47 protein-coding genes and 1 pseudogene (2 of these 48 cut by a window edge) are annotated in these 57,671 nt (G+C 63.7%); 14 read left to right on the plus strand and 34 right to left on the minus strand.

Annotated elements, in window-relative coordinates; translation table 11 throughout:
• The 10 genes from alc to QYH69_RS10625 form a co-directional block, all read right to left on the minus strand.
• A protein-coding gene (alc, locus tag QYH69_RS10580; RefSeq protein ID WP_308831806.1) for an allantoicase crosses the window boundary here: on the minus strand, window positions 1–26 show its beginning. 985 nt of this gene lie to the left of the window's left edge; the window shows 26 of its 1,011 coding nt (coding positions 1–26); the start codon lies at window positions 24–26; the stop codon falls past the left edge of the window.
• A gap of 101 nt (window positions 27–127) precedes the next feature.
• Window positions 128–649, minus strand: coding sequence for a 2-oxo-4-hydroxy-4-carboxy-5-ureidoimidazoline decarboxylase (gene uraD, locus QYH69_RS10585; RefSeq protein ID WP_308831807.1), 522 nt, complete (start codon window positions 647–649; stop codon window positions 128–130).
• Window positions 646–1,596: an allantoinase PuuE gene (puuE, locus tag QYH69_RS10590; RefSeq protein WP_308831808.1), complete on the minus strand. Its 951-nt coding sequence runs from the start codon at window positions 1,594–1,596 to the stop codon at window positions 646–648. Before puuE ends, uraD begins: the two co-directional genes overlap by 4 nt.
• A 182-nt stretch (window positions 1,597–1,778) precedes the next feature.
• Window positions 1,779–2,657 carry an aspartate/glutamate racemase family protein gene (locus QYH69_RS10595; protein ID WP_308831809.1) on the minus strand — a complete coding sequence of 293 codons (879 nt, stop codon included), beginning with the start codon at window positions 2,655–2,657 and terminating at the stop codon, window positions 1,779–1,781.
• 78 nt (window positions 2,658–2,735) lie between these two features.
• On the minus strand, window positions 2,736–4,232 hold the full coding sequence (locus QYH69_RS10600; protein WP_308831810.1) for an NCS1 family nucleobase:cation symporter-1: 1,497 nt from the start codon (window positions 4,230–4,232) through the stop codon (window positions 2,736–2,738).
• A 335-nt stretch (window positions 4,233–4,567) separates the two neighbouring features.
• Window positions 4,568–5,284: a GntR family transcriptional regulator gene (locus QYH69_RS10605; protein ID WP_308831811.1), complete on the minus strand. Its 717-nt coding sequence runs from the start codon at window positions 5,282–5,284 to the stop codon at window positions 4,568–4,570.
• Between the two features lie 374 nt (window positions 5,285–5,658).
• On the minus strand, window positions 5,659–6,585 hold the full coding sequence (gene ldcA / locus QYH69_RS10610) for a muramoyltetrapeptide carboxypeptidase (RefSeq protein WP_308831812.1): 927 nt from the start codon (window positions 6,583–6,585) through the stop codon (window positions 5,659–5,661).
• A gap of 92 nt (window positions 6,586–6,677) precedes the next feature.
• The gene (gene tadA, locus QYH69_RS10615) at window positions 6,678–7,199 is read right to left on the minus strand and encodes a tRNA adenosine(34) deaminase TadA (protein WP_308831813.1); all 522 of its coding nucleotides are present in this window, start codon (window positions 7,197–7,199) and stop codon (window positions 6,678–6,680) included.
• A gap of 199 nt (window positions 7,200–7,398) precedes the next feature.
• Window positions 7,399–7,794, minus strand: coding sequence for a DUF1992 domain-containing protein (locus QYH69_RS10620; RefSeq protein ID WP_308831814.1), 396 nt, complete (start codon window positions 7,792–7,794; stop codon window positions 7,399–7,401).
• Between the two features lie 381 nt (window positions 7,795–8,175).
• Entirely contained in the window at window positions 8,176–8,778 is a 603-nt protein-coding gene (locus QYH69_RS10625) for a 2'-5' RNA ligase family protein (RefSeq protein WP_308831815.1), read from the minus strand.
• A gap of 172 nt (window positions 8,779–8,950) precedes the next feature.
• Here QYH69_RS10625 and QYH69_RS10630 point away from each other — a divergent pair, with 172 nt between their 5' ends.
• From QYH69_RS10630 to QYH69_RS10640, 3 genes are all read left to right on the plus strand, one after another.
• Window positions 8,951–9,691 (plus strand): ATP-binding cassette domain-containing protein, encoded by a 741-nt coding sequence (locus QYH69_RS10630; protein WP_075156959.1) that lies wholly within the window; start codon window positions 8,951–8,953, stop codon window positions 9,689–9,691.
• A gap of 104 nt (window positions 9,692–9,795) precedes the next feature.
• Window positions 9,796–10,791, plus strand: coding sequence for an ABC transporter permease (locus QYH69_RS10635; RefSeq protein ID WP_308831816.1), 996 nt, complete (start codon window positions 9,796–9,798; stop codon window positions 10,789–10,791).
• Window positions 10,792–11,028: 237 nt separating this feature from the next.
• Window positions 11,029–12,021, plus strand: coding sequence for a sugar-binding protein (locus QYH69_RS10640; protein ID WP_308831817.1), 993 nt, complete (start codon window positions 11,029–11,031; stop codon window positions 12,019–12,021).
• A gap of 111 nt (window positions 12,022–12,132) precedes the next feature.
• Here QYH69_RS10640 and QYH69_RS10645 read toward each other — a convergent pair whose 3' ends face one another.
• The 10 genes from QYH69_RS10645 to QYH69_RS10690 form a co-directional block, all read right to left on the minus strand.
• Window positions 12,133–12,996 carry an SDR family oxidoreductase gene (locus tag QYH69_RS10645; protein WP_308831818.1) on the minus strand — a complete coding sequence of 288 codons (864 nt, stop codon included), beginning with the start codon at window positions 12,994–12,996 and terminating at the stop codon, window positions 12,133–12,135.
• Window positions 12,997–13,061: 65 nt separating this feature from the next.
• A complete protein-coding gene (locus QYH69_RS10650) occupies window positions 13,062–13,454 on the minus strand; it encodes a TetR family transcriptional regulator C-terminal domain-containing protein (protein WP_308831819.1) in 393 nt (130 codons plus the stop codon).
• 444 nt (window positions 13,455–13,898) lie between these two features.
• Entirely contained in the window at window positions 13,899–16,145 is a 2,247-nt protein-coding gene (locus QYH69_RS10655) for a xanthine dehydrogenase family protein molybdopterin-binding subunit (protein ID WP_308831820.1), read from the minus strand.
• Window positions 16,146–16,164: 19 nt separating this feature from the next.
• Window positions 16,165–17,169 (minus strand): xanthine dehydrogenase family protein subunit M, encoded by a 1,005-nt coding sequence (locus QYH69_RS10660; protein ID WP_308831821.1) that lies wholly within the window; start codon window positions 17,167–17,169, stop codon window positions 16,165–16,167.
• A 10-nt stretch (window positions 17,170–17,179) separates the two neighbouring features.
• Window positions 17,180–17,740 (minus strand): 2Fe-2S iron-sulfur cluster-binding protein, encoded by a 561-nt coding sequence (locus tag QYH69_RS10665; RefSeq protein WP_308831822.1) that lies wholly within the window; start codon window positions 17,738–17,740, stop codon window positions 17,180–17,182.
• Window positions 17,741–18,114: 374 nt separating this feature from the next.
• Window positions 18,115–19,179 carry a hypothetical protein gene (locus QYH69_RS10670; protein ID WP_308831823.1) on the minus strand — a complete coding sequence of 355 codons (1,065 nt, stop codon included), beginning with the start codon at window positions 19,177–19,179 and terminating at the stop codon, window positions 18,115–18,117.
• Window positions 19,180–19,344: 165 nt separating this feature from the next.
• Window positions 19,345–20,808: a TolC family protein gene (locus tag QYH69_RS10675; protein WP_308831824.1), complete on the minus strand. Its 1,464-nt coding sequence runs from the start codon at window positions 20,806–20,808 to the stop codon at window positions 19,345–19,347.
• Window positions 20,798–22,219 carry an HlyD family type I secretion periplasmic adaptor subunit gene (locus tag QYH69_RS10680; RefSeq protein ID WP_308831825.1) on the minus strand — a complete coding sequence of 474 codons (1,422 nt, stop codon included), beginning with the start codon at window positions 22,217–22,219 and terminating at the stop codon, window positions 20,798–20,800. Before QYH69_RS10680 ends, QYH69_RS10675 begins: the two co-directional genes overlap by 11 nt.
• A gap of 16 nt (window positions 22,220–22,235) precedes the next feature.
• Window positions 22,236–24,374 (minus strand): type I secretion system permease/ATPase, encoded by a 2,139-nt coding sequence (locus QYH69_RS10685; protein ID WP_308831826.1) that lies wholly within the window; start codon window positions 24,372–24,374, stop codon window positions 22,236–22,238.
• Window positions 24,375–24,615: 241 nt separating this feature from the next.
• Window positions 24,616–25,659, minus strand: a complete 1,044-nt coding sequence (locus QYH69_RS10690; protein ID WP_374992386.1) for an SDR family oxidoreductase — start codon at window positions 25,657–25,659, stop codon at window positions 24,616–24,618.
• 68 nt (window positions 25,660–25,727) lie between these two features.
• Between QYH69_RS10690 and QYH69_RS10695 the strand changes: the two genes are divergently transcribed.
• From QYH69_RS10695 to QYH69_RS10730, 8 genes are all read left to right on the plus strand, one after another.
• On the plus strand, window positions 25,728–26,756 hold the full coding sequence (locus tag QYH69_RS10695; protein ID WP_308831827.1) for an AraC family transcriptional regulator: 1,029 nt from the start codon (window positions 25,728–25,730) through the stop codon (window positions 26,754–26,756).
• A 186-nt stretch (window positions 26,757–26,942) separates the two neighbouring features.
• Window positions 26,943–27,863: a LysR family transcriptional regulator gene (locus QYH69_RS10700; RefSeq protein WP_308831828.1), complete on the plus strand. Its 921-nt coding sequence runs from the start codon at window positions 26,943–26,945 to the stop codon at window positions 27,861–27,863.
• Between the two features lie 150 nt (window positions 27,864–28,013).
• On the plus strand, window positions 28,014–29,144 hold the full coding sequence (locus tag QYH69_RS10705; protein WP_308831829.1) for a DSD1 family PLP-dependent enzyme: 1,131 nt from the start codon (window positions 28,014–28,016) through the stop codon (window positions 29,142–29,144).
• Between the two features lie 252 nt (window positions 29,145–29,396).
• Window positions 29,397–30,458, plus strand: a complete 1,062-nt coding sequence (locus QYH69_RS10710; protein WP_308831830.1) for an NAD(P)-dependent alcohol dehydrogenase — start codon at window positions 29,397–29,399, stop codon at window positions 30,456–30,458.
• Window positions 30,459–30,483: 25 nt separating this feature from the next.
• The gene (locus QYH69_RS10715; RefSeq protein WP_308831831.1) at window positions 30,484–31,386 is read left to right on the plus strand and encodes a GNAT family N-acetyltransferase; all 903 of its coding nucleotides are present in this window, start codon (window positions 30,484–30,486) and stop codon (window positions 31,384–31,386) included.
• Window positions 31,387–31,456: 70 nt separating this feature from the next.
• Window positions 31,457–32,782, plus strand: coding sequence for an FAD-binding oxidoreductase (locus QYH69_RS10720; RefSeq protein WP_308831865.1), 1,326 nt, complete (start codon window positions 31,457–31,459; stop codon window positions 32,780–32,782).
• Between the two features lie 75 nt (window positions 32,783–32,857).
• A complete protein-coding gene (locus QYH69_RS10725; RefSeq protein WP_308831832.1) occupies window positions 32,858–34,315 on the plus strand; it encodes an aldehyde dehydrogenase family protein in 1,458 nt (485 codons plus the stop codon).
• Between the two features lie 67 nt (window positions 34,316–34,382).
• A complete protein-coding gene (locus tag QYH69_RS10730) occupies window positions 34,383–35,591 on the plus strand; it encodes a M20 aminoacylase family protein (protein ID WP_308831866.1) in 1,209 nt (402 codons plus the stop codon).
• 114 nt (window positions 35,592–35,705) lie between these two features.
• Here QYH69_RS10730 and QYH69_RS10735 read toward each other — a convergent pair whose 3' ends face one another.
• The 14 genes from QYH69_RS10735 to QYH69_RS10800 all read right to left on the minus strand — a co-directional run bounded on the left by QYH69_RS10735 (window position 35,706) and on the right by QYH69_RS10800 (window position 54,768).
• Window positions 35,706–37,283 (minus strand): ABC transporter substrate-binding protein, encoded by a 1,578-nt coding sequence (locus QYH69_RS10735; protein WP_308831833.1) that lies wholly within the window; start codon window positions 37,281–37,283, stop codon window positions 35,706–35,708.
• 285 nt (window positions 37,284–37,568) lie between these two features.
• Complete coding sequence (locus tag QYH69_RS10740) at window positions 37,569–37,946, minus strand: AraC family transcriptional regulator (RefSeq protein WP_308831834.1); 378 nt, start codon at window positions 37,944–37,946, stop codon at window positions 37,569–37,571.
• Window positions 37,947–37,966: 20 nt separating this feature from the next.
• Entirely contained in the window at window positions 37,967–39,121 is a 1,155-nt protein-coding gene (locus tag QYH69_RS10745; RefSeq protein ID WP_308831835.1) for an FAD-dependent oxidoreductase, read from the minus strand.
• Complete coding sequence (locus QYH69_RS10750) at window positions 39,118–40,554, minus strand: FAD/NAD(P)-binding oxidoreductase (RefSeq protein ID WP_308831836.1); 1,437 nt, start codon at window positions 40,552–40,554, stop codon at window positions 39,118–39,120. Before QYH69_RS10750 ends, QYH69_RS10745 begins: the two co-directional genes overlap by 4 nt.
• Window positions 40,536–40,844 (minus strand): (2Fe-2S)-binding protein, encoded by a 309-nt coding sequence (locus QYH69_RS10755; protein WP_308831837.1) that lies wholly within the window; start codon window positions 40,842–40,844, stop codon window positions 40,536–40,538. The genes QYH69_RS10750 and QYH69_RS10755 overlap by 19 nt, the downstream gene beginning before the upstream one ends.
• A 70-nt stretch (window positions 40,845–40,914) precedes the next feature.
• Window positions 40,915–42,192, minus strand: a complete 1,278-nt coding sequence (locus QYH69_RS10760) for an FAD-binding oxidoreductase (RefSeq protein ID WP_075156936.1) — start codon at window positions 42,190–42,192, stop codon at window positions 40,915–40,917.
• A 62-nt stretch (window positions 42,193–42,254) separates the two neighbouring features.
• Window positions 42,255–42,923, minus strand: a complete 669-nt coding sequence (locus tag QYH69_RS10765; protein ID WP_308831839.1) for a haloacid dehalogenase type II — start codon at window positions 42,921–42,923, stop codon at window positions 42,255–42,257.
• A 383-nt stretch (window positions 42,924–43,306) separates the two neighbouring features.
• Window positions 43,307–44,788: an aldehyde dehydrogenase family protein gene (locus QYH69_RS10770; protein ID WP_308831840.1), complete on the minus strand. Its 1,482-nt coding sequence runs from the start codon at window positions 44,786–44,788 to the stop codon at window positions 43,307–43,309.
• 145 nt (window positions 44,789–44,933) lie between these two features.
• Window positions 44,934–46,940 carry a hydantoinase B/oxoprolinase family protein gene (locus tag QYH69_RS10775; protein ID WP_308831841.1) on the minus strand — a complete coding sequence of 669 codons (2,007 nt, stop codon included), beginning with the start codon at window positions 46,938–46,940 and terminating at the stop codon, window positions 44,934–44,936.
• Window positions 46,941–46,959: 19 nt separating this feature from the next.
• Entirely contained in the window at window positions 46,960–49,002 is a 2,043-nt protein-coding gene (locus tag QYH69_RS10780) for a hydantoinase/oxoprolinase family protein (protein ID WP_308831842.1), read from the minus strand.
• Window positions 49,003–49,186: 184 nt separating this feature from the next.
• Window positions 49,187–51,121: an ABC transporter ATP-binding protein gene (locus tag QYH69_RS10785; protein ID WP_308831843.1), complete on the minus strand. Its 1,935-nt coding sequence runs from the start codon at window positions 51,119–51,121 to the stop codon at window positions 49,187–49,189.
• On the minus strand, window positions 51,121–52,083 hold the full coding sequence (locus tag QYH69_RS10790; RefSeq protein ID WP_308831844.1) for an ABC transporter permease: 963 nt from the start codon (window positions 52,081–52,083) through the stop codon (window positions 51,121–51,123). Before QYH69_RS10790 ends, QYH69_RS10785 begins: the two co-directional genes overlap by 1 nt.
• Window positions 52,084–52,118: 35 nt before the next feature.
• The gene (locus tag QYH69_RS10795; protein WP_075156930.1) at window positions 52,119–53,072 is read right to left on the minus strand and encodes an ABC transporter permease; all 954 of its coding nucleotides are present in this window, start codon (window positions 53,070–53,072) and stop codon (window positions 52,119–52,121) included.
• 115 nt (window positions 53,073–53,187) lie between these two features.
• Window positions 53,188–54,768 carry an ABC transporter substrate-binding protein gene (locus tag QYH69_RS10800; RefSeq protein WP_308831845.1) on the minus strand — a complete coding sequence of 527 codons (1,581 nt, stop codon included), beginning with the start codon at window positions 54,766–54,768 and terminating at the stop codon, window positions 53,188–53,190.
• 426 nt (window positions 54,769–55,194) lie between these two features.
• On the opposite strand from QYH69_RS10800, the gene QYH69_RS10805 reads away from it, so the two are divergent.
• From QYH69_RS10805 to QYH69_RS10815, 3 genes and pseudogenes are all read left to right on the plus strand, one after another.
• Window positions 55,195–56,094 (plus strand): GNAT family N-acetyltransferase, encoded by a 900-nt coding sequence (locus QYH69_RS10805; protein WP_374992383.1) that lies wholly within the window; start codon window positions 55,195–55,197, stop codon window positions 56,092–56,094.
• A gap of 13 nt (window positions 56,095–56,107) precedes the next feature.
• Window positions 56,108–57,030 (plus strand): annotated as a pseudogene (locus QYH69_RS10810) (2-hydroxyacid dehydrogenase).
• A 257-nt stretch (window positions 57,031–57,287) separates the two neighbouring features.
• Window positions 57,288–57,671: the beginning of an aspartate aminotransferase family protein gene (locus QYH69_RS10815; RefSeq protein ID WP_308831847.1), read on the plus strand. 1,017 nt of this gene lie beyond the right edge of the window; 384 of the gene's 1,401 nt are visible here — the first part of the coding sequence; it begins with the start codon at window positions 57,288–57,290; the stop codon falls past the right edge of the window.

The raw sequence follows: 57,671 nt of genomic DNA on the forward strand, positions 1-57,671 counted from the left end.
TTGGGATCGAGAATCGGGAGTGCCATCGTCGTCTTCCTTTGATATCTGATGATGCGTACGGCCTGTACGCGTGCTTCGTGGGTGCGTGTTTGTGTGTGTGTTCGGGTGCGCGGACGGGTGTATGTCTTCAAACGCCGAGCAGATCGTCGAGTCTGAAACGCGCAATCCGATAGATCTGGTCGAGGCTCGCGCGCAGCTCATCCGCGCGACTGTTGTTCACGCGCGCTTCGAAGTTCGCGATGATGCCGTGCCGGTCGTAGCCGCGCACCGCGAGAATGAACGGGAATCCGAACTTTTCGCGGTACGCCGCGTTCAGCTGCAGCAAGTGGTCGAACTCTTCCTGCGTGCATTGGTCGAGACCTGCGCCGCTTTGCTCGCGCGTCGATTCGGCGGTCAGTTCGCCCCGCACCGCCGCCTTGCCCGCCAGTTCCGGGTGCGCATTGATCAGTGCGAGTTGCCGCGCCTCCCCGGCTGTTTCGACGATGCGCGACATCGCGCGATGCAGTTCGTCGATGCTCGCGAACGGGCGCATGCCGGCAGCGGCTTGCGCCACCCACGGCGAATGTTCGAAGATGCCCGACAGCGCGGCAACGAATGCATCGTCCGGAATGCGGTTCAGTTGATCGAACGTGTAATGCGTCGCTTTCATGCGGTCGCCCCGCGCGCCGGTTGCTGATACGGATGATGTTCGCGCCAGTGACGCGCGATGTCGATACGCCGCGTGACCCACACGCGATCGTGCTGTTCGATATGGTCGAGAAAGCGCTGCAGTGCGCGAAACCGGCCCGGTCGTCCGAGCAGCCGGCAATGCATGCCGATCGACATCATCTTCGGCGCTTCGTCGCCTTCTTCGTAAAGCACGTCGAAGGCGTCGCGCAGATACGTGAAGAAATGGTCGGCGGTGTTGTATCCCTGCGGCGTCGCAAACCGCATGTCGTTCGTGTCGAGCGTATAAGGGACGATCAGTTGCGGCACCGTGGCGCCGCCGGTTACGTCGACGTCCATCCAGAACGGCAGATCGTCGCCGTAGTAATCGGAGTCGTATAGAAAGCCGCCGTATTCGGCGACGAGCCGATGCGTGTTCGGACTGTCGCGGCCCGTGTACCAGCCGAGCGGCCGCTCGCCGGTCACGCGCTCGATCGCTGCCATGCCGAGACGCATATGTTCGGCTTCGCGCTCGGGCGGGAAGTCCTGATAGTGAATCCAGCGATACCCGTGGCAGGCGATTTCATGCCCAAGCTCGACGAATGCGCGCGCCGCTTCGGGGTTGCGCTCGATCGCCATGCCGACGCCGAATATGGTCAGCGGCAGGCCGCGCTTTTCGAACTCGCGCAGAATGCGCCACACGCCCGCGCGCGAACCGTATTCGTAGATCGACTCCATGCTCATATGGCGCGCCGGAAACGACGCGGCGCCGACGATTTCCGACAGGAACTGCTCCGATCCGGCGTCGCCGTGCAGGACGCAGTTCTCGCCGCCCTCTTCGTAATTGAGCACAAATTGCACGGCGACGCGGGCGCGCCCGGGCCAGTTTGCCTGCACCGGATGACGGCCGTAGCCGATCAGGTCGCGTGGATAGTTCGGATCGAGTGGCATGATTTGACGGAAAGCAGCAGTTGACGATGAGCACGCGGCGCGGCGCGATGCGGAGTCGATGTCACGGGTTCACATGCGCTCGGATACGCTGCATATGCTCGCACGCGGCGCGGCACGTCGAGCCAGTGTAGCGAAAACGCCGCGGTGCGCGCATACACGCGGACCCATAGTGCGGGTCAGACTCAGTGTATGTGCGGCGCGGCATCGTCGTGTGCGGGGATCGCTTTGTCGCCTGTCGTCGTGCCCGCCGTTGTGCTTGCAGACGCGCCCGACGCATGCGCCGAAAGCCCCGCGTTTACCCGCGTTCCGGCGGCGCGCAAATCGCCTTCAGTCGGGCTGAAGCGCGCGAACGCGCCGTCGTAGCGCTTCGCGAGCGGCCGCGCGTATTCGCCGCGCCTCGCCGTCGAAAGCCGCAGCGCAACCAGCGCTTCGACCCATTTGACGGCGGCGGTCACGCCCTCCACGACCGGCGCGCCAACCGCATCCTCGATCTGCGCGCACAAGTCGACCATGCCCGCGCAGCCGAGCACGATCGCGTCCGAGCCGTCTTCGTCGAGCGCGCGCCGGCATTCGTCGACGATGAGCCGGCACGCAGCCGAGCCCGGTTGATCGAGATCGAGCACGGCGACGTCGGTCGCGCGCACGTTGCGGCAAAAGCGCTTCATGCCATAGCGCTCGGCGAGATGCCACGCCATACCGCAGGTGCGCGACAGCGTCGTCACGACCGAAAAGCCCGGCGCGAGCACGCTTGCCGCATGCATCGCCGCCTCGGCAATGCCGATCACCGGGCCGCGCGCGACTTCGCGCGCCGCGTACAGCCCCGGATCACCAAAGCAGGCGATCACGTAGCCGTCGAAACCTTCGCGCTCGCCTGCCGCAACTTCGGCGAGCAGGCCCGGCGTCGCAAATGCCTCGTCGTAGTAGCCCTCGATCGAAGGCGGACCCATGGTCGGGCTGACCGCCACCACCTCGGTGCCCGGCGCGACGATGTTGCGTGCGCAACGACCCATTGCGTCGGTCATCCGCTGGGTCGTGTTCGGGTTGATCAGTCTGATACGCATGTCGACTCCTGTTGCTGCTCATGCAGGCGCTTTGCGTGGCAGCGTTTCCGGTTACCGCGCGCGGGTGGCCGCGCGCGCTCATTTGTGCGCAATCATGCGGTAGAACACCGCGCCCAGGGCTGCGCCGACGAACCATGAAAAATTCGCCAGTCCGCTCAACGCCGGCACCATCACGCAGAGCACCGCGATCAGCGCCGCCGGCAGCAACGCTGCAACCGCACGATAGTTGACGCCGTTGCGATACCAGTAGGCGCCCTGCTCCGACACCGTGTACAGATCGTCGAGCACGATCTTCTGACGCTTCACGAGGTAGTAGTCGACGATCAGCACGCCATACAGCGGTCCGATAAAGCTGCCGAGCACATCGAGCGTGTAGTGGATCACCGCGGGGTTGTTGAAGAGATTCCACGGCGTGATGAAAATCGATGCAACCGCTGCCAGCATGCCGCCCGCGCGCCAGCTGATCAGACGCGGCGCGACATTCGAAAAGTCGAATGCGGGCGACACGAAGTTCGCGACGATATTGATGCCGATCGTGGCAATCGTGAACGTCAGCGCACCGAGAATGACCGCGGTCGGATAGTCGATGCGGCCCACCGTTTCGACGGGATCGGTAATCAGTTCGCCGAACACCGGCAGCGTCGCGGCGGTCGTGATCACGGTCACGAGCGAGAACGCGAGGAAATTGACCGGCAAGCCCCAGAAATTGCCGCGCTTCACGCTGCGAAAGGTCTTGCCGTAGCGCGAGAAGTCGCCGAAGTTCAGCATGGGCCCCGAGAAATACGACACGACGAGCGAGATCGCCGTGATCATGACCGGCAGCACTTCCATGCCGTGATACTTCACGCCGCCGAGGTTGATACCGATGTTCTGCCAGCCCGCGCGCCACACCATATAACCGGCCAGGATAAACATCACGACATAGACGGCCGGGCCCGCGAAGTCGATGAACTTCTTGATCGTCTCCATGCCGTTCCAGAACACGAGCGCCTGCAGCACCCAAAGCAGCATGAAGCCGGCCCAACCGATCGCCGAGAGCCCCATAAAGCCGTGATGATGAACGTCCGCATACGGCGTCAGCTGCGGGAAGAACTTCAGCACGACGATCACGAGCGCACTCGACGCGAGAAACGTCTGAATGCCATACCACGCCACGGCGATCAAACCGCGAATCACAGCGGGCACATTCGCGCCGAGCACGCCGAACGTCGCGCGGCACGCGACCGGGTACGGCACGCCATTCTGCTGGCTCGGCTTCGCAATGAGGTTGCACAACACATTGACGAGCGTAATGCCGACGAGCAGCGCGATCAGCACCTGCCAGCTCGTCAAACCGAGCGCGAAGAGACTTCCCGCGAACACGTAACCGCCGACGCTATGCACGTCGGACATCCAGAACGCGAAGATGTTGTACGCACCCCAGGTTTGCTTGTGCAACGGCGCGAGATCTTCGTTGTACAGACGTTCGCTATAGCCGGCCGGCAGCATCGGATCGGCTTCCGGCGTGCCGGCGCTGCTGTTGTCTTCGTATGCGGGAATGCCCGGGTTGCCCGGGGATGCGCTGAACTGAGCCATGAACTCCTCCAAGGAATGGGGACCATCGGTCAAAAGCCTGGGTCAAAAGCCTGGGTCAAAAGCCCGGGTCAAAACCGATCAGCCTCTGCATCGTGCATGCCAGTCATGCGGCCGCCGGCGATTGCGTGGCGACCCATGTATTGCGCATGCGCTTTGCCGCGGTGTCTCCGTACTTGCGTACTTGTTTTACTGGCTTGGGCAGAATCCGCGGACTTCTGCCGCAAACCTTGCCGCGTGATGCATGCCGTCCTGCGCAGGCATGCACGTCGCGATCTTCGAGTTCGAATTCAGTGCAGCGCGCACCGCACATGAGCGCGCGTGCGCCGCTTGCGTCATCACGATGCGCGCGGGTTGGCGCGCGTGCCGAACACCTCGTGCAGATCGGCGGCACCGGTAGCCGGCCGGTCGAGCATCTTCAGTTCGACGCTCTGCAAATGGCTCGCCATCAATGCCGCGGCGCTTTTTGCATCGCCGGCGTCGATCGCGGCGAGTATCGCTTCATGGTCCTCGAACGAGCACGGGCTGCGTCCGAGCGATTCGTACAGTGCCGAAATCAAGGTTGAGCGCGCAACGAGTCCGCTCAGGCAGTCGCACAGCACCGTGTTGCCGGTGAGCGCGGCGAGTTCGGTATGAAACTCGCCCGAGAGTCTGATCCATGCGGGAAAGTCGCGCGTCTCGAATGCCTTGCGCTCGCGGCCGATCATCGAGCCGATCGACTTCAGACGCTTCATGCCATGCGCGCCCGCGCAGACCTTTTCGATGACCGCCATCTCGATGATGCGGCGCATCTCGAACACTTCATGCACCTCCTGCAGCGACGGGCTCGCGACGAATGCGCCGCGATTCGGCTCGAGGTCGACGAGCCGCTCGTTCGCCAGCAGCGCCAAAGCCTGCCGGATCGGTCCGCGTTTGACCTCGAACACATCGCATAGCTGTGCTTCCGTCAGCTTCGAGCCCGGTGCGAGGCGATGCTCGAGGATCGCCGAGCGAATGCGCTCGGCGATCGCTTCGGGCTTCAAACCATTCGACGGGATGGTGGACGTGTCGGACATGATCGGGCTGCGCTTATTGGGATGCATCTTAGGACGCCATTAAAAATTGTCAACGATTTTTACGGTCGATTTTTGACAATCTAAAGGACTCTACGTCAGCAATCGGCGCGACAGCCATACACGGATGGACCTGGCTGCGCAGGTGCGGTTAGGCGCAGGCTTACTTTAACGTGTGAGCGACGCGCCACATCGGCCGATTTTGTCAACAATATCGCGAGGCGAGTCCGCGGCAACCGGCTGAATAAGGTCAGGCGGGTATGCGGGACGAGAGAAGATGGCAAGGCGGCGCAAGCGGGTGCCCGGTGCGTGCAGCCCGCTACGCGTCAAAGCGACGACTTTGTGTTTTGGTACCGACTCCGCGCGGGTTCCGCGGCCTATTCGAGCGTCGGGTGTCCCGACACCGTGAGCCTGAAGCCATGGGCATCGGCTTGCAGGTGCGCCTCGGCGCCCACCGGCAACGTGACCATATCCGGAATATGGCCGAACGGGAGGCCCGTGATCACCGGGATCCCGACGACCGAGCGCACCTGCTCGATCATCGCGTACAGATCGTAGCCGTTGTCGTACTCGAACGGCTTGCCGCCCGAAAAGTCGCCGAGCACGAGCGCCTGCTGCCGCTCGAGTATGCCGGCCAGATGCAGTTGATAGATCGCCCGCTCGAGCCGGAACGGCTGCTCGTTGACGTCTTCGAGAAAAAGGATGCCGCCTTCGACCGGCGGCAGATAAGGTGTGCCGACGAGCGACGTGAGCACGGCGAGATTGCCGCCCCACAACGTGCCCGTGACGTCCGCCGACTGCGCCTGCGCAACGCTGCTCGCAATCGTGAAAGTCGGCGTGGAAAGCGCATGCCAGAAGTGCCGCATCGTGAACGAGCTGACCTCGGGCGCGCCGAAATCGACGACGAGCATCGGGCCGCCAAACGTCGTCAAGCCGCTTTGCGCAAGCAGCGCAAGCTGCACCGCAGTGAAGTCGCTATGGCCGACGAAGGCGATCGGCCGGTCCCGCAAACGGCGCTGCAAGCCGTCATAGTCGAGCCCGTGCAGCAAGCGGACCGCGCCATAACCGCCGCGCACGGCAAGCACGATGTCGGGCAGTTCGCGCGACGGGTCGGCGAGGCGATTGAGTTCGGCGGCCCGCTGCGCGTCGGTGCCGGCGAAGCGCTGGTAGCGCCGCTCGGTCGCGTGAATGTTTTCGACGTGATGGCCCTGCGCCCGTAACCGGTGCAGCGCGAGATGCAGCGCGGCGGGATCATGCGGGTAGCCCGAGGGGGCGACCAGTTCGATGGTGCGGTGCGCGTTCATGGCCGGCTTCGATTTGTTAGAGGATTGACGCGTTTGCGTTCGAGCGGAAAATCAACGTACGGCATTCGGTTGCGGAATTCAACGCGCGCGCTTCAAAGCGGCCAGCGCGTGCCGGGGTCCAGTTTCGCGCGTGCCTCGCGCGCGGCACGCCGCCGGTCCGCGAAAAACGACTTCAGCGCCGCCGCGCACTCTTCTTCGAGCACGCCGCCGACCACAACCGTGTGATGATTGAGCTGGCCATTCGCGAAGGCATCGACGACGCTGCCGCATGCGCCCGTTTTCGGATCGCGCGCGCCAAACACGACGCGTGCAATGCGCGCGTGCATGATCGCACCCGCACACATCAGACACGGCTCGAGCGTCACGAACAGTTCGCAGCCCGGCAGGCGGTAATTCTGCAGTCTGCCGGCGGCGGCCCGCAGCGCCGCCATCTCGGCATGCGCCGACGGATCGTGCGACCCGATCGGATGGTTGAAGCCCTTTGCGATCACCTCGTCGCCGCATACGAGCACCGCCCCGACCGGCACTTCGCCGGCCGCGCGCGCCTCTTCGGCTGCGGCTTGCGCGAGCCGCATGAAATAGCGGTCGCGCTCGGATGACGGTTCGGAGAACAAAGGTGTATCGAAGACCGATTCGAGAAATAAATTAAGGGGACGAATAGCGGGTTTCTGACTTTATCGCCAATTCGTCTTTCGATATAACAGATTTTTCGGCGGCGCCGAGCGTCGCAGCCGCGACTCGCCGGCGCGGCCGTGTGTTGCGCGAGGTCTGGTTGATTCGCATTCGCGGAAGGAATCCGCCGCGGCGGGGCTGTCAGGTCGCGTCGCCCATATCGACGCCGGCCGCGCGCTCAGACAGGCGCTCGGCGATCCGGCGGCAATATTCGCGCGGCACGAGCATCGGCCCGCCGCGCAGCGATTCGAGCGCCAGTTCGAGCGCGAGCATCTTTGCCTGCAGACCGCAGCGCGTCGCGCGGTCGCTGACCGCGGCGAGCTCGTCCTGCAAGCTATGCAGCGCCCGCAGTTGCTCCACGGCCGGCGGCACGAAACCGGCATTCTTCAGAATGCGGTTTGCGACTCGCACTTCCTCGGGGACCAACGGGTCGTCTTCGAAATTGAGCGGCGCGCCCGCGCCTGGCAATTCGTCGAATTCACCGCGCGCGGCTGCGGCGGCAATGCGTTGTTCGACTAGCGCATCAAGCAATTTCATGTGCAATCCACTACGTTGCGGCTCGGGCATTCTAACAGCACATCGCGCATATGTTTCGTCCGTAACATAGAGAAGACAGCTCAATTTAAGATTTTTCTAATTGGGTAGCGGTTCGGGCGTAGATATGGTTGAACATTTTCGGTAACCGAATATGCAGAGCCAAAACATATTGATGTGCGTCGGATTGCATATTTCCGTAATTTCTGCCGACCCGGCGCCCATTGCGAGGGGCCGTGCTTTGGCGTCGACACGCTCGCTATTGCGCGCTGCGCTCGGCGCCGTTGCGCTGTCGGTGGCGTTGTCCGGCTGCGGCACGTTCTGCGGATTCGCAGGCGGCAGCGGCAGCGGTTTCGGCGGCGGATGTTCGACCGGCGTGCGGTTCTAGCTCGTGGCCAGCGGCCAGCGCGCAAGCGCGACATGACGACCGCGGCCGAGCAGACTATGCACGAGCACGAAATCCCGCACTGTCCAGCCGATCATGTCTGGCAGCGGCTCGACGAAGCGGCGCCGCGCATCGGCCGGCGCGCGATAGCCAAGCGTGACATGCGGTGTGAACGGCACTCGTGTTCGCCCCGCAAATCCCGCGTGCTCGAGTGCTTTGCCCAAGGTCGAACGAAACTCCATCAGTGCGAGCGCGCCCTCGTGTGCGCGCAGCACGAGCGGCCTTCCACGAAAATCCTCGGCGCGATCGAATGCGACAGCGAACGCATTCGTTCTGACTGTCGATGCCGCACGAATTGCTCTTGCAACCATTGCTTGCGGCAAACCTCCGGCGTAGTTGCCAAGATGATGCAACGTCACGTGATAACGATCGGTTCCAGGCGGCGCCGGAATGCTCGGGCCGCGCTGCACGCCGCATACGTGATGCGCAATGCGTTCGATGCGTTGCGCGCTGCGCGTGTCGGGAAATAGCGCGAAAAACAGGCCGTCTGTCGGCAACGGTACGGCGTCGAATCCGGGCAATGAAAGTTGTACGTCAGCCATACTCGCGTGCTGTTCGGGTTGAGCGCGTTCACACGATACCGCGTCATGCTTCTGTCGGAAGCGGTTCGGGCAAACCCGCCGTTGTTTTATAAGGACTGGCTGACTAGCATGTCGTCTACCAGCCGCCTTGCTCAGAATGCGAGCGGCATCATCGGAGCGAGCGCGACGAGCCATGAGTCTTCTTGAACTCAGAGGCATTTCCAAGCACTTCGGGGCCATCCAGGCATTGACCGACGTCACGCTCGGTCTCGAGCCGGGCCAGGTCGTCGGCCTGATGGGCGACAACGGGGCCGGCAAATCCACCCTCGTCAAGGTTATCGCCGGCAACTTCCCACCCTCGCATGGCGAGATACGAATCGACGGCAAGCCTGTGCATTTCGGCAAGCCCGTCGATGCACGCGCGCAGGGAATCGAAGTCGTCTACCAGGATCTCGCGCTGTGCGACAACCTCACGGCGGCCGCCAATGTTTTTCTCGGCCGCGAGCCGCGCATCGGCTTCGGACCGATCCGTGTGCTCGATCACGCCGCCATGTACCGCCGCGCAGGAGAACTGTTCAAGGAGTTGAAGTCCGAGACGCGCCCGCGCGATCTCGTGCGGCAGATGTCGGGCGGGCAGCGGCAGGCCGTCGCGATCGCGCGCACGCGTCTGTCCGAAGCGCGGCTCGTCATCATGGACGAACCGACCGCGGCCATCAGCGTGCGCCAGGTGGCCGAAGTGCTCGAGCTGATCAAACGCCTTGCCGGGCACGGCATCGCCGTGATTCTGATCAGCCACCGGATGCCCGACGTGTTCTCGGTCGCCGACCGCGTCGTCGTGATGCGGCGCGGACGCAAGGTCGCGGACAAGCAGACCGCGGCGTCGTCGCCCGAGGAAGTGACGGGCCTGATCACGGGCGCCATCGCCGCCGCGTGAAGCATCGGAAGCACCCCGAACAACCCGTACCACCTGACTGAAGCACCCGAACCACCCGCACGGGAGACCCGAAATTGAACGATGCGCCGGAAAGGCCCAGTCCAATGCAGACCCTGCTTGACGATCCGCAATCGGCGAGAACGCATACGCGCTGGTCGGGACTGCTGGCAAGCCAGGTGTTCTGGGTCGTGCTCGCGACGATCGTCGCTTGCGTCGTGCTGTCGTTCGCCACGTCGAGCTTCGCGACGTCGCAAAATCTTTTCAACGTCACGCGCAACTTCGCATTCGTCGCGATCGTCGCGCTCGGCGCAATGGCCGTGATCGTCACGGGCGGCATCGATATTTCGGTGGGCTCGACGATCGGTCTGAGCGGCATCGTGCTGTCGGTCGTGATGAATGCGGGCTATCCGATCTGGGCCGGCATCGGCCTCGCGCTCCTGACGGCCGGCGCGGTCGGGCTCGTCAACGGCGTGCTGATCGCGTATCTGAACATGCAGCCGTTCGTCGTCACGCTTGGCATGCTAAGCGTGGGCCGCAGCCTCGCGCTCGTTATTTCGGGTAGCAGAACGATTTTCGATTTCGGACCGGACGGCAGCAAGCTCCTCAAACTCGGCGGCGGCTCGACCCTCGGCGTCGCCAATCCGGTGTGGTTTCTCGTCGTGCTCGCTGTGCTCTTCTGGTTCGCGTTTGCCTTCACGCGCTGGGGACGCTATGTATTCGCGGTCGGCGGCAACCGTCACGCGGCGAATCTGACCGGCGTGCCGGTGCGCCGCATTCTCTGCTCGGTTTACGTGCTCGGCGGTTTGATGGCGGGCGTCGCGGCCGTGCTCGAAGTCGGCTGGCTCGGCGCCGTCACGACGGGCCTCGGCACCGGCGACGAATTGCGTGTGATCGCCGCAACCGTGATCGGCGGCACCAACCTGATGGGCGGCATCGGCAGCGCGTTCGGCACGGTCGTCGGCGCGGCGCTTATCGAAGTGATCCGCAACAGCCTGATCCTGCTTGGCGTCGATTCGTTCTGGCAAGGGACGGTCGTCGGCTCTTTCATTATCGTCGCCGTGCTGTTCAACCGGCTCGGCGGCGAGCGGCAAAACGATTGACAAGTCTTCGCTGCGCGCCGTCCGCCTTCGCCGACGGCGCCACGCAAGGCGGAGCGACCGGTCGACGCGCGGAACTGCCGGGCGCAGGTGTGCAGGTTTTTCGAGCTGTTCGCCACACAAAACCGCAAGGTTCCGCAGACACGGCAGACCTCGCCACGGGCCTGCCTTGGGAAACGTTGTGAAAATTGTGCGAAGAGACACGGGCACCGCGACGCCGGCGCCGAACAGGAGGCAACAATGAAGAAAATGCTGATGTGTCTTGCTGCGATCACGGGCCTTGCCATGCTGGCCTCGCCGGTGTTCGCGGCCGACAAGACCCTGGCCCTCGTCGTGAAGGGTCTTGACAACCCCTACTTCGACCTCATGCATCAGGGATGCGAGCGCGCGAACAAGGAGCTCCACAAGCAAGGCTATAACTGCTACTACACCGGCCCCGCGACGGCGGCCGACGAAAGCGCGGAAGTGCAGATCATCGACGACCTGCTGACGAAGGGCGTCGCGGCGATTGCGATTTCGCCGTCGAACGCGCCGGCGATTGCCGAAGTGATCCGCCGCCGCAACACGAAAATTCCGATCATCACCGCCGATGCCGATCTGCTGCCGAAGGACGCGTCGTTGCGCAAGAGCTATGTCGGCACCGATAACTACGAGCTCGGTTTCAAGCTCGGCGAACAGTTGAAGCTGCTGTTGCCGAAGGGTGGAAATATCTGCCTCGTGATGGGCAACCCGGCCGCCGAAAACATCAACCAGCGTGCGCAAGGCACGCGCGACGCGCTGTCCGGCAAGAAGGGGATCGCCAAGCTGGCCGGCGAGAACAACTGGCGCGAGATCGGCGCGTGCCCGCTGTACGTGAACGACGACGCGGCCAAAGCGAACCAGATGATGCAGGACACGCTGACAGCCAACGCGACGGGCCTCGATGCCTTCGTGCTCGAGGGCGGCTGGCCGCTGTTTGCGCCGCAGGCGTATTCGCAGGTCGTGGCGCCGATTATGGATAAGATCGCAAGCGGCAAGTTCGCCATTGTGTCGGCCGACACGCTGGGACCGGAAATCCAGGCGTTAAAGGATCACAAGGTCAATGTGCTGGTCGGCCAGCGGCCCGAAGAGATGGGCTATCAGGCCGCGATGGTGATGCGCGATCTCGCTGAAGGGAAGTCGGTCAAGCCGGTGATTCATACGGGGCTCGATACCTGCACATGGAAGAACGCGGATACGTGTCTCAAGCATTGAGGGCGAAGTGCGTCCGATCGCCATGACGCCTGTGCAAGCCGGGGCCGCGGCGCCCCGGCTGCCGCGCTGGCGCGCATATGCGCGCCAGCGCGATGCAATTGCATGGCTTCGCTAGGCGAAATTTTTCGCAAGCGTCGATAGATAGTCTTCGATCGGCATCGATGCGCGCATCTCCATCAGATCCTTGCCGGTCTTGCCGACGAGCGTGCGGAACCGGCGGCTCCTGCCCGTCGCAAGCGCTTCGATCTCGTCGACGATCAGTTGCGGATCGTCGCGCAAGCTTTCGTCGCTCGACATCATCATTGCATTCACCTTGTCGATCAGTGGATCGTAGTCCCTGATCTCGCGGTGCGTACTGAACACTACTTTTTCGACGAAGCGGTTGCCTTTGAAACCGCCGGGCTCGACGAGATGAAGGTCGATATTGAACGGCTTGAGCTCGTAGTAGAGCCCTTCGATCAAACCTTCGAGCGCGAACTTCGACATGTTGTACAGCGAGCCGGTCGGCACCGCGGTCGTCACGCCCATAAACGAACTGAAGTTGATGAACCGGCCGCCTTTGCGCTCGCGAAAGTGCGGCAAAAACGCGCGGATGACGTTGATCGGTCCTCGCACGTTCACGGCAAACTGCCAGTCGATCGTGTGCTCTTCGGCAAATTCGAGCGGACCATACGAGCCCGCGCCCGCATTGTTGACGACGACATCGATCTGGCCGAACGCGTCGATTGCGGCTTCGGTCGCGGCGCGCGCCTGCGCCGGGTCGGTCACGTCGAGCTTGAAGAGGCGGATACGCTCGTGCTTTTGCAGTTCGGTCTCCTGCCCGGGGTCGCGCAGCGTCGCAGCGACGTTCCAGCCATGCCGCGCAAAATGGACCGCGGTGTGGCGACCGAGGCCACTGCTGGTGCCGGTGATGAATATCGATCTTGTCGTGAGCGCTCCTGTTTTCGCGTTCCGCTCGCACGCGATTGCGACCAAAAATAATTGACAGATTGATCTAAAATAGACAGCAAAAAAAGCGCGCACCGCTCGATGCGCGCCTATCACCCGAGACTGCGCAATGCCATCTGCGCGATATCGCGCAATACGTCTTTCGTTGCTCCGCCGCGAGCGGCCAGCTTGATGCCCGACAGCGTTGCACCCAAAAAATGCGCGGCGGCCCGCTCATCGACGTCGGCTGCGATTTCGCCGTCCGCTTTCGCCTTCGCGATGCAGCGCTCGAGCGCCGTGCGCAACGTATGGGCGGCGGTATCCGTCAGTGCGGTAATCTCGGGATCGGTGCGGCCGAACTCGCACACCGCATGCGTGCCGAGGCATGCACGCAACGGCCTGTCGACGAAATCGGCCAGCAGCTGTTCGATACCTTTGCGCGCGGACGCCGAGCGGTTCAGTATCCGCAGATGTTCCGACACGCTCTGCGCGATGTAGGTGCGCAACGCCTCGAGATACAAATTGCGCTTGTCGCCGAATGCGTTCTACAAACTCTGCCGGCTCAGATCCATCGCCGTCAGCAGGTCGTCCGTCGAGGTACCGGAATAGCCGTGCTCGGAGAAGGCGTCGATAGCCCGCTCCAATGCCTCGTCACGATCGAACAGTCTAGGTCTGGCCATGGGATTGAACGATTACAGATATAGATCGATCTGTCAATAACGAATCGCTTCGAACGCTCGCAACAGCGCGACTCGACAAGCGCGACTCGACACACGCGCCTCGACAAGCGTTCAGGATTCGGCGATCAGGAAAGGATGAATGACATGGGCTTCGCCGTGTGCCGGGCGGCGAAGCCCCTACTATTGCATCGATTCTTCAGGCACGGTCCAACCAGGCGCGTTCAATCGAGCGCATACGGTATTTGACCAGGGCATCCAATCCGCGCGCAGTTATCGCGAATCGGATGGCGCGGCGCCTAGCAGGTCTTCGATCATCACCGGCAGCTTGCGCACGCGCACGCCGGTTGCGTGATGAACCGCGTCGGTGATCGCGGCGGCAATGCCTGCGAGGCCGATCTCCGCGATGCCTCGCGCGCCGAGCTCGTTGAACACGGTGTCGGGGTAATCGAGGAAGGTCACATCGAGCTTCGGACTATCCGCGTGCGACGCGATGATGTAATCGGCGAGACTGCTGTTGATCGGCGCCCCACTCCTTTCGTCATACATCGTATGCTCGAACAGCGCCATGCCGACGCCCATCACGACCGCGCCTTCTATCTGGTTGCGCCCCGCTTGCGGATTGAGGATGCGTCCCGCGTCGATCACCGTGACCACGCGGCTTACGCGCAGTCGCGCAATCTCCGGCTGCCACGTCACTTCCGCGAAGTGCGCGCCGTATGAGTAGATCGAATATTTCTTTTTCAGCGGATCGTCGAAGCCGCCCTGCGCGTTGCCGGTGCCCGACGCCGCATACATTTTCGCCGCCTGCAGTATCGCGCCGTACGGCACGCCCGTTTCGGGCGCCGCGCCCTTGCGATGCACGCGGCCCGCGGTCAACGCCAGTTCTTCCGGCTTTGCCCCCTTGAATGGCGACTCCGCGCTGGCGCCTGCGCGTGCCAGCACGATGTCGACGGCCGCGCGCACCGCTTGCAGCACCGCGGGAATCACCGATGCCGTCGCAGCCGAACCGCCCGAGAGCGGTCCCAACGGCAGCATCGTGTCGCCGAGCTCGACGTCGATGCGATCGAGCGGCAAACCCGTCTGTGACGCAACCAGTTGCGCGAGGATCGTGTAAGTGCCCGTACCGATATCCTGCGTGCCGCACACGACGCGCGCCGTGCCGTCGGCCCGCAGATCCACCGACGCCTGCGCCGAGAAGCGGATGCCAGGCCACCCGCACGCGCCGACGCCCCAACCGAGCGTCAGCCCGTCGCGTTTCATCGACCCCACCGCGGCGGTGCGCTGCGCCCAGCCGAATCTATCGGCACCGGTGCGCAGGCACTCGGTCAGATGGCGTGACGAAAACGGCAGACCGGTGCTTTCGTCGACCTGAGGTTCGTTCTTCAGCCGCAACTCGACGGGATCGATGTTCAGTTCACGCGCGAGTTCGTTCATTGCCGATTCGAGCGCGTACAGGCCGGGAACTGCGCCGGGCCCGCGCATCGAAGTCGGCGATCCGACATGGCGTTTCACGAGGCCTGAAGCGACGCGCAGATTCGGCACGCTGTACAGGAACGGTGTGATCTCGCCGCAGGTTTCCTGGTAGTCGTCGGCGATCGCGGTATGGTTCAGATACTCGTGACGGATCGAAGTCAGCTTGCCGTCGCGGTCCGCCGACAGCCGCATGCGCTGCTGCGTCACGGGTCGATGGCCCACGTTCTGGAACATCATCTTGCGGCTCACGACGAGCTTGACCGGTCGCCCCGTATGCCGCGTCGCCGCGGCGGCAAGCAGCGAGTGCGGCCACATCCAGAGCTTTCCGCCGAAGCCCGAGCCGAGAAAGCGCGAGATCACGCGCACTTTCTCTTTGGGCAAACCGAGCATCTGCATCAGCGCGCCCTGATGGTTCGAGACCGCCTGACTCGTTTCATAGAACGTATAGCCTTCGCCGTCCCACTGCGCGACCGTCGCGTGCAGTTCGATCGGATTGTGCGTTTCGACCGGCGTTACGTACGTGGCGTCCAGTTTGACGGGGGCGCTGTCATAGGCCCGCGCCGCGTCGCCGCGTTCGCTTTCCACATGCGGATCGCCAAGGCTGCCGAGCTCGTCGCTCACGTCGTGTGCGGCGACCTCGTAGCCGACCTTCACGGCGACCGCGGCGGCGCTCGCGGCTTCGAACGTATCGGCGATCACCACCGCGACGTACTGGCCGTAGTAGCGGATCACATCGTCTTCGAAGGGCGGGCGCTGCTCGTCGACGTAGCCCGTATCGAGCGAATTGCCCGAAATCCGGTAGAAGCGGCCGATATTGCCGCGATGGAGCACGGCATGGACGCCCGGCATGTTCTGCGCGCTCGCGAATTCGAGCGACGTGATGCGTCCGCTCGCGATCGTGCTGCAAACCGGCACCGCGTATAGCAGTCCTGGCAGATCGACGTCCGATGTATACGTCGCCGCGCCGCTGACTTTCAGCCGTCCGTCGACGCGCGCCTGCGGCTGCCCGATCACGGACAGCGGGGTGTCACTCACGGTGGACATAATGAAGTCCTATCGAAAATCAATCGTTGCGAGTCGCCTGCGCGAGCGCGTGCACGATGCACCTGCGCGCAAGCTCGACCTTGAATCCGTTCTGGCTTTGCGGCCGCGCGCCGGCGAGTGCTGCATCCGCGGCCCGCTCGAACGTCGCGGCATCGGGCGTCGCGCCGGCGAGCACAGCCTCGGCTTCGGTCGCATGCCATGGTTTCGTCCCGACTCCGCCCAACGCGAGGCGCGCATGCTCGATACGGCCATCGCTCACCTTCAGCACGACAGCGGCGGACACGAGCGCGAACTCGTAAGATGCGCGATCGCGCAGCTTCAGATAGAGCGAACGGCTTGCGTCGGGCGGCGGTGGCAAGGTGACGTGCGTGATCAGATCCCCAGCCTCGAGCACGGTCTCGCGTTGCGGCGTCGTGCCGGGCAACACGAAGAACGAGTCGATCGCGATTCGGCGCGAGCCTTTCGTGCCTTCGACGTGGATCGTTGCATCGAGTGCGGTCAGCGCGACGTTCATGTCGGAGGGATTGCTTGCGATGCATGCGTCGCTGACGCCAAGAATCGCCATCGTGCGGTTGAAGCCGCCGATCGCGGCGCAGCCCGAACCGGGCGTGCGCTTGTTGCACGGCATCGTGGTATCGCGAAAGTAGACGCAACGCGTGCGCTGCAGCAGGTTGCCGCCCGTCGTCGCCATATTGCGCAACTGCGCCGATGCCCCGGCCAGCAAGGCCTGCGACAGCACCGCATAGCGCTCGCGGATCAGCGCATGCGTGGCGAGATCCGCATTGCGCACCATGGCGCCGATCTTGACGCCGCCGTCGGGCGTGGCCTCGATCTGATCGAACGGCAGGCGGCTGATGTCGATCACGCGGCCCGGACACTCCACATTCAGTTTCATCAGATCAAGCAGTGTCGTGCCGCCCGCGAGGAAGCGCACCTGCGCACCGTGCTCCGTGTCCGACGAGGTTGCCGCCGCAGCGATGGCCTCGTGCACATTGCTCGCGCGCGAGAGCTGGAAGAGTTCCATGGCGGTCTCCTCAGGATTTCTCGCGCACGCGCTGGATCGCCGTGACGATGTTCTGATAGGCGCCGCAGCGGCACAGGTTGCCGCTCATCGCTTCGCGCACGTCGGCGTCGGCGGGCCCGATCGGTTCGTCGAGCAATGCCACGGCCGACATGATTTGCCCCGACGTGCAGTAGCCGCACTGGTAACTGTCGCATTCGACAAACGCCTGCTGCATCGGATGCAGCGCGTCGGGACTGCCGAGTCCTTCGATCGTCGCGATCTCGTCGCCTGCGTGCGTGCCCGCCAGCGACAGGCACGCATTGACGCGCCGCCCGTTCACATGGACGGTGCAGGCGCCGCATTGACCGTGATCGCAACCTTTCTTCGTACCGGTCAGATGCAGGTGTTCGCGCAACGCGTCCAGCAAGGTGGTACGGGGGTCGAGCGCTAACGACCAGGTTTCGCCGTTCACCTTCAGTTCGACGGCAATGGTGGGGGACGATGGAGTGGTGACGCCGGGGGATTTGCTGTCGCGGCGCTCATCGACGGTTTGATTCGCCGAGGCGGACTGACGAGGCGCAGTATGGTGCATCGAGCTGACTCCTTTGAGAGGGCAGACGCAGGAACGACCGGGTGCCGGGTAGCGCCGCACCGTTATGGACAGCGCGAACGATCGCCATTGAGGATCATGCGGCAACGATCATGCGGCGGCGGTTCGCGCGCATCCGGCTTGGATCGGCTGAGCGCGAGTTGCACCGGTCGATGCAAGCGAAAAGTATAGGTCGCGGTTTGCAGTTGTGCCGGTTGTTTGTCGACGGCCTGCATGCACGGTGGCTAACGCGATCGCTTCGTCAAGGAGAGCAAACGGAATGCCTGACTCGATGAAAAACATGGGGCGGTCTTGCGCGTTGACGCAAGACCGCCCCATTGCGGTGGGAAGCGTTCAGACTTCCACGAACCTGACGCTTAACGCGTGCCGGCGGCCAGCGTCATTTTGTGCGGCGGGATGCTCGCCGCGGCGACAGCGGAGCCGGGCACCGGCGGATTGAGCGACGACAGCGCCGCGATGATCGACTGGATCGCCGCCTGCCCCCCAATCTGAGGAGGGGTGGGACCGCTCGGCGCCGAAGTCGAGGACGACACGACCTGGTTTTGTGCGTTGAACGTCTCCACCGTCTGCGAGACCTCCTTTCCGCTCGCGTCGTAGTTGAGCGCCTCGACGACTACCTCGCCGTTCGACAACTGGGTTCGCACCGTCGCGAGATTGCCCTGTGCATTGAAATTTTCCTGCATCGCCTTGACGCCGCTCGGAAGGCCGCTGCCGCCGAGCATATTGAACTGGACGCGGCCGTCGTTGAACACGTTGATCGTCTCCTCGATCTGGCCTGACAGGCCCGGCCCGGAAAATTCCCGCACCGATACCAGTTCGCCCGGCGGCAGGCCGGCCAGTTCAAACTGGTAAGTATCGCCGGTCTTCGTCACGGCCGTGCCCGACGTCGCGCTACCGGTGCCGTTCGCACCCGTAAACTTGATATCGAGCGACGCCAGTTGGTCGCCCACATTTCCCGCGCCGAACACGGTGCCGATCTGGCCGATCTCCGCGAGGATCTGCGGGTCGGCGATGAACACATCGGAACCCCCTGCACGGAAGTCGACGACCTGCTCGAGCAACGTCCCCTGACCGTCCGGTTTCGAGAATTCACGAATGACCGGATCCGATTCGGCTGCCGTGCCCTGCGGAAGCAACACGACAGAGGTGCCGTCGGACTGGTTGATTATCTGCTCGGGCTTTGACGATGCTTGGGCCGTGCTTTGCAGTACGCTTTGCGTTTCGTTCATCTTGCGCTCCAGAATAAAAGGAAAGACAAATCCAGGATATTTGAAAGTGCATTTGTTAATTGACACAGGAAATATCCGGAAAATGATCACGCAATCAGGTCGTTTCTTCCTGCGCGAAAGGCCGCCGCCGATCGGGCGCGATCTATATTCAAACACCCGTACCGAGGCTGATATTCCTGCGCATCCGTTCAAATTAATTCCGGGTCAAGATGTTTTAATCCGGATCAATTCATTAGCGTTTATTCCGGGTCGGCATTTAATTCGACATGCAATTATTATTCGACATGCGCGAATTGATTTCGTATTCCGGGTATGGCGAAATGCACCGCGAAGCAATGCGCATTCGCGTGCTGCGGCTCACTCGCCTGGCAGACTCCACATGCCGATTTCGCCGAGCTTGGCGGCCAGTTGCAGCCGCGCGGAACGCCAGTCGGTCAGCGCCTCGATGCGCTGCCGTTTCGCGCCAGCGAGCGCGGTCTGCGCGTTGAGCAGTTCGAGGATGCTGCCGACGCCCACCGTATAACGATGCTCGGCCGCCGCGTACGAGCGGTTCGAGATATCGAGCAGCATCGCGCTGTTATCGAGGTTGTGCGTCGCCGTCTGCAACGCCTGGTAACTGGTCCAGACGTCGAGACCGACCTGCTGCCGCGTTGCGTCGAGCATATCGTTCTCGAGTTCGGCTTTTGCCTCTTCTTCGCGCACCTGATACGTCTTCATGAAGCCCGAAAAGATCGGGATCGTGACCTGAAAACCCACGTACCATTCGCTTCCCGTCGTCGGCAGTTGCGGCTGCCCGACTTCGAAGCTGGTCGGCTCGTTGTTCCGGCTGTACCGCGCGACCAGACTCACGCTCGGCAGCCCTTCAGCGCGCGTCTGTCTGATCTTTGCACGTTCGGCTTCGACGCGTGCCTCGGCTGCCCGGATGCTCGGATGCGTGCGCTTCGCCTCGTCGATCAGGTCGGCGATCGATCCGTTGAACGCCTGATCGGGCAGCACGCCCTCCCCGACGTCGGGCAAGCTGATCGGCGCATCGGGATCGAGGTTCATATCGCTCGCCAGCACACCGAGCGCGTCCTGCCGGTCGCGTTGCGCTTTTGCGAGATTCACGACCGCCTGCGCATGGTCGGTCTGAGCCTGCAGCTGATCCGTGATCGGCGCGATGCCCTTGTCCGCACGCGCGGTCGCGGCCTGTACGCTGTCGTTCGCGGTCTGTTCGATCTGCTGCGCGGCGACAAACGCGCCCTGCGCGGCCTGCGCCGCGTAGTAGTCTTTCGCGACTTTCGCAAAGGTCGCTTCGAGCACCGCCTGCTGGTTCGCCTGCGCGGCCTCGAGCAACTCGGTCGCGCTCTTCAGCGCCGCCTCGCGCCCGCCGAAGTCGTAGAGCACCCAGCTCAGCGACACGCTTTCGGTCCGCAGGAAGTTGTGAAAGTTCGAATTGAATTGCGGCAGGTTGTCGATGTCGGTCTTCTGATCGTCGCGCACGCCCTGCCAGCTCCCGCTGATGTTCGGCAAGTACGCGGCACGTCCCTGCCCCACGCGCGCGGCCTCGAGCTTGACCTGGCCCCAGGCCTCGCGCGTCCTCGGGTCGTTGCACAGCGCCCGTTCGACGGCATCCTGCAAAGGCAGCGGGCTCGGCAGTGCGCCGAATACGCAGATTCCCGAGGACCCGTCGCCGAGCATCTGCGCCGCGGCCGTCGGCGGCACGGCCGTACCGGTGCGCAACGGATCGAAAGCCCAGGCGGCATGCGATCCGCACGACATCCATAGCGCGAGCGCGCCCCATCGCCGTATCGATATGCGCAACTTCGACCTACCGTTCACGCAAGCTCTCCTCGCCCGTCTCGATGACGGGATCGAGAAAGTACTGCGCGACACTGCGCTTGCCCGTATGAATCTCGGCCGTCACTTCCATGCCGGGCGTCAAACGAACCCAGGCGCCGTTGGTGCGAATCCGGTTCGTCGGCACGCGTACGTGCGTCACGAACATCAGGCCGTGCCGCCGGTCCTGAACCGCATCGTTCGACACCGACACGACGGTCCCCTTCAGATAGCCGAAGCGCGTATATGGAAACGCCTTGACCTTCACGAGCGCGGTTTGTCCGGGGCGAACGAAGCCGATATCCTTGTTCTCGATGTTGGCCTCGACTTCGAGCGTATCGTCCGGCACGATTTCCATGACCGGCTGCGCGGCGGTCGCGACACCGCCGAGCGTGTGCACCGAAAGCTGCTGCACCGTGCCGGCAACGGGCGCCGTCAGGCTCAGCAGCTTCTGGCGCGTATCGGCCTTGGTCTCGTCATTGCGGCTCTGGTTGTATTGCTGCATCGCCTTGTCGAGTTCGTCGAGCTGTTTGCTGCGAAACGCAGACGTAATCGATGCGATATCGGCGCGCTGCTCTTCGACCGCGGCCATCAACTCCTGCGAGCCGCTCTCGCGCGCCGCAAGATCGTGCTCCGCGTCGAGCGCGGCTTGCTCTTTGGTCAGATAGTCGGTTTGCGCGACGTATTTATCGGCTGCGAGCGCGCGATATTCGTTCGCCTGCTGGCGTGCGAGCGGCGCCGTCGCCGAAAGTTTGCCGATTTCGACGCGGATCGTCGCGAGTTCCGCCTCGCGCTTGCGAAGCTCGGCCTGCGATGCGACGAGCTTGTCCTGATACTCGCGATACAGGCCGTCCGCGAAATGCTGCGCCTGCGCCTGCTGCGCCGCCGACGCGCCGTCGACGCGCGGCACGAGCGGCGCATGCGCGCCGAGTTGGGCGCCGAGCAAGGCGCGCGAGCGCGCGGCCGCGAGCGCCGCGTCGATGCGCGAGGCCCGCGCATTGTCGGAATCGGCCGCGGCCTGGGTCGCGTCGAGTTGCATGAGCAACTGGCCGGCCGCGACGCGCTGGCCGTCTTCGACGAGAATGCGGCGCACGACGCCCGTGATCGCGGGCTGGATGATCTTGACGCGCTCGCCCGGAATCAGCTTGCCTTGCGCAACGGCGACGATATCGAGCCTGCCGAAAAAGGCGAGCAGAAGCGCCAGTGCGGCGAGCACGACTAGTATGCGCATCGCCCAGCGCGGCGCCGGGTGCACCGGCGTTTCGACAAGCTCGAGGTTGGCGGGCAGGAACGCACGCTCATAAGGAAGGCTTGCTTCACCGTCGAACTGTGCGCGCATCGACCACGCGGCACGAAACACGGCGCCATAGCTGCGCAGCAAATCGCCGAACGCCTGCAAGCGGATAAAGTTCATGATCGGACGCGCCGCATCAGCTGTTTTGGAGCGAGACCAGATGGGCGTAGTAGCCGCCCTGCGCAAGCAACGCCTCATGCGCGCCGCGCTCGACGATGCGGCCATGGTCCATCGCGACGATATGGTTCGCATGCCTGACCGAAGACAGACGGTGCGCGATGATGATCACGGTGCGGCCCTCGCAGATCGCGCGCATGTTCTGCTGGATGATGCGTTCGGTCTCGAAGTCGAGTGCGCTCGTCGCTTCGTCGAAGATCAGGATGCGCGGATCGGTCAACAGCGCGCGCGCGATCGCGATGCGCTGGCGTTGACCGCCCGACAGGTTTGCACCGTGCTCGCCGACCACCGTGTCGTAGCCCTCGGGCAGCTCGGAGATAAAGCCATGCGCGCCGGCGAGCCGTGCCGCGTAGACGACGCGATCGAGCGACGTGCCCGGATCGGTCACGGCGATGTTCTCGCGGACCGAGCGGTTGAAGAGCAGGTTTTCCTGGAGCACGACGCCGATCTGGCGGCGCAGCCAGGCGGGATCGACGAGCGCGAGATCGATACCGTCGATACGCACCTGGCCCGCCTCGGGCATATACAACCGCTGCAGCAGTTTGGTCAGCGTGCTCTTGCCCGAGCCCGAACGGCCCACGATGCCGACCACTTCGCCCGCGCGAATCTCGAGCGAGATATCGTGGAGCACCGGCGCGCCGTCGGGGCGGTAGCGAAATCGAACGCCCTGGAAGCTGATATGGCCTTTGATCGCCGGCAAAGCCTGGCGGCTCGGCGGCAGTTCAGTGCGCGTATTGAGCACGTCGCCGAGGCGCGCCATCGAGATGCCGATCTGCTGAAAGTCCTGCCAGAGCTGAGCAAGCCGCAGCACGGGCGCAACGACGCGCTCGGACATCATATTGAACGCAACGAGTTCGCCGACCGACAATTTGCCTTCTATCACTAGCCGCGCGCCGAAAAACAGCGACAGCAGATTCACGAGCTTGCCGATCAGCTGGATCAGTTGCTGCCCGATATTGCCGAGCGTGCTGACGCGAAATCCGGCCGCCACATACGCGGCGAGCTGAGTATCCCAGCGCCGCGTGAATTGCGGCTCCACCGCCATCGCCTTGACGGTTTCGGCACCCGACACGGTCTCCACGAGGAACGCCTGGCTATCCGCGCCGCGCGCGAATTTCTCGTCCAGACGTGCGCGCAGCAGCGGATTGAACGTCAACGAGACGCACGCGTAGACCGGCAGCGACACGACGACGATCAACGTGAGCGGCACGCTATAGACAAACATGACGCACAGAAAAACGATCGAGAAAAACAGGTCGATCACAGCCGTCAGCGCCTGTCCCGTCAGAAAGTTGCGGATGTTTTCGAGTTCGCGCACCCGCGCGACGGTGTCGCCGACGCGCCGCACCGCGAAATATGCAAGCGGCAACGCAAGCAGATGCCGGAACAGCCGCGCGCCGAGTTCGACGTCGATGCGATTGGCCGTATGAGAGAACACATAGTTGCGCAGCCCGGTCAGCAGCACCTCGACAACCGAACTCACAAGCAAGGCGATGCACACCACGTTCAAGGTGTTGAATGCGCGGTTCACGAGCACCTTGTCCATCACCACCTGGAACATCAGCGGCCAGACGAGCCCGAACAGCTGCAGCACCGCGGAAACCAGCAGCACTTCGAGCAGCAGACGCCGGTACTTGACGACCGCGGGAATGAACCACGAAAAGTCGAAGCGCGCCATGTCGCCGGCGAGCGACGCGCGCGAGGCGAAGACAAGCATCTCGCCGCCGCAGCGCGCGAAGACGGTTTTGCGCACGATCATGGTCGGGGCGCTCGCGCCCGCTTCCAGTATCAATGCCTTTTCGCCATCGCAACCCGCGACGATGAAATGCTCGCCGTCCTTGTCGAGCGCGAGCGCGGGAAGGGGCGTCTTCGCAAGACGCTCCTCCGCTACGCGAACCTTGCGCGTCTTCAGTCCTAGCGAGCGTGCCGACAGCACGAGGTCGCGGTCGTCAAAGCGCGTGGACTTGCCGCCCGCCGCGTGCCGAAGCTGCTCCGCTTCCGCCGGCAGCCCATGAAAGCCCGCAATCACGACTAACGCCGCGAGCCCAGGGTCGATCCTGGAGTTCGGAGAAACGTGCAGCTGCTCGGCTTGATCCATAGGCTTGGAACTCCGCGGGCGCGCAGTCAATGGAGCCGCCCCGGGAGAGAGACGACGTCCGCATCCGCGCTATATCGGCACTGGCTATCAGCGACAAAACACCTGTCACGGCGCCGCTATTCCGCAGACGGATAGTTGCGATATGTCATCGGCACGCCACGGATCGATGAACGAATTCGAATGGAGCCGATCGGCAACAGCAAGGAAACGCCGACGATGGCGCAGCCGATGATGACTGCCGCTACTGCGAACCACGCAGCAGCCCGAGCCTCACGAGACTTTCGGCAGTGGCAACGATAGCGTCCTCGCGCGAGCGCGGCGACCAGCCGAGCAGGCGCATGGCCTTTTCACTGGTAGCGTTCAGGACCAGGCCCAGCAATGGCACGGCCCCTCTCAACGCCGGATCTTTGAGCGCGCCCAGACGCACGACCGCGTTCGGCAGCACCCGCGTCGATACGTTGTCGGCCGCCGGTCCCATGCGTTGTTTCAACACCTTGGCGAGGTCGGCCAGCCACATACTCTCGCCGGCAATCGCGAGAAAACGTTCGCCGCGGGCAGCTTCGTGTGTCATCGCACGCAGATGCAGGTCGGCCACATCGCGCACATCGACAAAGCCCGAATTGAGTTTGGGGTTGCCCGGTTGGCCGTCGAGCATGTTCTTGACGAGGCGGATCGAATGCGAATAGTCAGCGCCAAGCACCGGCCCGAGCACGGTGACTGGATTGATGGCCGACAGTTCGAGGCCCTGCCCTTCGCGTGCGACGAAGTCCCACGCCGCGCGCTCCGACAATGTCTTGGATTTCTGATAAGGCCAGACATGCTTGCTGGTCAGGTCGCTCCAGTCGGTCTCGTTGAAAGGCCGCGTCATTGGCCCGTGGCCCGCGCAAATCGCGCCAAAGGCGGAGGTCAACACGACGCGCCTGATCCCGGCATCGCGCGCGGCGCGCAGCACCCGCAAGTTGCCGTCGACCGCGGGCCTCGTCCATTCTTCATCGCTCGTTTGATTGCCTGTCGGTGTCGGTGAGGCTCCGTGCATCACGTATGTGCAACCGGCGGCAGCCTCGGCCCACCCTTCGTCCCTTCCCAGATCGGCCGCGACGAATGACAGGCGTTCGCCCGCTTCGACGCCGCCTGTCCTGAGGTTTGCGCGTACCTCGGCTTCGCGCGCGAGCGAACGCACTGTGGTTCGCACGCGGTAGCCATCGTTCAGCAGCGCCAGCATGCAGTGCTGCGCAATAAACCCGGTTCCGCCAGTGACAAGAACCTGTACGTCTTTGTTGCTCATATTGATTTCCCGAATGACCGTTATGAATTCGTCATCACGGAGGTTAAGCGCCGGCACCCGGATTGTTAATGCTTGCCAGTGCGATTTGCTTGCGCGATAGTACGAACATGAATGCCGATCCGTTTTCCGACATCCTCAAGTTCACCCATGCCGAATCGCTGGTGACCGGCGGTTTTACTGCCGGCGGCGCGTGGGCCATCCGTTTTCCGGCGCCGGACAAGATCAAGTTCTTTGCGGTGGTGAAAGGCACCTGCTGGGTTCGCATCGAGGGAGAAGCAGAGCCGATCCATTTCGGCACCGGAGACGTCGGACTGCTGTCGGCGAAGCGTGCTTTTGTTCTGGCCAGCGCTCCCGATGTCGCGCCCGTCGAGGCGATGAGCGTGTTTTCCGGCGCCGGCAGATCGACGGCCGTCCTCGGCGACGGCAACGACTTCGCCCACATCGGTGGCCATGTCCTGCTCGATCCGACGAGCGGCCGGTTACTGGCCGACGTGCTGCCGCCGTGGATCCATGTGTCCGCTGCGTCGCCGCAGGCGATCACCTTCCGGTGGCTGCTCGATCATCTCGTCGAGGAGCGCGGGTCCGATCTGCCCGGAGCACAACTCGTCTCGGCTCAGCTCTCGCAACTGCTGTTCATCCAGATTCTGCGAGCGCACCTGAAAACGTCCGACCCGATGTCGGCCGGGTGGCTGCGGGCGTTGCGGGATCCGCGCATCGCTCCGGCGCTGCGGCTCATGCACGGCGATCCCGCGCGGTCCTGGCATCTCGATGAGCTCGCCAAGGCATGCGCCATGTCGAGGACGACATTCGCTTTTCACTTCAGGAAGACTGCAGGCATCGCGCCGCTGACCTATCTGACCGAATGGCGCATGCGGCTTGCCGAGCGCGCATTGCGGGAAGGCGACGCGCCGGTGGCAGTGATTGCCCAATCGCTCGGCTATACGTCCGAGAGCGCGTTTAGTCACGCCTTCAAACGGATCACCGGCAGTTCGCCGAAGACATTTCGGCATGCCGAACGAATGTCGGGAACGCGTGTCGCCGAGGACGGGATCAGGGGAGCAGCGCCCGACGAAGTGCCGTCCGTCGAGGTTGTCTAGTCGGGGGCGTTGGGGCGATGCCGCGATGGGTGTCGGGCAGGCGAGCTCGATCGGGATCGATGTTAGCCGTCAGGATGCGTGCCTTGGCATCGGTTGGGGTGGGATCGAGATCATAGGCCGCACCGGTGGAAAAATGTATCGTTCCGAGGTTTAATACTCCAACCCCTCTTCGTTAACGGCTGCTTAATGATCGAACTGGATGACATGCGACTGTTTCGCGCCTTGGGCGCGTCACAATCCCTCGCCGCGGCGGCCCGAATATTGAATCTCACCCCGCCCGCCGTCACAGTGCGTTTGCAGCGTATCGAAGAACGCATGGGCGTTCGATTGGTCACGCGCGAGGCAAGGGGCATCTCGCTCACCCAGGAGGGCCAGCAACTGGTTCAGGAAGCGATCGAAATCCTCGAGCGAATCGAGTCGATTCCGTCACGCGTCTCCGGCGAGACGGCCGGCGTCGGCGGTCATTTGCGCGTGGTCGCTCCATTTGGCTTTGGGCGCGCACATGTCGCGCCGCTGATTCGCGATCTGCATCGCTCGCATCCGAATCTCGCGATTTCGCTGATCCTCTCCGACAGTCCGCTCACGGCGGCGGCGGGTGCCGATGTGGTCGTGTCCATCGGCAACCTCAAAGGGTCGTCGTGGGTCGGACACTACCTCGCTCCGAACGAGCGTTTTCTGTGCGCAAGTCCGTCCCTCGCGCGCCGCCTGTCGAAGCTCGAACATCCATCGGAACTCACGCAGTACGAATGGCTAACGTTGCGCGAGAACGACGAAGACGTGACCCGCCTGCGCTTCATGCAACCCGACGCCGACGGCAAACGCGGCGGCAAATCGGTCACGATCCGGCTGGACGGCGCCTTGTCGTCGAACGACGGTACAGTCGTCAGCGACTGGGCGATCGACGGCCTCGGCGTTGTCGAGCGATCCGAATGGGATGCGGCACGGCTGATCGCGGCCGGAAAACTGAAGCGCGTATTGCCGGCATGGCGGCTCGAATCGGCGCCTGTCATGGTCCTGACGCCCACGCGTCACGGCCTGACAATCCGCCAGTCCGTCTTTCTCGAAGCCGCCAAACGAGCCTTCGACCCCGTCCCCTGGCGCAAATGACGTAGTGACCGGTCATTTAATCGGGCTTAACGATCGCTTTATCCTTCGTTAATCACAAGCTCGCCCTGCCCTCCTATAGTGGCCTGCATCCGCACGGCGCCACGCCGATGCCTGAGCACCACTAAAGCAAAGAATCGCAGGGAGCCGCAGATGGAATTACCGTCGTTGAACACGCCCGCAGCACTGATCGATGTCGAGCGCATGAATAGCAATATCGACCGGATGCAACGGCGTATGAACGCCCTGGGCGTGAGCTTTCGCCCGCACGTGAAGACCACCAAATGTGCGCAGATTGTCAGGGCGCAGATCGACGCCGGTGCGCGCGGCATCACCGTATCCACGCTGAAGGAAGCCGAACAGTTCTTCGCCAGCGGCATTCGTGACATCGTCTATGCAGTGGGGATGGCGCCGGCCAGGCTGCCGCAGGCACTGGCGCTGAGACAGCAAGGCTGCGCACTGAAGATCGTCGCCGACAGCATCGCGTGCGCGCAGGCCATCGTTTCCTTCGGGCGGGAGCATCACGCAACATTCGAAGTCTGGATCGAAATCGACGTGGACGGTCATCGGTCGGGTATCGCGCCCGACGACGCCCTGCTTCTCGAGGTCGGGCGGACACTGTCGGACGGCGGCATGGTCGTTGGCGGCGTGATCGCCCATGCGGGCTCCAGCTACGACTACGACACGCACGACGCGCTGGTCCGCATTGCCGAACAGGAGCGTTCGGGCTGCGTGCGCGCGGCACAACGTCTTCGTGCGGCGGGCCTGCCATGCGAGGTCGTCAGCATCGGCTCGACGCCGACCGCGCTAGCGGCCGAGCATCTCGAAGGCGTGACCGAAGTTCGCGCCGGAGTCTATGTGATGTTCGATCTCGTCATGCATGGCGTAGGCGTCAATCAGATGCCCGAAATCGCTCTGAGCGTCCTGACCACCGTGATCGGCCACCAGCGCGAAAAAGGCTGGACTATCGTCGACGCGGGATGGATGGCCATGAGCCGCGATCGCGGTACGCAGCGCCAGAAGCACGACTTCGGTTATGGGGCCGTGTGTCGGGAAAACGGCGAAGTGCTGGACGGTTATCTCATGAGCGGCGCGAACCAGGAGCACGGCATCATTTCCCGATCCGGTTCGCCGGACCATGAGATCGAGACGCGCTTTCCGCTTGGTACGCGGCTGCGCATTCTTCCCAATCATGCATGTGCCACGGGCGCGCAACATCCGGCCTATCAGGCCATCATGCCGGACGGCACGATTGAAACCTGGCCGCGTTTCTACGGCTGGTGATTCGCCGCTCCAGCGAATCATGCCAATCAGCACGCCACATAAAATGCTGCGCGAGCCACGTCAAACGCGGTTTTCATGTTCTTTTGAGATTTTTTTCGAGCGTTGTTGCGCGATGGTCAACGCGTAACATGAAGACGCTTTCGACCCACATCGCGCCCGTCGAAATCTTCCCGACTCGCGCGCTCAGCGGACTCGACGGCATGCCTCTTTCAACGCAAGCAATCTCACCACGGATTAATCGAGGACATATAGATGGGACGTGCTGCACGAGGATACGCTGCCACTTCATCGACGACGCCATTGAGCCTGTTCGACTTCGAACGCCGCACTCCGCGCAACAATGATGTCGTAATCGAAGTGTTGTACTGCGGTGTTTGTCATTCGGACCTGCATAGCACGCGCAACAATTGGGGCAACGCCAGATACCCGATGGTGCCGGGCCATGAGATCGTCGGACGGATCAAGGAAGTCGGCTCCGACGTGACGCGTTTCAAGGTGGGAGACCCTGTGGGAGTAGGTTGCATGGTCGATTCATGCCAGCACTGCAAGACATGCCTTAATGGGCTCGAACAGTATTGCGAGAACGGTGCGACTTCGACGTACAACAATACCGACCGGCATGATCAATCCCGTACTCAAGGCGGGTATGCCGACGAGATTATCGTGTCGGAGAAGTTCGTCCTCAGGATGCCGGATAACCTCGATCTCAAGGGCGCGGCACCGCTATTGTGTGCCGGTATCACATCGTATTCGCCGTTGCGGCACTGGAACGTCGGCGTCGGTTCGCGGGTTGCCGTCATCGGATTGGGTGGCCTCGGTCATATGGCCATCAAGCTGGCCAGCGCGATGGGCGCCGAAGTGACGCTGATCACACGATCGCCTGGCAAAGACGCGGATGCCCGTGCGCTGGGCGCCCGCGATGTCGTGCTGTCGAGCAATGCCGAGCAGATGAACGCGGCAAAAAGCCGCTTTGATCTGATTATCGACACCATTCCATACCAGCACGACCTCAATCCTTATGTTGCCACGCTTGATTCAGGCGGCACGCTGGTGCTCGTGGGCTATTTCGGTCCGCTCGAACCGGCGCTGAACTCGTCGCCGATGCTGTCCAAGCGGAAATCGGTGGCGGGCTCGTTCATCGGCGGCATCGCGCAAACGCAGGAAATGCTCGATTTTTGCGGCAAGCATGGCATCACTTGCGAAATAGAAATGATCGATATTGAACAGGTCAACGAAGCCTTCGACCGGATGCTCAGAAGCGACGTTAAATATCGGTTTGTGATTGATCTGGGCTCGCTGAAGTCCGGGATCTGAAGTTCAGGATCGGGAAAAAAATCAAATGAACCAGGATTGTGCCGTCAGCGCTACGCGTTCAACGCCAGCGCTCCACTATCGAAGCTTCACGCCAGCCGACTGTGCGGCGGCTTGTGGTTTGTCGACCGCTTTCAGTTGGCCGCATCGTGCGGAAGACTGGCAATTCGCCGCCGAACAGGGCACGGGATTCGTCGCCGAAGAAAACGGCGTGCTGATCGGCACGGCGTTGTGCTGGAAGTTCGGCACGGACCGTGCGTCGCTTGGTCTCGTGATCGTGTCGCAGGAGCATCAGGGACGCGGCATCGGCCGCAAGCTGATGGAGTTGGTACTGGAAGAACTGGGGCCGCGCATCACGTTTTTGCACGCGACACCGGCAGGCCGTCCGCTCTATGAAAAGCTCGGTTTCCACGTATGCGATTCGCTGGACCAGCATCAGGGGACCGTCGGCAAAACCTTGCCGGTCGCATTGCCCGACGGTGAACGACTGCGAAGCGCGACGGCCGCCGATTTCCCGGCACTCATCGAACTCGCGACGCGCGCTTCAGGCCTCGAACGGAACGCGATGATGTCAGCGTTGCTGAAAATGGGCGACAGCGTGGTGCTGGAGCGCGACAGCGAGATCATTGGATTTTCGATCCTGCGCCGCTTCGGCAGAGGCCTCGTCATCGGCCCGATGGCCGCGATGCGCTCGCCCGACGATCTTCGTGCGAAAGCCTTGATTGGCTATTGGCTGAACAACCGCGAAGGTGAATTCATTCGAATCGACGTGCCGGCCGGCGCGAGTCTGGCCGACTGGCTGGCCGCGCAAGGACTGAAGCGCGTCGATACCACGATCAGGATGGTCCGCAACGCACCCGCCGTCGCGCATCAAGGCGCCCCCGACCCTGTCTACCGGCTATATGGGATCGTTAGCCAGGCGATGTTCTAGACGTTCCGGCAAGCCCGTTTGCCAGCAGACGATCGACCCCGACACGCGACCCACGAAGGAACTCTCACAGATGCGCGTACCGTTGACCCGCATTGACACCACCCCCGGGCTCCCCGATAGCGCCGACGTCGTCGTGATAGGCGCGGGCATCGTCGGCGTATTCACCGCATGGTTTCTCGCGAGGCGTGGCGTAAAAGTCGCGCTGATCGAAAAAGGGTTGGTCGGCGGCGAGCAATCCAGCCGGAACTGGGGTTGGTGCCGGCAACAGAACCGCGACGCGCGCGAATTGCCGATTGCGACCGAAAGCCTGCGACTCTGGCAACAGTTCGAAGACGAATCCGGCGAATCCGCTGGTTTTCGCCGCAGCGGTCTGCTGTACCTGAGCAATGACGACGACGAACTCGGAAAATGGACGCGCTGGTGCGAATTCGCACGAACGGCCGGCGTCAAGACCGAGGTGCTCGGCAGCAAGCAGGCCAACGAGCAGGCTACCGCTACCGGGCGCAACTGGAAGGGCGGCGTGTTTGCACCGACCGACGGCACGGCCGACCCGGCCAACGCTGCACCGGCTGTCGCGCGCAGCATCATCAAGCTCGGTGGCACGGTTCACCAGAACTGCGCGGCACGCGGCATCGAAACCGAGGGCGGCAGGGTCAGCGGCGTGGTGACCGAGCACGGCGTGATCCGCACGAAGATCGCGGTCCTGTCGGGCGGTGCATGGGCCTCGACGTTTTGCCGGCAACTCGGCATCCGCTTGCCGCAGGCCACCATCCGCTCGTCGGTCATGTCGATCTCGCTGGCACGCGGTACGCTACCGGATGCGCTGCACACGAAGAGCATCACCATCACGCGACGCCGCGACGAAGCCTATTCGCTCGCCATCAGCGGCCTGGCAAAGTTCGACCCGACGCTGCAAAAAGCCCGCTATGCGAAGGACTTTCTGCCGATGTTCGCGGATCGCTGGCGCAGTCTCAGCCCTGGCAATCTCGAAGGCGTGCGTTCCGGCCATGAAGGCATGAGCCGCTGGCGGCTCGATCGGCCGACGCCAATGGAAAAGATGCGCGTGCTGGACCCGTGCGTCAATCAGGCGACCCTCAAGGAGATTCGCAGGCGCGCGATCGATCTGTGCCCGGTGATCGGCGAAGCACGCGTGGCCGCGTCCTGGGCCGGCTATATCGACATGACGCCGGACGGCATCCCCGCGATCGGCGAAGTGCAGTCGCTGCCCGGCTTCGTGGTGGCCGCGGGTCTGAGCGGTCACGGCTTCGGCATCGGGCCGGGATGCGGTCATCTCGTGGCGGATATGGTCACCGGCGCGACGCCGCTCGTCGATCCGGCGCCTTACCGTCCGGAGCGGTTCGAAAAACCGGTGTGGGGCAAGGTCGCCGACTTCTGACAGCCGCTTCGACATTCGCCCGCACGCTTTCCGCCTGTGGCGGCCGTAGGGTATCGACTCAAAGGACATCGAGCAATGCAATCACCGGTTCATCATCTGATTCAGACCGACCATCTCGACCGGTTCTTCATCGACGGCGAATGGGTGGCGCCATCGGGCAAGACGCACGCCGCCGTGGTTTGCCCGTCCACCGAAGCGACGCTTTGCGAGATCCCGCTTGGAGACGTACACGACGTCGACCGCGCCGTCCAGGCCGCGCGCCAGGCATTCGCGAGCTGGTCGATGACTTCGCCGCAAGAGCGCGCCGCCCTGCTCGACCGCGTTCATGCGCTGATCCTGGAACGGGCCGAACTGTTCGCGACTGCCCTGGCGACGGAGATGGGCGCGCCGATCAGCTACGCGCGCAGTGCCCATGTACCGCTCGCGGCCGAACATATCCGCGTCGCACGCGACAACCTCGCCACTTACCCGTTCGTCGTCCAGCGTGGCACCACCGCCGTCGCCCGCGAGCCGATCGGCGTGTGCGCGCTCATCACGCCATGGAACTGGCCGATCTATCAGATCACCGCGAAGGTCGGGCCGGCGCTGGCTGCCGGCTGCACCGTCGTGCTCAAACCCAGCGAGTGGTCGCCGTTGAGCGCGCTGCTGTTTGCGGAAGTCATCGCCGATGCGGGCGTTCCCGCGGGCGTATTCAACCTCGTGAGCGGCACAGGCCCGGAAGTGGGTACGGCGCTCGCGTCCCATCCGCAGGTCGACATGGTGTCGATCACCGGTTCGACACGAGCGGGCGTGCTGGTCGCCCAGGCCGCTGCGCCGACACTGAAGCGCGTCGCGCAGGAACTCGGCGGCAAGTCCCCCAACGTCGTCCTGCCTGATGCCGATCTGCCTCGCGCCGTAGCACTGGGCGTAGCGGCTGCGTTTCGCAACATGGGGCAGTCGTGCAGCGCGCCGACCCGTCTGATCGTGCCGCGCGGCGCAATGGCTCAGGTCGATGAACTCGCGATAGCGGCGACCCGGCAGATGGTCGTCGGCGATCCCTTCGCCGAGGCGACGACCCACGGTCCGCTTGCGAATCGCGCACAGTTCGGCAGGGTGCAGCAGATGATCGAAGCGGGTATCGACGATCATACGAAGCTGATCGTTGGCGGCCCCGGCCGACCAGCCGGCTTGAGCGAGGGCTTCTATGTTCGCCCGACGATATTCTCGGATGTGCGCACCGACATGCCGATTGCCCAGCAGGAGATCTTCGGGCCCGTGCTCGCGATCCTCGCCTACGACACGGTCGAAGAAGCGATCTCCATCGCAAACGACACCGTGTACGGACTCGGTGCGCATGTTCAGGGCACGGACAAGGCGCTGATGCGCGCAGTCGCCGCGCGCATCCAGTCGGGTCAGGTGCATCTGAACTATCCGGCGTGGGATCCGCAAGCGCCGTTTGGTGGTTACAAGCAATCCGGGAACGGACGCGAGTACGGCATCGAAGGAATGGAAGAGTACATGGAGGTGAAGTCGATCCTCGGGTACTACGATTGAACGATCGCGAGGCGTCACGCAATGATGTCGACAATCTGAACCTGCACGGCTTCGAAAGGGCTTGAAATTGGCAACCGCGGATCTTCCCAATACCTCGTTGAGCGCGCACCAGCCGTATTGGGCGAAGTTGCGACGCGACCTCCACGCGCATCCCGAGTTGCGCTTCGAAGAACACAGGACGGCAGCGGTCGTCGCGCGTGAGCTCGAGGAGCTCGGTTATGCGGTGTCGCGCGGGCTGGGCGGAACGGGCGTCGTCGCGACCCTGCCCGGCGCGAATCCCGACTGGGGGATCGTGCTAAGAGCGGATATGGATGCATTGCCCATCCACGAGGCCAACGATTTCACGCATGCGTCCGGCACGCAAGGAGTCATGCATGCGTGCGGACACGACGGCCACACGGTCATGTTGCTCGGTGCCGCACGCATCCTGAAAGGCATGCCGCAGTTGCCTGGCAGCATCCATTTCGTGTTTCAGCCTGGAGAAGAAGGCGGTGCGGGCGCACGAAAGATGATCGACGAAGGTCTGTTCGAGCAGTATCCGACCGAGGCGGTGTTCGGCATGCACAACTGGCCGGCATTGCCAGCCGGGCATTTCGGCTTGCGAGCCGGCCCGATCATGGCGGCCGGCTCGCGTTTGCGGATCACCGTGCGCGGCAAGGGCGGTCACGCGGCGCAGCCGCATCTGGGCCTCGATCCGATTCCGCTGGCCTGTTCGATGGTGCTGCATTGTCAGACGATCGCGGCACGCCACAAGGATCCTGTCGATCCCGCCGTGATCTCCGTCTGCATGATTCACGCGGGCGACACCGACAACGTCATCCCGGACAGCGCCGAGTTGCGCGGAACGATCCGCACGCTGTCGTCTGAGTTGCAGCAAAAACTGCAGCGCGACATCGAGTCGATGTGCGAAGGGCTCGCTGCCGCTCATGGTGCACAGGTCGAGGTCGCGTTCTTCCAGTACTATCCCGCGACCATCAACACGCGCGCCGAGACTGCGCTATGCGAAGCGGTCATTCGCGAGACTTTCGGCGATGCAGGTACGCACGCCGACGTGCCGGCCAACATGACATCGGAAGACTTCGGATTCATGCTGGAAGAGCGGCCCGGTACCTATGTGCTGATCGGCAACGCCAACGCCGGCACGAGCGCGACGGGTCTGCATAATCCGAAGTACGACTTCAACGACGACATCATTCCGGCCGGCGTCCGCTACTGGATCGCACTGGCGCATCGGTACTTCCAGACTCGCGAGCCCAGGCATCCGGGCGGCCGTTGAACCGCCTTCGCTGGCGCTGCATTGCAGGACGCACGGCTATACCTCGAGAACGCCGGGAATCGCAGCCATCCGCAGCAGACCGTCGACAACGGTCTGCTGCGGTACGCCACAACGTCAGCCCTGCCACCAGACGTACTCGCCAAAGCAGAATCCCATCAGGCCGCCGGTCGGGATCGACCCCAGGCCCCGCAGGCGCTTGTCGTAGCCGTCGAGCAGACTGATGAAAGACGGGATGCCGATGCCGCCTTCGTTGCTGACGATCACCTGCATCTCGCCGTACATCTGCTTGCGTTTCGCGTCGTCGATTTCGGCACGCGCGGCGATCAGCAGTTGATCGAATTTCGGATTGCTCCAGCCCGATTCGTTCCACGGCGCGTCGCTTTTGAAGAATTGCGTGAACAGCACGTCGGCGCTCGGACGCGGATTGATGCTGCCGAATCCCAACGGATGCTTCATCCAGTGATTCGACCAGTAGCCATCGGGCGGCACGCGGTTCACGGTGAGATTCACGCCGATCTTCTGCGCCGACTGCTGCATGAGCACCGCCATCTCGATCGAACCATTGGCATCCGAGGTTGCATAGATCGGCGGGATCGGCGTCCCGATTGCACCGGCCTTTTGCAGATGGAACTTTGCCTTATCGAGATCATAGGGACGCTGCGGGAGCGATGCATTGAAGTAGCGATGGCCCGGCGGAATCGGCTGATCGTTGCCGATCACCGCGTAGCCGCGAAAGATCGCCGTGCGGATCTGTTCGCGATCGAACAGATACTTCATGCCGAGCACGAAATCCGGATTGCCGGTCAGCGGGTGATCGCGCCGCATGATGAGGTCGGTGTACAACCCGGACTTCGTTTCCTTGACCGCATAGCCGGCCGTCGATGCCACCCGTTGCGTCGCGCGCGGGTCGACGGCACTGATCAGATGCACGTCGCCCGACAGCAGCGCATTGACGCGCGCGGCGTCGTCGCTGATCCCGATCAGTTCCACCTGATCGAGATACGGTTTTCCCGGCTTCCAGAAGCCGTCGTTGCGCACGCCGATCGTCGACACCCCGGGCTTGAACGATTTCAGCCTGTACGGGCCGGTGCCGACCGCACTCGTGAAATCGGTCGTGCCGTCCTTGATGATCACGAGCTGCGGCGTCGCGAGAATGACCGGCAGGTCGGCATTCGGCACGGTCAGCGTGATCGTCACTTCGTCGGGACCGGTCGCCTTGACGTCGGCGAACTGGTCAGCCAGTGTCTTGACCTTCGATCCCGTCGCCGGGTTCTTGTGACGCAGCAGCGAATACACGACGTCAGCCGGCCCGAGCGCCTTGCCGTCCGTAAACGTCACGCCTTTGCGCAGCTTGAGGACCCACGTCTTCGCATCGCTGGTATCGAGCGATTGAGCGAGGTTCATCTGCGGCGTGAGGCTTTCGTCCATCTGCGTGAGGCCGCTGTAAAACAGAAAGAAGCGGATGTAGTCCGGGCCTGCCGAACCCTTCGCGGGATCGAGTGTGTCGGCCGTCGAACTCGATTCGTAAGCGACCCTGATCTTGCCGCCCCGCTTCGGCGCATCGGCCGCGAATGCGCTGGTCGCGCCAGCCAGCAGCCCACCCGCGCCGCTTGCCAGCATGCCGCCGGCGGCCAGCATGCGCATCATGTCGCGGCGAGTGACGCCACCCTGTTTGATATCGTCGTCGTTCATACGAGTGCTCCTCAATACGTTCGGGATGGAATGTGCGTCGGTAGTGCTGCAGCTTGTCGTGCACGCCTGCCAGCGGCGTTAGAACCCGAGCCGATCTGCCTGTCGCCGCGTCCCGGTCAACCCGGTCAGCCCGGTCGAGAAGCGCTCGTCCTGATCGAATTTCAACATTCCAGAATATCGAAGGTGTTCCGTTCGATGCCATCGCGCCAGCACAAGCGATCGTTTTAACGACGCTTTTCAGCACGAATTGCTGCGCCGACGACGGCGAAACCCGCCGCGGCACACTCAGCAAGAACCCGGAGAGGGCCGCGCCACATAATTTCCCGGCGTCACACCGACGGCGCGCCGGAAATGACGACCAAGATGGCTCTGGTCGAAGAACCCAACCTCGGTCGCCACCACCGATGGCGGCACACCGTTGCGCAGCAGCGTCTGCGCGTGCCGCACGCGCACGAGACAAACATAACGATGCGGCGAGATGCCGACTTCCTGACGAAACAGCGTTGCGAACCGGGACACGCTCAAGCCCGCCGTCGCGGCAAGCATCGCCAGACTGACCGGCTGCGCAAACGATGCTTCGATGAACGCGACCGCTCGCGCCACCGCGCGCGACGGAGCCCCCGGTTCAGCAATCGGACGTTCGCCTGCGGCATACGTGAGCATTTTCGCCACAACTGTCTGCCCTACGCGACGATCGGCGCTGCGTCTGCCTCTACGGCGAAGCGCTCGATCGCGAAAGGCTCGATGGGGGTTTGCGTCGCGCCGGTGTCGATCAGTTCGGCCATCACGTCGCCGACGCCCGGCCCGAGCTGGAAACCGTGCCCGCAAAAACCGAATGCATAGTACAGACCGTCCACCTTGCCGCTGCGTCCCATGATCGGCCGGTCATCCGGCATGTAGCCCTCGACGCCGCTCCACACGCGAATGATGTTCAGCCGCGAGAGCGCCGGCGCAACCCGCGCCGCCTGGCGGAATTGCCGCAGCGTGCTCTCCGGCAACACCTTCGCGCGACGTTCGTCGAGAAATGCGGGACCGCGTGCGCAACCGCCGATCACGATGTTGCCGCGCTTCACCTGACGGAAGTACACGACCTCTTCTATATGCGGCGACGACACCCCGACAACCGGCGTGAGGGCGTACGGCACCGGTTCGGTGACTGCCATCTGCGGGCCATGAATCGCAATCGGCACGGCTTCGCCGAACTGCGCGCTGAGCCGGCTGCCCCACGCGCCGGCGGTGATCAGCAGGTTCGGCGCACAGAACACGCGGCCGTCGGTGCTGGTCGCGCGGAACGTATCGCCGTCTTTCTCGACCGTCGCGATCTCGGTGTTTTCTTCGATCTGCGCACCGGCTCTCACCGCCGCGCGCCCGAACGCCGGTGCCGCAAGACGAGGATTCGCGTGCCCGTCGATCGGGGCATGCGACGCGGCCCGCACCTCGGGACCCAGAAACGGAAACCTCGCGCGCATCGCGGCGCCACGGTACAGATCGAGCTTGAGCCCGTACTGTGCTGCTTCGCGTGCGTAGACGTCGAATGCCTCGTCCTGTTCCTGCCGATAGCACACGCGAATATGACCGGTCGGCAGAAACTCGGCATCGTGACCGATCAACGCCGGCAGCTTCCCCCAGATTTCGCGCGAGCGGTTCGCGAGCGGCAACTGCGGCAGATAGCGGCCCTGCCGGCGGACGTTGCCGAAGTTGACGCCGCTCGCCTGCTGACCGACGAGGCCGCGTTCCAGCAGGACCACCGAGCGGCCGCGCCGGCGCAGGAAGAACGCCGCCGCGACACCCATGAACCCGCCGCCGACGATCACGACATCCGCATCGGTCCGTTTCATTCTTCCTCCACCCTGCTGGCTGCATTCGACGGTATCGCGGCCGGAACCTCGGCCGAGGGTTGCCAACCGGCAACCGTCGACATCGCGAACGGCTTGACCGGCGCCTGTCCGCGCAACCGGCCGACCTGTTCGAGCGGCACGCCCGCTGCATCGGCAATGACTTCAGCGGCCGCGTGGCCGCAGTAGCGACCCTGGCAGCGTCCCATGCCGACCCGGCTGAACGCCTTCGCGCGATTCGCCTCGCGAGCGCCCTCGTCGCGGATCACGCGGCGCAACTCGCCCGCACTGATCCCTTCGCAACGGCACACGATGGTGTCGTCGGACAAGCGCGCAGCCTGTTGCGCCGGCCACGGAAATGCGAGGGCAAGCCCCGCGCGAAACCGGTCCATCTTCGAGCGCTCACGGGCGAGCGCGGCGATCTGCGAGGCATCGACGGAATATCCGAGGTCCTGCAATACGGCAAGCGCAGCGAGCTTGCCTGCTATCTCCGCGCCATCGGCGCCGAGCACGCGTACGCCGTCCCCAGCCAGATAGACACGCCCGACCGAACTGCGGCCCATCGGGTCGAGTTGCGGCAACCACTGACGCGTCGACGCATCGAACTCGAACGCGCAGCCGGCGAGATCGGCAAGCTGCGTTTCAGGGCGCAGGTGATAACCGATCGCGACGGCATCGCAGGCGATACGCCCGTACGCGCCACGCTTATCGCGATAGCCGACAGATTCGACGCCGCGCGCGGCGTCCCCATGAATCTCTACCGGCTCGACACCGTGCTCGATCTTCACACCGCTCTTTTTCAGCGACGAAACGAGCGCTGCCCCCTTGCGCAGTACGCCGGGCCGCGCGAGCAGCTTCGGCAGCGCGCGCAGACGCTTGCCCGACGGCGACGTGTCGAGCACTGCGGCCACCTTCGCGCCTGCCTGCACGTACTGGTTCGCGACCAGATACAGGAGCGGCCCGGAGCCCATGAACACCACGTTGCTGCCGATCGAGCAGGCCTGCGCCTTCAGCGCGATCTGCGAGGCGCCGAGGCTGTAGGTACCGGCAAACTGCCAACCCTTGACCGGCATCAGCCGGTCAGTTGCACCGGGGCACAGGATCAGCGCATCGAACGGATGATGGTTGGCGACGCCATCGCGTGCCGTGTAGAGCCTGCCGCCAGATACATTCCACGCGAGCGACTCCGGCGAGTAGTCGATCTGCGCGCGCAACCGCTCGAAGCTGTCGTGCAGATTCTGCGCATGCGCGGCTTCGGTGCCATAGAGCTTCGTATAGGGCCGCGAAAACTGTTCAGGCTGGCGGCGATAGATCTGGCCGCCGTCACGCCGGCTTTCGTCGATCACGAGCGGACGCAGACCCGCCGCGACCAGCACTTGCGCACAGCGAATCCCGGCCGGCCCGGCACCAACGACGATTACACGAGGCTCGGCCATTGCAGCTCCGGTTGTCGGGTGACGATATCGAGTTCCTCGCTGACCACCGTCGTGCAGGCGCGGATCCGTCGGCCATCGGCGGTCCAGACCCAGCAGTCCTGGCACGCGCCCATCATGCAAAAGCCCGCGCGCACTTCCGGACCGAACTCGGACTGCCGCACGTGATCGGTGTTGCACAGCATCGCCACGAGCAGCGTGTCGCCTTCGAGACCGTCGACCGCTTCGCCGTCGATCCGAAACGAAACGGTGGCGCGCGTGGTTTCAGCGAGTCGGACGAATCTGGACTTCATGCGCGTGACTCCCAGTGCGCGCCGGCGCCGCGACGCAGATCGTGAATGTCGTCGAATGTCGGCACGGACATCAATGCAGGATGTCCTGCAGACGGTAATACGCGCCGACCAGCGGCAGAAACCACGCGTGACCGAAGTGACCGGGAATAGCCGGCCATTCGAGATCGCGCCACGGATTACGGGCCGCCATACCGTACAGCACATCGGCCATCACCCGGCCCATGTGCACCGACATCTGCACGCCATGGCCGCTGTAACCCATCGAATAAAAGAGGCCTTCATGCTGGCCCGCACGCGGCAGACGGTCAGCCGTCATGTCGACGAGACCGCCCCAGCAGTAGTCGAGCCGCACCTTCGCCAGTTCAGGAAAATAGGCCGCCAGTCCGGCCCGTAGAATCCGCCCGCTTTTTTCGTCGGAACTGGGGCTGGACAGCGCGAACCGGGCACGGCCGCCGAATAGCAGCCGGTTATCGGGCGTCACGCGAAAGTAGTTGCCGATCTGGCGCGACGTCACATACGCGCGGCGCGTGGGGAACAGCCGGTTCAGTTGCCCGGGCGGCAACGGTTCGGTCACGACGATGAAGCTGCCCACCGGCGCGATGCGTCTGCGGAACCACTGGAACGGCCCGAGTTGCGATGCCCCCGTTGCGACCAGCACGCGATCCGCACGGATCGTGCCGCGGGCACAGGTAATTTCATAGCGCTCGCCATCGAGCCGCTTCATCCGTGTAACGGGCGCCTGTTCGAAGATTCGCGCGCCATGCCGAACCGCAACCCGCGCGAGGCCGACGCCGAACTTGCCCATATGCATCTGCCCACCGTTACGCTGCAGCAGGCCGCCATAAAAACCATCGGAGCCGACTTCGTCGCAGAGACGTTCACGCGGAATCAGTTCGATATTCTGGTCGACTTCGCGCAGCAGGAGCTCGCAGGTTCTTTCCAGCTTCGCGAAATGCTCGGGCTTCGCGGCCAGCTTGAGCTTGCCCGTACGGACAAAATCGCAATCGATCTGATGCGTGGTGACGATCGAATCGACCGTCGCCACAGCACGCTCATACGCGCGATAGAACGCCTTCGCCTGCGTTGCACCGATTTTCGCCGCGAGCGACGCATAGTCGTGCGCCACCCCGGTATTGCACTGGCCGCCGTTGCGTCCCGACGCTTCGCTGGCGATCTGCCCGGCTTCGAGCACGGTCACCTGAACGCCGCGCGACGCGAGTTCGAGCGCCGCCGACAAGCCGGTGAAGCCGCCGCCGACCACGACCACGTCGGCATGGCCCTCCACCGGGCCTTCGCGACCGTCGCGGAAGGCCGGACGCGTGTCCAGCCAGTACGATTCGAGTTTCATCCAATTCCCTCAGCGAAGTTCAGGTCAAACCGCCGGTGTTCAGGGCATGACGGCGCACGGCCTTACAGACCGACCACGCCCGGAAGACCGCCGATGTCCTTGATTTCCGTATAGCCGTAGAACGGCGTCGACGGTTCATGACCGCGCGACACGAACACCTTGTTCCTGATACCCATGTCATGGGCCGTCATCAGGTCGTAGCGCAGGCTCGACGACACATGCAGGATGTCCTCGGGACCGCAGCCGAGGTTGTCGAGCAGATATTCGAATGCCTGCATGCGCGGCTTGTACGCCTGCGCCATCTGCGCCGTGAAAACTTTGTGGAACGGCGCGCCGAGCTTGTCGACGTTGCTCTGGATCTGATCGTTCATTGCGTTCGACAGAATGACGAGCGGAATTTCCTTCGCCACTTTCGCAAGACCTGCCGGTACGTCCGCGTGCGGGCCCCAGGTCGGGACGGCATCGTAGAACTTCTGCGCCTCGGCATCGATGTACTCGATGTTCCAGCGCTTGAGCGTACGGCGCACGGCGTTCTTCACGACGTCCTGATACGGTTTCCATGCGCCGAGCACTTCGTCGAGACGGTACGCCGAGAAGTCTTTGACGAACTGGTCCATCTGTTCCGCCGGAACGCGGTCGGCGAAAATCTCGCGCGCGAGGTCGCCCATGCGAAAGCGAGTGAGCGTGCCGTAGCAGTCGAACGTGATGTACTTGGGTTTGAAACGCGTCATGTCTAGTCCCTGTAGTCGGTCAAGATCAAGCCAGAGCCGGAAACGGGCGCGATCCCGAACCGCGCCGGCGAAACGAAAATCGGCGACGCGCCGCCGTTGAGCAACAGCGCACCCACCGTGCGGCGAAGGGAGAAAACGGTTCGCGGCGTCTCTTGCTGAGAAACATTAAATCACCTCATAAAAGCCGAGTTGCCGTGTATTGGGGGTCCGGTGGCACAGAATCCACCGTTTTTCGAGCCCTGTTCAGCACACTATGCGGCAGGCCTCAATGCGCGTTTGGTCCAGTCCCGGCCGGCGTTTCAGGCCGTTCCGCGCACCCGTATCGCTCGCGCAAATGCAAGACTTCAGCATGCGCGGCCAGAAGGGATCGCGCACGACCGATATCACGCGCCGTCCGCGAGGTCGATCAGCACGCTCTTGAAGCGTAGATTCGCCTCGAATGCCTGGCGGCCCAGATCCTTGCCGATGCCCGACTGCTTGTAGCCGCCGGTCGGAATCACGAAATCGGCCGTGCGCCCATAGCGGTTGATCCACACCGTACCGGCCTCGATGCCGCGCATCATGCGCAGCGCGCGGCTTAGACTGGCCGTGTGCACACCCGCTGCCAGACCGTACTTTTCATGCGCGGCGAGCGCGAGCGCTTCGTCGTCGTCATCGAAGGTCTGAACGGTCAGCACCGGCCCGAAAATCTCCTCGCGCACCGCTTCGGATGCGGGGGTCACGCCGGTCAGGACGGTCGGCGCGTAGAACGCGCCGTCGCCGTCCAGTTCGATTCGCGCGCCGCCTGCGACCGCCTGCGCACCGCTATCGAGCGTGCGGCGCACGATGCCGTCGATGCGTTGCAGTTGCGGCGCCGAGATGATCGGCGGCAAGGTGGTGCCCGGCGACCAGGTCTTGCCCGGCTTTAGCGCGGCGAACGCACGCGCGATACCGTCGATCAATGGCGGCGCAGCGCTGCGCTCGACAATCAGTCGCGAACCCGCCACGCACACCTGCCCTGCATTGCCGGCAATCGCGGCCGCGACGCGGCGCGCCACCCGATCGAGATCCGGCGCGTCGGCAAACACGAGTTGCGGGCTCTTGCCGCCCAGTTCCAGCGTCACGGGTCTGGTGCCGCTCTGCGCGCAAGCCGCCATGATCGCCGCGCCGGTCTGCGACGACCCGGTGAACGTGACTTTCGAAATCCTGGGATGACGGCATAGTGCGTCGCCCGTAGTACGCCCATCGCCCTGCACGACATTGAAGATGCCCGGCGGAATGCCGGCTTCGATCGCGAGTTCAGCCAGACGCAGCACCGAAAACGGCGTCAGCTCCGAAGGCTTGAGCACGACCGCATTGCCCGCCGCGAGCGCGGGTGCGATCTTCCACGACGCCATGACGAGCGGAAAATTCCAAGGCGCAATCGCGGCGATCACGCCATAAGGTTCGGCAATCGTCATGCCGAGGTGATCGGGCCGGGTCGCGGCGACCTCGCCGCCGATCCGGTCGGCCAATTCGCTGTAGAAGCGGATGCCTTCGGCGGTGAAGGGAATGTCCCAGCGCGCCGCATCGGCGATCGGGCGCGTCGAGCCGAGCGCTTCGAGCGGCGCAAGGCTCGCCACGTCGGCTTCGATCAGGTCGGCCCAGCGTCGCATGGTGCGCGCCCGCTCGCGTGGCGCACGGCGCGTCCAGTCGCTGGTCTTGAACGCGCGCCATGCGTCTTCCACCGCGCGATCGACGAGCGCTGCGTCAGCGAGCGGCAAGGCCGCGTAGCGCACGCCGTCCGAAGGCCGTGTGACATCGAGTGCGCCGTCGCCGTCGACATACTGTCCGCCGATGAAATGCGCGCTGCGCACGCTGACTCGAGTGGGGTCGAAGCTATCCATCTGGTACGTTCCGGTCAGGAAAAAGGGATGTCACGGCGTAGGCGCATGCTCACGGTGCAGGAGGCCACGCTGCGAGTCGCCCGTGTGCCGTTCGCCGCGCCGCGCCACGTCGTGTCATGTCGTGACATGTCGTGTCATAGCGCCTTCACATCGCGTTCAACTGCGGATACTCGCGACGCAGATCCGCGAACATCGCGCGCACGATCTCGCCGCCGCCCTCTTCCATGAGCGCCGGCCCGGACGCAATCCGCTTGTCGAGCGCCTCGAACAGACGGTGCTTGATGAAGTAGCGCCACTGCACCGGCACGTCTGCGAGGATCGCGGTCAACGCGGCATAGCGTTCGCGAGTCCACTTCGCCTCGAACGCCTCGCGATACGGACCGAACGAAAATGCAGGCGGCACCGATACCCCAAGCCGCGCCCGCGCTTCATCGCGCAACTGTTGCGTTCGTGTGCTATCCAACGCGTCGCCGTCGAACGCCACGCCGTAGACGTCGCGCGCTTCGGCAACGCTCACATAGCCGCGCAACACGTCCTCGCGCACCTTCTGCGGATCGCGATCGGTTGGCCGTCCGTACCCTCCCGCGCCCGCGCCGACGAGCCGGATCACATCGCCCGGCATGCAGACGACCAGATCGTTGTTATCGAGTTCTTCCGCATTCGGCGTATCCGGATTGCGCGTGAAGCGCGCGTTGCCGCCGGCGTGTCCGCCGCGGATGCCCCACGACGCGAAACGCGTGCGATCTCGGTTGCGCGCGGTCACGAGCGTATTCGGCGAAAACACCTTGAATTCCATCACGAGGCCCTGACCGCCGCGATACTGGCCCGCACCGCCCGAGCCGGGCGCTACGCCATATCGGGTGATGCGGATCGGCACCTCGGTTTCGTTGATCTCGACCGGCGTGTTGCGCAGGAACGCATTGTTGGCGCCCGAGCCGTCTTCGCCATCGTCCGACGGACTGCCGCCTGCGCCGCCGCCGATCGGTCCGATCGACGCCATGACGGTCGCGCCATGGCGGTCCAGCGTCTTCACGCTCAGGATCGACAGACCGCCGGCCGGGCATGCACCGAGCCGGTCGGGCACCGCTTGCGAAAACGCGCCGAACGTCAGCAGATGCAACAGCTTGCACGTCAGGCTGCGCATGCCGACCGCCGCAGGTTTCGTCGCGTTGACCACGGTCCCTTCGGGGAGGATGCAACGCGCCACGCGCAGCATGCCCGTATTGAGCAGGATGTCGGGATTCAGTGTGTACAGCACATAGACAAAGCCGACCAGCGCAAGTGCATGGCGCTCCCGGCCGCCAGTCGGTATGTTCAGCGACGACTGCAATTGCGGATCGCTGCCGGTGTAATCCATCTCCACCGAATCGCCCTTGATCCGCACCGTGAGCGCGACGCGCATCGGCTTGCCGCGCACCGAATCTTCGTCGGCGTATTCGGCGAAGAAATAGTCGCCGTCCGGAATGCCGCGCAACACCGTGCGCGCCTGCTCTTCCGAATAGTCGAGCAGCGCGCCCATGCCTGCCTTGAAGCCATCGATGCCGAAACGTTCGATGATCTCCAGCACTCGCCGCTCGCCGGTATGCAGCGACGCCAGTTGCGCGTGCAGGTCGCCGATATTCTGACCGGGCACACGCACGTTCGCCGCCATGATCTTCACGATCGAATCGTCGAACACCCCGGCGCGCACGATCTTGCAGGGCGGAAAACGAATCCCTTCCTGTTCGATTTCCGTCAAGGTACGCGACAGCGATGCCGGTACCGCGCCGCCCATATCGGTGTTGTGAATATGACCGCCGACGAAACAGACGATCTCGCCACCGTAATACACCGGTTTCCAGATCAGGATGTCGGGCGTGTGGGTGGCGACGAAACCGCTATACGAGTCGTTGGTCATGCAGATGTCGCCAGGCTCGTAGCGATCGATCATCGCGATCACCGGACTGTAATCGAGACCGACATACCACGTCGCGCCGAGCGTCTTGGGCGAAGCGAACGTCAGGCCTTGCGGCGTCATGATCGCGCAGGAGAAATCCTCGGTTTCCTTGACGAACGTCGAGTGCGCGGTACGCACCAGCGTGTACGCCATGCTCTCGGCTGCGGCCACGCAATAGTTGGCGAAAATCTGCAGCACTGCCTTGTCGAATTGCATTGCGATGCTCCGTCCGAAATCAGTTGACGACCGTAAAGACCAGATTGCCGTATTCATCGACACGGCCGCGATAACCGGGCAGCACGCTCGTCGTGCAATCGTCCTGCGCGATCACCGCGGGCCCGTCGATCTGCTGACCGGCCTTGAGGTCGGCGCGGTGATAAAGCCCGGCATCGTGGAATGCATCGTCCATGAAAACGCGGATCGTGCCCGACGGCGTCGGCGGCTGATCGCTCGATCCGATGGCTTGCAGCTTCGGCTTGGGCGTCGCGGCGGTAATCACGAGACGCAGCGCGACCGCCTGAACACGGGCCGACGCGTCGCGATGACCATATAACCGTTCGTGCTCGCGATGAAACGCTTCACGCACCGCGTCGAGATCCTGGGCGATCAGCCAGCCGATCTCGAGCGGCGTATCGATTTCGAACGACTGGCCCTTGTAGCGCATATCCGCCGATACGACGACGCGCGCCGCGCTGGCGTCGCCGGTCTGGCCGGTCATCCAGTCGTGTGCCGATGTCTCCAGAGCACGTATGTCGTCGGCCAGACGCGCCATCGACGCGCTATCGAGGTCGTAATAGGTCGTCTTGACGAAGTCGTTGCGGGTGTCCGCGATCAGGCCGCCAAGCGCGCTCAATACACCCGGCGCGGTCGGCACGACGATCTCTTCCATGCCGATCGCGCGGGCGAAGTAGCACGCGAGCATCGGTCCCGCACCGCCGAACGGCAGCAGCGAAAAAGTGCGTGGATCGATGCCGAAACGCGACACGATGCGGCTCACGCCTGCATACATACCCGACACCGCAACGTTGACGATCGCCTCCGCGGTCCTGTGGACGCTGCTGCCAAGCCGGTTGGCAAGCACCTCGACCGCGCGGTGCGCTGCGTCGCGATCGACCTTCACCGAGTTGTAGCCGAGGCTCGCGTTGCCGATCACACCGAGCACGACGAACGCATCGGTGATCGTGGCGCGCGTGCCGCCGCGACCGTAGCAGACCGGGCCCGGGTTCGAGCCCGCGCTTTCCGGGCCGACCTTCAGCACGCCGAAGTCGTCGACCCATGCAATCGAGCCGCCGCCGTCGCCGATCGACGATACCGAAACCGATGGAATATGAATCTGGAAGTCGCCGATATATTCGCCGCTCGCATATTGCGGCTCGCCATCGACGATCAGCGCAACGTCGGCTGTCGTGCCGCCGATGTCGAGGCTCATGCACTGCTTCAGACCGCTTTGCCGCGCCACGTACGCCGCACCGATCACGCCGGACGCGGTGCCGGACAGGATCATCTGCACGCAGTTGGTCTTGCCTGCTTCCGCGCTCATCACGCCGCCGTTCGACTTGGTGACCTTCATGTCGGCGGGGACGCCGGTTTCGACCAGTGCGCGTTGCAACGAACTGAGATAGTGCGAGACCTTCGGCTGCACATAGCCGCCGATCACCGCAGTCGAGGTGCGTTCATATTCGCGGATGATCGGCCACACGTCGCTTGAACACGACACGAAAAAGCCGGGTAGCGCGCGCTCCACAATCGCCTTCACTGCGTGCTCGTGCGCCGGATTGCGATACGAATGCAGCAGCGACACGACGGCACCTTCGCAGCCGGCACGTTGCAGACTCGCGGCAGCTTCGAGCACGCTCGCTTCGTCGACCGGCGTTTCGACCAGACCCTCCGCCGTCATCCGTTCGACCACGCCGAACACGCGCTCGCGCGGCACCAGCGGCACGGGACGCTTCGACAGCAGGTTGTACATGTCCGGACCCTTGAGGCGCGCGAGATCGAGCACGTCCTCGAAGTGGCGCGTCGTGATCAGACCGAGACGCAGGCCCTTGCGCTGCACGACGGCGTTCACGCCAACCGTCGTGCCATGCGTGAAGTAGTCGACGTCGCGCGGCGCGATGCCATAGCGTTCGGCAAGCTGCTCCATCCCGCGCAGCACTTCGCTGCCCGGACTGTCGGGCCGCGAAAAGACCTTGAGCGTCTTCAGCTCGCCGGTCGCGTCGTTCAGCACGGCAAAATCGGCAAACGAGCCGCCGATGTCCACCCCGATTCTCATGCCCATGAAGGTTCCTTTTCGACGTAAGCCCGGCGAACCCGATTTCACCGGACGACAGGCAGCACGCCCTGAAGCCGTGCTTCAGGACCTGCGTGAATAACGTTTCGTTACGCTTGCGGCTTGTGCCGGACGGTTCGATCGCTGGGCCAATGCACGCCGGGCCTTGCTCGCTGCGCCGCAATCTCCATCATCAGGCGCGCTCTACGTGTTCCAGCGACAGCGATTCGAGCGGCGCCTGGAAGCGGATCAGATCGGCTTCGCTGCGATGGCATAGCACCTGTGCGCCGTTTTCGAGCGTGCGCAGCGAAGGCGTCGTCTGGTTGCACACCCCGTCGATGCGCATCGAACAGCGCGAAACGAACGTGCACAGCTCCGGGTTGTCGTTCGACGGACCGATCGGCGCAAGTTCGCGGTGACAGCGTTCGCTCGCTCCGTCGAGCCAGCCCGCGCGCAACTGCGGCGCCGACGACACCAGCAGATGCGAATAAGGATGGAACGGCGGCGCCGAGAGCGCGGCGCAATTGCCCGTCTCGACGCGATGACCCGCGTACAGCACGACGATGTCGTCGCTGATGGCACGGACCTTGGCGATGTCATGGGTAATGAACAGATACGAAACGCCGAGCTTCTTCTGCAGATCGCGCAGCAGATCGAGGATCGCTGCACCTACGACCGTATCGAGTGCCGAGGTGACTTCGTCGCACAGGATCAGGTCGGGTTCGGCCGCGAGCGCACGCGCGAGATTCACGCGCTGCTTCTGGCCGCCCGACAGCTCGGCGGTACAGCGCGATGCCACCGACGCCGGCAGCCGCACCAGTTCCAGCAGTTCCGCGGCGCGTGCCTTGGCGCGCGCACCCCTCATGCCGTGATAGAACGCAAGCGGCCGCGCCAGTGTGCGTTCCACGGAGTGCACCGGATTCAATGCGGTATCGGCGTTCTGAAACACAATCTGGATGCGGCGGAGTTGCTCTTTCGTACGTTTGTTCAGGTCGCCCGCGAGCGGGTCTCCGTCCAGCAGCAAGTTGCCGCCGGACGGCGTCACGAGGCCGGCGATCACCTTTGCGAGCGTGGTCTTGCCCGAGCCCGATTCGCCGATTACACCGACTGTCTGACCGCGGCCGATCTTCAGATCGACGTCGTTCAGGATCAGCCTGGCCGGCCAGCCTTTCGCGCTGCGCCGGCCATACCCGGCCATCATGCGGCGCACTTCGAGCAGGGGCGTCGAGGCACGGGCCATCTGACGCGCGTCCTCGACGGCGACGCTGTGCGCGTCGCAAGGGTTCGATACGCGATCCGGCGTTACCGCCGCAATCAGGCTCTGCGTGTACGGATGCGCTGGCGCATGCAGGATCTGTTCGGTCTCGCCTGCCTCGCGAACCGCGCCGTCGCTCAGCACGAGGATGCGATCGGCCATCTGCGCGACCACGGCCAGGTCGTGCGACACATACACCGCTGTCATTCCGCACTGCTTGATGACGCGCTTGAATGCCATCAGCACATCGATCTGCGTCGTGACATCGAGTGCCGTGGTCGGCTCATCGAGAATCACGAGTTCAGGATCGGTGATCAGCGCCATGGCAGCCATCAGACGTTGCAACTGCCCGCCCGAGACCTGGTGCGGATAGCGCTTGCCGATCGTGTCCGGCTCCGGCAACGCAAGTGCGCGAAACAGCTCGATGGCCTTGGCCTGTGCAGCGCGCTTGCTCAGCGTGCCGTGAATCAGCGCACTCTCGATCACCTGGTCGAGAATGGCCCGGGACGGGTTGAATGCGGCCGCCGCGCTCTGCGCGATATACGCGACCGTGCGTCCGCGCAACGAGGCGAGCCCCTTCGGCGACAGCGCGCGCACGTCCGTTTCGCCGACCCGGATCGAACCGCCCGCGATCCGGCAACCGCTGCGCGCATGTCCCATCAGCGACAAGGCGATGGTGGTCTTGCCCGAGCCTGATTCGCCGATCAGCGCGAGGACTTCGCCGCGCGCCACGTCGAAATCGATGTCGTGCACGATCGTGGTATCCGGCTCGCCCGGACGGCTGCCGACCACGCGCAGCCCGCGCACTTCAACGAGGTTGCGCGAGGCTGAACCGATCTGCGTGGCCGGCTTCGTCTTCAGTTTCATTTTCATCAATGACCTCCGTCGGCGCTGCGTGCCGCCTTGCTCTTGTCACCACGATGCGGCAGACCATCGATCAACAGATTGACGCCGACCGTCAGCATGGCGATCGCGAGCGCCGGCACGATCACGACCGGCGCGCCATCGCCGAGCCCTGCGATGTTTTCACGCACCAGCGAACCGAGATCCGCGAACGGCGGCTGCACACCTAGGCCGAGGAAGCTCAGGCCGCTCAGCAGCAGCACGACGAACGTGAAGCGCAAGCCGGTATCGGTCAGCATCGGATGCAGCATGTTCGGCAACATTTCGACGCACGCGATATAAAGCGCGCTTTCACCGCGCGCCCGCGCCACCTGCACGTATTCGAGCTGGCCGATATTGACCGCCAGTGAACGCGCAATCCGGTAGGAGCCCGGCATGTAGCTGATCGCGGCTGTCAGGATCAGCAGCGTCAACGAAGAGCCGAACGCGGCCACGATCATCAGCGCGAACATCTTCGAAGGAATCGACGTGATCGCATCGAGCAGGCGGCTCATCGTTTCATCGATCGCACGCCCTGCGACGGCGGCGAGCAGACCGAGCGTGGTGCCGGTTACGGCGGCCAACAGCGCCGCCGCGAGCGCCAGCGACACGGTCAGCCGCATGCCGTAAATGATGCGGCTCAGCATGTCGCGGCCGAGATAGTCCGAGCCGAGCGGCAGCTTTGCACTAAAACCCGCGAACACGTCGTTTGTGACAATCGAGCCAACCTCGTGCGGCGCAATCAACGGCGCGAACGCCGCGACGAACAGCGCGAGGCACACCATGCCGAAGCCGATCCAGCCGCCGGTGGACAGTCTCATCCGCGATGCAAGCGAGCGGCGGCGCGCCGATCGAGGCTGGGCCGGCGGCGTCGGACCGCCGCCGATCGGCTGCGGTCCGTCCGTACCGGGCGGCAATGCGCTGCTGCGCTGAACGAGATCGGGCGTCGTCATAGGCCGCACCTCCTGCGGAAATGGTCGGTTGAAGTTCATGTGCGCAGCCTCGGGTTCGAGATGATCGCGCACAGGTCGGCCAGCAGCACCAGCACCAGGTAGCCGAGACAGAACAGCAGCGTGCAGGCCTGCACCAGCGGAAAGTCACGGTTGCTGACCGCATCGACCATCAAACTCGCGAGCCCCGGATAGTTGAAGATCGTTTCGACGATGATCACGCCGCCCAGCAGATACGACAGGCTCAGTGCGATCGCGTTGGCGATCGGACCGATTGCGTTCGGCAGCGCGTGGCGCAACACCGCGCGCGCCGGGCTCGCGCCCTTGAGCACGGCCATTTCCACATACGACGACCCCATCTGTTCGATCACTGCTGCGCGCGTCATGCGCGCCATCTGCGCGATCACGACAGCGCACAGCGTCAGCACCGGCATCGCATAGGCGCGCAGGAACTGGTTGAAGTCATCGATTTCACCGCCGTACGACAGCGCCGACAGCCAGTGCAGCTTCACCGCGAAAACCAGCACCGCAATCGTCGCGATCAGGAATTCCGGCGTCGCGACGAGCGATAGCGTACCCAGACTGACGATGCGATCGATGAGCGAATTGCGATTGACGGCAGCGAGAATGCCGAACGAAACCGCGATCGGCACCGAGACCGCCGTCGTGATCGCGGCGAGTGTCAGCGATTTCGGGAGACGGCCTTCGATCAGCTCCGAGACCGGCATATTGTTCGACAGCGATACGCCGAAGTCGCCGTGCATGAGGCCGGCCAGCCAATGCGCGAAGCGCAGGTAAGCCGGTTGATCGAGGCCAAACTGCAGGCGCAGCGCCGCGACCGTTTCGGGCGTCGCGGACTGCCCGAGCGCGGCTTGCGCGGCGTCGCCCGGCAGCAGGTTCGTGATCGCGAAGATGACGACGGACACGATCAGCAGCGTGAGTGCCGTCACCGCGATGCGTCGGACTATCAGTGCGGCTATGTTCTGGTTCATCGTCCAGATCTCCTGAAAATGACACCTGCCGGAACCGGCGCGTGGGGGGCGCCGGACCGACCCGGCGCGTACTGCGCGCGGATCAGGTTTGCCGCCATGCGGCTACTGCGCTATATCAGGCGTTCCACCACACGTGCTCGGCGAACGAGAAGCCCATCATCGCGCCGCTCGGAATCGAGCCGAGTCCTTGCAGATGCTGGTCGTAGGCATCGAGCAGGCTGATGAACGCAGGGATACCGATACCGCCCTGATCCGCGACGATCACCTGCATGTCGCCGTACATCTGCTTGCGTTTCGCGTCGTCGGTTTCCGAACGCGCCGACAACAACAGCTGGTCGAACTTCGGATTGTTCCAGCCCGACTCGTTCCACGGCGCGTCCGATTTAAAGAACTGTGTGAACAGCACGTCGGCGCTCGAACGCGGATTGACGCTGCCGAATCCAAGCGGATGCTTCATCCAGTGATTCGACCAGTAACCGTCTGAGGGCACCCGATTGATCGTGATGTTCGCGCCGATCTTCGCACCCGTCTGCTGCAGCAATTCGGCCATTTCGATCGAGCCATTCGCGTCGGTCGTGGCATAGATCGGCGGCAATGCCGGACCGAGCGCGCCGGCCTTCTGCAGATGGAACTTTGCCTTGTCGAGATCGAACTGCCGCTGCGGCAGCGATGCATCGAAATAACGATGGCCCGGCGGAATCGGCTGATCGTTGCCGATCACTGCGTAGCCGCGGAACACGGCCGAGCGGATCTGGTCGCGATCGAACAGATACTTCATGCCCTGCACGAAATCGGGGTTGCCCGCGAGCGCGTTGTCGCGACGCATGATCAGATCGGTATAGAGACCCGATTTGGTTTCCTTCACCGCGTAGCCCGGCGTCGACGCGATGCGGTGTGTGGAGCGCGGATCGACCGAGTTGATCAGATGGACGTCGCCCGACAGCAGCGCGTTCACCCGTGCGGCGTTGTCGCTGATGCTGATCAACTCGATCTGGTCGAGATGCGGCAGACCCGGCTTGAAGTAACTGTCGTTACGCACGCCGACGGTCGTCACGCCCGGCTTGAAAGTCTTGACCTTGTAAGGACCGGTACCGACAGCCGTCGTGAAATCGGTCGTGCCGTCCTTGATGATCACGAACTGCGGCGTGGCGAGGATCACCGGCAGATCGGCATTGGGGCTCGTCAGCGTCAAGGTCACTTCGTTCGGGCCGGTCGCCTTGATCTCGGCGAACTGATCGGCCAGCGTTTTCACCTTCGATGCCGTCGCGGCCACCTTGTGGCGGTTCAGCGAATACACCACGTCCGCCGGTGCGAGCGCCTTGCCGTCGTGGAAGGTGGCGCCCTTGCGCAGCTTGATGACCCAGACCCTGGCGTCGCGCGTGTCGAGCGCTTCGGCCAGGTTCATCTGCGGCGTCAGGCTTTCATCGAGCTGCGTGAGGCCGCTGTAGAACATGAAATAGCGGATGTAGTCGGAACCGGCCGAGCCTTTCGCGGGATCGAGCGTGTCGGCCGTCGAGCCCACGTCATAGGCCACGCGAATCTTGCCGCCTTTCTTCGGCGCAGGCGCTGGCGCGGCCAACACCGATCTTGCCCCTGCCAGCAGTCCACCCGCGCCGGTCGCGAGCATGCTCCCCGCAGCCAGCACACGCATCACGTCGCGGCGGCTGAAACCATTTTTGACTTCGTCGTCCTTCATGCGAACTGCTCCTAACAATGACAAGGTTGGATCCGGTTACGGCCCCCGCCGTGCGCGGCGCTCGCTGCACCGTCTGTCTGCAGGCCGGGCCGCTCAACGCGCTGTCGCCGCCGGTCTGTTGCAACTGCATGACTGCGGCTCAATTGGAACCGGCGGCGTCAGCTCGATTTAAGCACCGCAAAAAAGTGCCTGTTGTCGCAATCGGGACGTTGCAACCATTCGATTCGGTGGTTTTCAGCGGGTCGCGCAGCACAATTTGCCGTGCGGCGCAGCATGCGCCCGGTGCGGCAGTGCCCGCGACAGGCGCTACGGCCGCGCTGCGGGGCTGCGGGGCTGCGAACCGGAGCGCGAACCGGCCAAGATAGAAAGATCGTCCTATTAAGCACGCAGCCGAAATGCGACAGTCGCGGGACAGCGTGACGTCAAATGAAGGAGTTCGCCGTGCCAAGATCATCGGAAAGTGGGTCGCTGACCTACCGACGCTTTACCCCTGACGACATTGCCGCCGCCCATGGCCTGTCGACGGCTGTGAACTGGCCGCACCGGCCCGAAGACTGGCGCTTTGCCGCCGACGCCGGCAGCGGCTTCGTCGCGGAGCAGGCCGGTGTCGCGATCGGCACGGCGCTGTGCTGGAAGTTCGGAGCGGACCGCGCGACGCTCGGCATGGTGATCGTGGCGCCGGAGCATCAGGGGCGCGGGATCGGCGCGAAGTTGATGCAACTGATACTCGAAGAAACCGGCAGCCGCGTCACTTTCCTGCATGCCACCCCGGCGGGCAAGCCGTTGTACGAAAAACTCGGCTTCCGGGCCTGCGGCGCGCTCGATCAGCATCAAGGCGCGGTGTTCCAGCCGCCGCTCGTCTCGCTGCCGGCCGGCGAACGCCTGCGCCCGCTCGGCATCAACGACACGCCGCGACTGATCGCGCTGGCCTCGCGTGCGACCGGGCTCGAGCGGGACGCCGTGCTGACCGCGTTGAGGCAAAGCGCGGATGGCATTGCGCTCGATCGCGATGGCGAACTGCTCGGCTTCTCGCTGTTCCGACGCTTCGGGCGCGGATATGCGATCGGACCGGTCATCGCAGCCGACTCCCCGGATTCGAGCCGCGCGAAGGCGTTGATCCACCACTGGCTGGCGCTCAATGAAGGCGCGTTCATACGCATCGACGTGCCGGCTGGCAGCGGACTCAACGACTGGCTCATCGGACTCGGCATTCCGCGCGTCGATACGGTGGTGAAGATGGTCCGCAATGACGATCCAGGCCGTCACGAACGCGCACCGGACGCACACTTCCGCCAGTTCGGCATTATCAACCAGGCCATGATGTAGGCACGCTTCGCCTATGACTTTCCTCTACAAAGCCGATCCGGTTCGCGGCGCGCAATGGGCCGCGCGCTTCGCGCAGCTCGCGCCGGAACTGCCGTTCCGCATCTGGCCCGATGTCGGCGATCCGGCCGCCATCCGTTACCTCGCCGCCTGGCAACCGGACGATCTCGCGCGAACGCTACCGAATCTCGAGATCGTGTTCTCGGTGGCCGCCGGCGTCGACCAGTTCGACCTGACAGGTGTGCCGGCGCATCTGCCCGTCGTACGGATGATGGAGCCGGGAATTGTCGACGGCATGGTCGAATACGTGACCGAAGCCGTGCTCGCCGTTCATCGCGATCTGTTCGACTATGCGCTGCAGCAGCGCGAGCGCATCTGGAAGCCGTTGCCGGTGCGCACTGCCGAAACGCGCCGGGTCGGCGTACTCGGGGTCGGTATGCTCGGCACCGCGGTACTCGAGCGATTACGCCTGTTCGGCTTTGCATGCGCGGGCTGGAGCCGCTCGCCGCGCGAGATCGATGGCGTGCAATGCTTTGCCGGCGAGGCCACGCTCGACACCTTTCTCGCCCGCTCCGATGTGCTGGTCTGCCTGTTGCCGCTGACCGGCGCAACCCGCGGCCTGCTCGGCAAACGCGTGTTCGACGCATTGCCTGCGGGAGCCTCGCTGGTTCATGTCGGCCGCGGTCCGCAACTCGTGACGACCGATCTGCTCGAAGCACTCGAGAGCGGCCAGCTGCGCAATGCCGTGCTCGATGTCACCGACCCCGAACCGCTGCCCGCCAGTCATGCGCTGTGGGACCACCCGCGCGTGCGCATCACCCCGCACGTCGCAAGCGCGACAAGGCCCGATACTGCGGTCGATGCCGTACTCGACAATCTGCGCGCCATCGCGCGGGCGAACCGATGCGGGGTGCGATCGACCGCGCGCGCGGTTATTGAGTATCGCCCGTCGGAGCGCAACGATAACGCGCGTGATTCAGGCGCCGACTGAAGTGCCAACTGAAGCGCCAACTGAAGCGCCGACCGAAGCGCCGTCGTCCAGGCAGGCTTTTAAGCGCATGCAGCACAAAATGCTGCGCGTGGGGTTCAAAACGCGGCGCCTGCGCTTTTTCAAACGTTTTTTGACGACTCGGCCGACAGCGGTGAATGGGTAGTATGGGTCCGTCAACAGTCCACCCCGCGACGAGATACCCACCATGTCGAATCAATCGCTCATCGAAGCCGACCGCAAGCACCTGATCCATCCTGTCATCAACTACCGCGCGCACGAAGCGCGCGGCGTCACCGTGCTCGAATCCGGACATGGCGCTTTCCTGCGCGATATCGACGGTAACGAGTTGCTGGACGCGTTCTCCGGGCTCTGGTGCGTCAACACCGGCTATGGTCAGCAAAGCATCGTCAAGGCAGCCGCCGAACAGATGGCGCGCCTGCCCTATGCGACCGGCTATTTCCACTTCGGATCGGAGCCCGCGATCGAGCTCGCCGAAAAGCTCGTGTCGCTCGCCCCGGCTTCATTGCAGCATGTGTATTTCACGCTGGGCGGCTCGGATGCGGTGGACTCGGCGATCCGCTTCATCACG

Origin of the sequence: Paraburkholderia sp. SARCC-3016 (genome assembly GCF_031119615.1) — a bacterium.
Classification (GTDB): Bacteria; Pseudomonadota; Gammaproteobacteria; order Burkholderiales; family Burkholderiaceae; genus Paraburkholderia.

Bases quoted from the DNA above. Each gene is read 5' to 3' on its own strand.
- QYH69_RS10625 (WP_308831815.1), bottom strand. From the start codon at position 8,778: ATGGCTGACGTACAACTTTCATTGCCCGGATTCGACGCCGTACCGTTG.
- QYH69_RS10690 (WP_374992386.1), bottom strand. From the start codon at position 25,659: ATGAGCAACAAAGACGTACAGGTTCTTGTCACTGGCGGAACCGGGTTT.
- QYH69_RS10640 (WP_308831817.1), top strand. From the start codon at position 11,029: ATGAAGAAAATGCTGATGTGTCTTGCTGCGATCACGGGCCTTGCCATG.
- QYH69_RS10655 (WP_308831820.1), bottom strand. From the start codon at position 16,145: ATGTCCACCGTGAGTGACACCCCGCTGTCCGTGATCGGGCAGCCGCAG.
- QYH69_RS10780 (WP_308831842.1), bottom strand. From the start codon at position 49,002: ATGGGCATGAGAATCGGGGTGGACATCGGCGGCTCGTTTGCCGATTTT.
- QYH69_RS10735 (WP_308831833.1), bottom strand. From the start codon at position 37,283: ATGAACGACGACGATATCAAACAGGGTGGCGTCACTCGCCGCGACATG.
- QYH69_RS10795 (WP_075156930.1), bottom strand. From the start codon at position 53,072: ATGAACCAGAACATAGCCGCACTGATAGTCCGACGCATCGCGGTGACG.
- QYH69_RS10785 (WP_308831843.1), bottom strand. From the start codon at position 51,121: ATGAAAATGAAACTGAAGACGAAGCCGGCCACGCAGATCGGTTCAGCC.
- QYH69_RS10755 (WP_308831837.1), bottom strand. From the start codon at position 40,844: ATGAAGTCCAGATTCGTCCGACTCGCTGAAACCACGCGCGCCACCGTT.
- uraD (WP_308831807.1), bottom strand. From the start codon at position 649: ATGAAAGCGACGCATTACACGTTCGATCAACTGAACCGCATTCCGGAC.
- QYH69_RS10620 (WP_308831814.1), bottom strand. From the start codon at position 7,794: ATGAAATTGCTTGATGCGCTAGTCGAACAACGCATTGCCGCCGCAGCC.
- QYH69_RS10750 (WP_308831836.1), bottom strand. From the start codon at position 40,554: ATGGCCGAGCCTCGTGTAATCGTCGTTGGTGCCGGGCCGGCCGGGATT.
- QYH69_RS10635 (WP_308831816.1), top strand. From the start codon at position 9,796: ATGCAGACCCTGCTTGACGATCCGCAATCGGCGAGAACGCATACGCGC.
- QYH69_RS10665 (WP_308831822.1), bottom strand. From the start codon at position 17,740: ATGCACCATACTGCGCCTCGTCAGTCCGCCTCGGCGAATCAAACCGTC.
- QYH69_RS10745 (WP_308831835.1), bottom strand. From the start codon at position 39,121: ATGAAACGGACCGATGCGGATGTCGTGATCGTCGGCGGCGGGTTCATG.
- QYH69_RS10705 (WP_308831829.1), top strand. From the start codon at position 28,014: ATGGAATTACCGTCGTTGAACACGCCCGCAGCACTGATCGATGTCGAG.
- QYH69_RS10710 (WP_308831830.1), top strand. From the start codon at position 29,397: ATGGGACGTGCTGCACGAGGATACGCTGCCACTTCATCGACGACGCCA.
- QYH69_RS10660 (WP_308831821.1), bottom strand. From the start codon at position 17,169: ATGGAACTCTTCCAGCTCTCGCGCGCGAGCAATGTGCACGAGGCCATC.
- QYH69_RS10605 (WP_308831811.1), bottom strand. From the start codon at position 5,284: ATGTCCGACACGTCCACCATCCCGTCGAATGGTTTGAAGCCCGAAGCG.
- QYH69_RS10775 (WP_308831841.1), bottom strand. From the start codon at position 46,940: ATGCAATTCGACAAGGCAGTGCTGCAGATTTTCGCCAACTATTGCGTG.
- QYH69_RS10595 (WP_308831809.1), bottom strand. From the start codon at position 2,657: ATGCGTATCAGACTGATCAACCCGAACACGACCCAGCGGATGACCGAC.
- ldcA (WP_308831812.1), bottom strand. From the start codon at position 6,585: ATGAACGCGCACCGCACCATCGAACTGGTCGCCCCCTCGGGCTACCCG.
- QYH69_RS10770 (WP_308831840.1), bottom strand. From the start codon at position 44,788: ATGGATAGCTTCGACCCCACTCGAGTCAGCGTGCGCAGCGCGCATTTC.
- QYH69_RS10600 (WP_308831810.1), bottom strand. From the start codon at position 4,232: ATGGCTCAGTTCAGCGCATCCCCGGGCAACCCGGGCATTCCCGCATAC.
- QYH69_RS10700 (WP_308831828.1), top strand. From the start codon at position 26,943: ATGATCGAACTGGATGACATGCGACTGTTTCGCGCCTTGGGCGCGTCA.
- QYH69_RS10725 (WP_308831832.1), top strand. From the start codon at position 32,858: ATGCAATCACCGGTTCATCATCTGATTCAGACCGACCATCTCGACCGG.
- QYH69_RS10715 (WP_308831831.1), top strand. From the start codon at position 30,484: ATGAACCAGGATTGTGCCGTCAGCGCTACGCGTTCAACGCCAGCGCTC.
- QYH69_RS10800 (WP_308831845.1), bottom strand. From the start codon at position 54,768: ATGAAGGACGACGAAGTCAAAAATGGTTTCAGCCGCCGCGACGTGATG.
- QYH69_RS10805 (WP_374992383.1), top strand. From the start codon at position 55,195: ATGAAGGAGTTCGCCGTGCCAAGATCATCGGAAAGTGGGTCGCTGACC.
- QYH69_RS10720 (WP_308831865.1), top strand. From the start codon at position 31,457: ATGCGCGTACCGTTGACCCGCATTGACACCACCCCCGGGCTCCCCGAT.
- puuE (WP_308831808.1), bottom strand. From the start codon at position 1,596: ATGCCACTCGATCCGAACTATCCACGCGACCTGATCGGCTACGGCCGT.
- QYH69_RS10695 (WP_308831827.1), top strand. From the start codon at position 25,728: ATGCTTGCCAGTGCGATTTGCTTGCGCGATAGTACGAACATGAATGCC.
- QYH69_RS10765 (WP_308831839.1), bottom strand. From the start codon at position 42,923: ATGACGCGTTTCAAACCCAAGTACATCACGTTCGACTGCTACGGCACG.
- QYH69_RS10685 (WP_308831826.1), bottom strand. From the start codon at position 24,374: ATGGATCAAGCCGAGCAGCTGCACGTTTCTCCGAACTCCAGGATCGAC.
- QYH69_RS10790 (WP_308831844.1), bottom strand. From the start codon at position 52,083: ATGACGACGCCCGATCTCGTTCAGCGCAGCAGCGCATTGCCGCCCGGT.
- QYH69_RS10740 (WP_308831834.1), bottom strand. From the start codon at position 37,946: ATGCTCACGTATGCCGCAGGCGAACGTCCGATTGCTGAACCGGGGGCT.
- QYH69_RS10630 (WP_075156959.1), top strand. From the start codon at position 8,951: ATGAGTCTTCTTGAACTCAGAGGCATTTCCAAGCACTTCGGGGCCATC.
- QYH69_RS10760 (WP_075156936.1), bottom strand. From the start codon at position 42,192: ATGAAACTCGAATCGTACTGGCTGGACACGCGTCCGGCCTTCCGCGAC.
- QYH69_RS10680 (WP_308831825.1), bottom strand. From the start codon at position 22,219: ATGAACTTTATCCGCTTGCAGGCGTTCGGCGATTTGCTGCGCAGCTAT.